The organism is Geothrix paludis, assembly GCF_022808815.1.
GTDB classification, from domain to species: domain Bacteria; phylum Acidobacteriota; class Holophagae; order Holophagales; family Holophagaceae; genus Geothrix; species Geothrix paludis.
In genome coordinates, this window is record NZ_JAKZLC010000005.1 from 1 (window position 1) to 55,897 (window position 55,897).

Here is a 55,897-nt window from a genome sequence, read left to right on the forward strand (position 1 = left end):
GGCAGGGCCGCGCTCCCAAAAAGGCGCGGCCCTGCCGCCCCCCATGAGCCCATGCTGCCTCGGGGCAGGCATCACTGAAATCACTGAAATCGGTGGCAAATACATTCAGTTCATCGTTCCGCGCCACGGCGAACCAACTCAGGAACCACCGAGGTAAGTCCATGGAAGGTTTGGTCGGATCGGGGCCCATCGGTGGCTAAACGCTTCCCATGCGATCATGCCGGGATGGACGCCCCTCTCTCCGTCAAGCGCCTGCTGGAGCAGGTCAAGGCCCGGCTAGAGCCGCCGTTCGCGGCGGTTTGCGTGGTGGGAGAGGTGTCGAACTTCCGGGGGTCGGGGAAGCACTGGTACTTCACGCTGAAGGAAGAAGGCGCGGCGCTTTCCTGCGCGGTGTGGGCCAGCCAGCAGCGGTTCCTCCAGCACAGGCCGGCGGACGGGCAGCGGGTGGTGCTCAAGGGCAGCCTCAACCTCTACGTGGCGGGCGGCACGATCACGCTGGCGGTCACGCACTGCGAGCCCGCGGGCGTGGGTGACCTGCAGGCGCGGCTGCGGGCGCTGGAGGCCGATCTCCGCGCCCAGGGACTCTTTGACCGGCCCAAGCGGCCCCTGCCCCGCTTCCCCAAGAAGCTCGGCATCGTGGCGGCCCTGGGCGGCGCGGCCCTGCGCGATGTGCTGGAGGTGACGAGCCGCCGCGCCCCGGGCATCCACCTGCTCATCGCCCCGGCGGCGGCCCAGGGCGAGCGCTGCGTGCCCGAGATCCTGCTGGCGATCCAGGAGCTTCAGGATCCCCACTGGGGCTGCGAGGCCCTGCTGCTGGTGCGGGGCGGCGGCAGCCTGGAGGACCTCTGGGCCTTCAACGATCCGGAGCTGGTGCGGGCCGTGGCCGATTGCCGCATCCCCGTCATCACCGGCGTGGGCCACGAGATCGACACCACGCTGGTGGACCTGGCCTCGGACCGCCGCGCCGCCACGCCCAGCCAGGCCGCGGAGCTGGCCACGCCGGATCGCGCGGCCCTGGGCGCGGAGCTGCGCCGCCGGGAGGAGGCCCTGGCCGCCAGGACCGCCTGGCGCCTGCGGGGCCTGGAGACCACGCTGAACCTGCTGGTGGACCACGGCCTGCAACGGGCGGAACCGCTGGCCACGGGCGGAACGCGCCTGACCGCCCTGGGCCAGCGGCTGGCCCTGGCCCACCCCAGCCGTGGGCTGGACGCCGCCGGCGCGCGGCTGTCCCTCCTGCGGCATCGCCTGGGCCAGGCGGCGGGCCGCGCCGCGGGCGAGCTGGACCTGCCCCGGGTGCACGAGGCCCGGCGCCGCCTGGTGCCGGCCGTCCTGAGCGCCTGCCAGCGCCGGGACCAGCGCCTGGCCGTGCTGGCGGAGCGGCTGCGGGGCCTGGACCCCGCCGGGCCCCTCCAGCGAGGCTTCGTCTTGGCCCTGGACGCCGAGGGGCGTCCGGTGACCACGGCCCGGGCCCTGCCTGCGGGCGCTGGCCTCCGCCTGCGCTGGCGCGACGGCGAGCGGAAGGCGCGGCTGGACTAGGCGGCTGGATTCGGCGGAGTTCGGCCAGGAAAAGATCTCCACGAAGGGCACGAAGAAGAACGTAAAGGTCACGAAGGCTGGCCCAGCTTCCTGGGGCCAGGACATCCGGGCCTCCGTGTGCGCCCAACGGGCGCTTCTGTGCCTTCCGTGTCCCTGCTTTTCTGGCTGAGGCGCCGATAAGCCGGTAAATGGAGACCACCTTATATGCGCCTCGGGCCGCGTCGCGTGATAACGTAAAAAAAAATCACTGGTGCTCAAATGTCCAATGAAATCGATGCCGAGTCCGCTCCCTCTTCCAAGAGGCGGATTCTGCAGCCCGGCACCATGGTGGGCCGCTTCCGCGTGGAGTCCCTCCTGGGCACCGGAGGCATGGGCGAGGTGTACCGCGTCTGGGATCCCACCCTGGAGCGCAGCGTGGCGCTCAAGGCCCTCCGGACGGGTCCGGACCGCGAGGCCACGGCGCCGGAGCGCTTCCGCCGCGAGGCCCTGGCCCTGGCTCAGCTCAACCACCCGAACGTGTGCCAGGTGCACGACTGGATGGAGAACGCCAACGGCACCTACATCGCCATGGAGCTCATCGAGGGGCGGACCCTGGACCAGGTGGCTCCGGAACTCGACGTGCGGGAGAAGCTCCAGATCGTCAGCGGCGTGGCCCGCGCTCTGGAAGCGGCGCACGCGAAGGGGATCATCCACCGCGACCTGAAGCCCGGGAACATCATGGTGACCCAGGGCCATGGCCATGCAGGGCGGAAGCTCCAGGTGAAGGTCCTCGACTTCGGCCTGGCGAAGCTGGCGGACGCCGTAAAGCCCATTACCGGGGACTACCCCCGCGTCGCCACGCCCTCGGGGGTGCCGCACCTGGGGGCCCTCATGGCGGTGGAGGAGGCGGGGCGGGCCAAGGAGGAGGCTGTGGGCGAAGAGCCCTCCGGCGGCCGCACCTGGGACAAGCTCACCCAGGCGGGAACCTTCATGGGGAGCCCCAGCTACGCATCCCCCGAGCAGATCCAGGGCCAGGCGGCGGGCTCCTCCAGCGACGTGTTCTCCCTCGGCATCCTCGCCTGGGAGCTGCTGTCGGGGGACCATCCCTTTCCCGGCGAGGGGCGCGCGCGGATGGTCGCCATCGTGCAGGGCAGCCACCGGGAGCTGAAGGTCCGCGGCCTGCCTTCGGGGGTGTCGGACCTGCTCTTCTCCATGCTGGAGGCCCACCCCTTCAAGCGCCCCACCGCCGCCCAGGTGGCCCGGCGCCTCGACCATCTGCTCCGGCCCCGAAGCGCCCTGCGCTGGGCCGCCGCCTCCATCTTCGGCGCCCTGGTGCTGGCGCTGGGTTTCAACTGGTTCACTTCCCGGGGGATCATCGCCGACCTCACCCGCCAGCGCCCGGCGCGGCTGGCGGTCCTGCCGTTCACCAATGCCACGGGGGATCCCCGCCTCGACTCCCTGGTGCAGACGGTGCTCCCCGAGCTGATCGAAGGTTCCCTCCACGACCTGCCCCGGCTGACACCCATCGACGTGAGCCACCTGGCCCGGGCTCGCGTGGCCCTGCACCTGTCGCCCAAGGGACCGCTCGGACCCAACGAGGAGGCCAGCCTCGCCGCGGCCCTCGGCGCCCGGCTCATCCTGCGGGGCACCCTCTCCCGGGGTGATGGCGGCGCCCTGGTGCTGGCCTATGAGCTGCGCGACGCCGAAGGGAAGGTGCGCCGGGCGGGCACCGTCTCCGAGAAGGGCTCTCCGTCGGCGACCCCGGTGCCGCTGGCCCGCCGGGTCGTCCTGGATCTCGTGAAGGCCGTGGACCCCTTCTCCTCGACTCCCAAGCTCCTGCTGCCCAACCTGAAAGACGGGGCCCTGGAAGCCTACACCCGGGGCGTGGAGCTGATGGACAAGGGCGCCTTCCGGGAGGCGGCACCGGCCTTCCAGGCCGCCGTCCTGAAGTCCTCCGGCTTCACGCCGGCCGTGCTGGGATACGCCCAGTGCCTCAGCCGCATGGCGGACGCGCCCCCGGAGCCCGTGTTCCACTGGGCGCGCTGGTCCGCCCGGGCCCAGGGCGACCGGGTGCACGAGATGAGAGCCCTCCACCATCTCGCCATCCGCTACGGCGACCGGGGCCAGTGGGAGGCGGCCGACCTCGCCGGGCAGCAGGCCCTGGACCTGGCCCAGGCCATGGGGGAGCTGGGTTTCGAAGCCGGCATCCACGCCACCCTCGGCGTGAACCTCCAGCGCCAGCACAAGTCCGCGGAGGCCGAGGTCGAATACCAGAAGGCCCTGGCCCTGTACCAGCAGGTGGGCGACAAGCTGAACGCCACCCGGTCGCTCAACAACCTGGCGGTGATGGAGAAGGAGCGCGGCCACCTGAAGGATGCGGAGGCCCGCTACCAGAGCGCCCTCCAGACCGTGCAGGCCTACGGCGACCGCTGGGGCGAGTCCTTCATCACCAACAACCTGGGCGATCTCGCCCTCGCCCAGGAGGGCGGCCTGGACCGCGCGGAGGCCTTCTTCCGCAAGGCCCAGGCGCTGCGCCAGTCCATCGGCGACGACAACGGCCTGGTCTACTCCCTCATGGGCCTGGCCAGCGTGGCCCAGGCGCGGGGCGACCTGGACCATGCGGAGATCCTGGAGCGCCAGTGCCTCGAGCAGGCCCGGAAGACCCAGCTCAAGCCCATGGAGGCCACGGCCTTCTACAACCTGGGCGAGATCAACCGCGATGCCGGGCGCTACGACGCGGCGCGCACGTTCTACCGGCAGTCCCTGGCCCTCCATGAGGAGCTGGCGGACACGCTGATGGAGACGCACTGCCTGGCGGCGGAGGCGGAATGCATGGCCCGCGAGGGCCGGCGTGGCATGGCCCGCGCCCTGCTGGACCGGAGCCGCGGCCTCTCCACCGAGGAGACGCCCTACATCCTCCGGGCCCAGGCCTGGCTGGCCCGCGCCGAGGGGCGGCTGGACGAGGCGAAGCTGCTGTTCGCGAAGGCCCTCGGTGGGGCCCGCGTCCAGGCCCCGGAGATCGTGCGGGAGCTGAAGGCGGCGGCCCAGGGCTGAACCGTTCTGATCCGTATTTGAGGCTGGTCAGCGCTTGAGGATCAGCAGCGTGAGGTCGTCCGCCAGGGGCCGCCCCTGGGTGAAGGCCATCACGTCCGCCAGGATGGTGGCTTGCAGGTCCTCGGAAGGGCCGGCCAGCAGGGCTTCCAGGCGGTCCTCGCTGTAGAACGAGGCGTCCGGAGCCTGGGCCTCCGACAGGCCGTCCGTGTGGAAGATCAGGCTGTCGCCGGGTTCCAGGACGCCTTCGCACAGCTCCAGCGAGGCCATGAACCGGGTGGCGCTGAGGCCCACGCCCAGCCCCTTGGGTTGGAGGCGCGCCACGCGGCCGTCCGCGCCGCGCAGGAAGGCCGGGGGATGGCCCGCCCGCACGAACTGGTACTGGCCCGTGCGGGGGTGGAAGGTGCCGTAGGCCAGGGTGAGGAAGAGACGCCGGTCGTGACCCTGGCACCAGATGGCGTTCAGGCGGTCGGCCACCTCCAGCGGGCCCAGGGCCTGCTTGTCCAGGGCGGACAGCACGCCCTTCGTCTCGGCCGCGTAGAAGGCGGCGCTGGTGCCCTTGCCGCTCACGTCGAGGATGAGGAAGGCCAGGCTGCCGTCCGGCAGGGGGAACAGGTCGTAGTAGTCCCCCGCCACCTCGAGGGCGGGCAGGATGGCGGCCCGTACCGAGGGCATCCGCAGGGCCTCCAGGTCCGGCAGCAGCCGCATCTGGACCTCGCGGGCCACGCGCAGCTCCTCCTCCATGCGCAGGCGCTCGTCCCGCTCCGTGGCGGCGGCCTGGAGGCGGCCCGCCATCTCGTTGAAGGCGGCGGAGAGTTGGGCCACCTGGTCGCGGCCCCGGGGCCGGATGCGGGTGGAGAAATCCCCGAGGCTGAGGCGCTTCACGCCGCCATGCAGATCGTTCACCGCGCGGCCCAGGGACCAGGCCAGCACCAGCCCGAGGATCGCCGCCACCGCCTGGGCCATGAGCAGGGCCAGCAGCACCAGGGAGACCACGACGATGGCCTTCACGGTGCCCTCGGACAGCGCCTGCCGGTCGCCGGAGCGGAAGCCGGCGAACAGGGCGTAGAGGTTGGTCTCCGGCGTGGCGGTCAGCACCATGGACCGGCCCGTGGCCCAGTCCACGATGGGGAAGGCCAGGGGCGGTAGGTTGAACGGGGCGAACAGCCCGGAGCCCTGGAGCGCCTGGCCCTTGGTCCAGCTTGCGAGGGTCTCCCGCTGGCCCACGAGGATGGGCGCCTCTGTGTCCCTCCGCCGGCCGCCGGCCTTGATCTGCAGCTTCTCGTCGCGCGCCCGGCCTTCCCGCCGGGGGGTGAGCTGGAACACCACCTGGCCCCCCGCCAAGGCCTGGGCCCGGTCGCCCAGCACGCCCAGGTTGAGCGACAGGATGCGGTAGCCGCCCGCCTCCTTGCGCACGGCCCGCAGGTAGGTGTCCTTCCGGCCCGCTTCGGCATCCGCGCCATCTTTCGCATCGTGGCTGTCCGCCCAGACCATGCCCACGAAGGCGGCATCCACGCCCTCGGGCAACTGGCGCACGTGCTCCACCCAGGCGCCGCCGTAGGTTCGGAGGGCCTGGAGGGCCGCCGCGTCGGAGGCTTCGCCGTTGGCGCTCCGCAGGGCCTCCTCCCAAGCCGCCAGGGTCTGCTGGGTGGAGCGGCTCACCTGCGCGCCGAGGCCCAGCCAGCCCAGGGCCATGAGCATCACGGCCATGGCCACGACGGGGAGCACGGACATGAGCGCGAGGATCACCCAGAGCCGCCGGGAGACCCGGAACAGCAGCCGGTCCCAGATCCAGCGCAGGGCCCGGCCCAGCAGGACCAGGGCCCCGATCCAGGCCAGGAAGGCCGCGCAACCCGAGTCCACGGGCTTCAGGGCCAGGGGCAGCCCGAGGACCACCAGCACCCAGGGCCAGTGGCGGCGGAATCGGAAGGCGGCCCAGCCGCGGCGTATCAGGTCCCTGGCGCGCTGGAGCATGGCGGCCTCAGGCCATCAGCATCCCGCCGTTCACGCTGAGGACCTGGCCCGTGATGTAGCCCGCCTCGTCGCTGGCGAGAAAGGCCACAGAAGCGGCGATGTCGTCGGCGGTGCCCATGCGGCCCAGGGGGATCTGCTTGGTGAACTCGGCCTTCACCTCGTCGGGCAGGCCCGCGGTCATGGCGGTCTCGATGTAGCCGGGCGTCACGGCGTTCGCCGTCACGTTGCGGCTGGCCAGCTCCCGGGCCACGGACTTGGTGAGGCCGATGAGGCCCGCCTTGGCGGCCACGTAGTTCGCCTGGCCCGGGTTGCCCATCTGGCCCACCACGGAGGCGATGTTGATGATGCGGCCCCAGCGCTGCTTCATCATGGGCTTGGTGGCGGCCTGGATGGCGGTCCAGGCGCCCTTGAGGTTGGTGTCGATCACCGCGTCCCAGTCCTCCTCCTTCATCTGGATGAGCAGCTTGTCGCGGGTGATGCCGGCGTTGTTCACCAGGATGTGGATGGCGCCGTGCCGCTCCACCGTCGTGGCGACCGCGGCACGCACGGAGGTGCCGTCCGAGAGGTCGGCCACCACCACATCGGCCTTGCCGCCCGCGGCAGTGATGGCGTCCGCCACTTCCTGGAGCTTCCTCAGCGTGCGCGCCGCACACACCACCGTGGCGCCCTGGGCGGCGAGGCGCTTCGCGATGGCTTCGCCGATGCCCTGGCTGGCACCGGTGACGAGGGCGACCTTGCCCTGAAGGCTGAACATGGGACCTCCGAACGGATGAAGGTCCAGTCTAGCCGCGCGGCATCCCGGACGTTCAGGCCTCCGGACTGGCCTCGAAGCTGGCCCCAGTGTTGGCCTCGGGGCTGGCCGTCACGAGCACCACTCCCACCTCGCTCTGGCCCGTCTCCGGGAGCTTCAGCATGATCTTGGGGTTGAAGTCGGAACCATGGAGGCGCACCTCCAGGCGGGTGGTCCCGGGTTCGATCCGCGTGGTGCCCTCGAGCGTCTCGCCGCCCCGGCCCTCCATCTGGCAGAGGCGGTGGCCCGGCCGGCCCCCCGCGCCCTGGAGGCTGGCGCGCATGAACCGGGGCCAGAGGGTCTTGAGGCGGACCCGCACCGTCTGGGCATCCAGCCGCTCGACCTGCACCACGGCGCCCTGGCCCTGCCGGGCGTCCACATGGGCCTGGAGCCGCGATGCGGCGGCGTCCCACGACTCGGTGGCGAAGGCGGCCCGGGCCGCGGACAGGACGATCACCAGCGAAAGGAGCCGGATAGGAAACATGGAAAACCTCGGAGATCTTTTCCTATGATGAAGCGACTTCCAGCTCCGTTCCAAGGCTATTTCAGTCCCTCCAACCAGCGGGCCACCGGCCCCAGGTCTGCCAGGGGCGTGCCGTCCCCGTAGGCGGAGGCGGCCGACCGGCCATCGAGCGAGGCTCGGGGGCGGGTCTCGCGCTTCAGCAGGTGGTTCGCCTCCGGCAGCTCGATGACCGTGCCCTTGAAGCCCGGCGGCACGGCGTCAGGCCGCCAGGTTTGCACGTCGCGGTCGCCCCAAGCCACGGCGCAGGGCACGGGCAGGCGCTGGGCCAGGGCCCAGGGATCCAGGTCGAGGGTGTCGCGGACGAAGCCCCGGCTTTCCGGCTGGGCCAGCACCCGGGCCAGGCGCAGGACGCCCGGAGCGACCTGGGGGCCCGCCTCGGGCAGGGGCTTGTCCTGGCGGATCGAGGCCTCCGCCACCTCCAGGTAGCCGAGGTTCGCCTGGGCCACCTCCGCGGGCGCCCCGGCGGCGTCCAGCTGCGCCTTGACCTGGGCCAGGATCACGCGCCCCATGCTGAGGCCGGGCATGGCCAGCAGCAGGGCGGCGTCCGCCTCCCCGCCCGTCAGCAGGGCGAGCAGCGCCCCTTCGCTGTGGCCCACCAGCAGGAGCTTCTTCCCCCTCGCTTCCGGCAGCGCGCGGGCGGCCTGCAGGGCGGCCCTGAGGTCTCCCACCTGGGCGTCCAGGGAGATGTCGAGCTTCGGATCCTTCGAGCCGATGAACCGCTTGTCGTAGCGCAGGGAGCCGATGCCCTGCCCCTGCAGCCAGGCCGCGAGGTCGCGGCCGCCATGGCTGGGCACGGGGATCAGGGGATTGGACCAGTCGCGGTCCGTGGGCCCGGAGCCGGCCACCATCACCGCGAAGTAGCGGTGCGCCCCACCGGCCCTGACGCTGCCCTTCAGGGGGAAGGCGTTGAAGCCGGGGAAGGTGATCTCGCGATCCGCTGGGACAGGAACTGGAACTGGTGCTGGGGCGGGAGCCGGGACCGCCTGGGAGAACGCCGCGAGCGCCGTGAGGGGAAGGCAGGGCCAGGCAGGGTTCATGAGGTCTCCAGGGTCGCGGGCGCCCCTCGGTCCAGGGTAGACGAAGCGTGGGCCCATTCCTTCAATGGGCCCGCGGGGATGAAGGTTCGCTGGGGATCACTTCCCTTTCAGGCGCCCCACCGGCAGCAGGACGAGCACCTTCTCCTCCGGGCCCAGGCCCATAGCCGCGCCCACCGAGGCCAGGTCCACCCCGGAAGCCACGCCGGCCCCGAGGCCGAGGGCCGCGGCCTGCAGCAGCAGGGCCTGGGACGCCGCGCCCGCCTCCCAGAAGGTGTAGTCCATCCTGGGCGCCGGCTCGCGCGAGGAGATCTTCAGGGGCTTTCCCGTGACCACGAAGACCGCGGGCGCCCTGACGATCCAGGGCTGCATGGCGCGGATGGGGCCGAGTAGGGCCGCCACGCCCTTGGGCCCTGAGCTCATGAACCCATGCGCGCCCGGCTGATAGCGGTAGGTGCCGGCTCCCAAGGTGGGGCTTCCCTCGGTGACGAGGTACAGGCCCAGCGGATAGCTCGCATGGGCGCTCGGCACCGTGCGCCGCCCCGGGCGGTTCTCGCCCTGGGCGCTCCAGGCCAGCTGGGAGGCCTCCGCCAGGGAGAGGGCCGGACCCGCCAGTGCACGTGTGGTGCGTCGTTCCCGGAGGGCGGCGTCCAGCGGGACGGTGCCCGCCACGGGCGGGGGCAGCGCCAGGAGCCCGCCGGGACCGGGCGCTGGCGTGGCTTGTGGGTTGAGGGGACCGCCGCCAAGCAGGGCGCCGACCAGGGCGGCAGGCAGGATCCGTTTGAGCAAGGGTGCGCGAACCATGGCGACCTCCTGCGAAGGCCTCCATTGTCCTCTCGGCGGGTGGGGAATGGGGAGGACGAGGTTCGTTTTCCGTCACTCGGTGATGGCGAGCCTCAGCCTAATCAAAGGATTCAAAACCCTCCACGAAGAACACGAATGGAGAAAGGAAAGGCCACGAAGGGATGCCCGCGATGGGGCGAGTTCCATTCGTGCCCTTCGTGCACCCGCAGGGTGCTTTCGTGCTCTTCGTGGACATCTTTGTTGGCTGAAGCTCGCCAAAAACCGAATTTCGTTATTTTTTTGAGCCTGTTTTTAACCATTACTCAATTGATAACAAGACACAAAAACAGAACTTTCCAATCTAGACCACCTTCCTTCGAGAGGCCCGCGGGCGGCCAGGGCGGTTGACGGAAGCTCGCGAGGTCTCCAAGATTGCTGCTCTGGCAGTAATTGCTTAGGCACCCAATCAGGACATCGCCATGCCTGTCGAACCCGAGAAGACCGAGCCGCTGTACACCCCCGAGAACTACCAGCCGGAGGAAAGCCTGGGGCGCCTGATCGCGGACGTCTCGCGGCGGATCCTCACCGGCTTCGACGAGGAGATGGCCAGCCAGGGCATGGGCATCACCGGAGCCCAGTGGGTCATCCTCATGCGCATCGCCCGGGGCTGCGCGTCCACGGCCGCCGAGCTCTGCCGCTTCGGCCACTGCGACACCGGCTCCATGACCCGCATGCTGGACCGCCTGGAGGAGAAGGGCCTCATCCGCCGGGTGCCCAGCAGCAAGGACCGGCGCATCACCCTCCTCGAGCTGACGGAAGCGGGCCACGACCTGCTGCCCCACCTGCCCCCGGTGGCCATCAAGGTGCTGAACGCGCACCTGAAGGGCTTCTCCCGGGAGGAGCTGGACCAGCTCAAGGGATTCCTGAACCGGATCCGGGCCAACAGCGAGCTGCCTTCATGACCGACCCACGCGATGTTTCGAGACAGATGGAGGTTCGCATGTCCCGCACCAGTTCCCGGGCCCGCTCCCGGGCCTTTGGCGCCCCTCGTGTCCCCGGCCGGGGTCGAGCGCTCTCCCTCGCCCTGCTGACCGCGGGCGCCGCCTGGGCCCAGGTTCCTCCTTCCGCCACCTCCGCCACGGCCGCGGCTGTCAACGCCTACCCCGCCGTGCAGCTCACGCTGGCCCAGGCCCTCAAGACCGCCCTGGAGCAGAATCCGCGGCTGCAGCAGTCGCTCCTGACCATCGCCGAAAGCGGAGATGACCGCCGGGCCGCCGCCGCGGCCCTCATGCCCCAGGTGAGCGCCCAGGCCTTCGGCCAGCGTAACAAGTACAACCTGGACGCGCTGATGGGCATTCCGCAGCCCGGCGGGCCCGAAGTGGTGGGTCCCTTCAACTGGGGCCAGGTGGGCGTGGAGGCCCAGGTCTCCCTGTTCGACCTCAGCCTCTGGAAGAAGTGGCGGGCCTCCCGCCATGCGGAGGACGCCGCCCGCGCCCAGGGCCGCACCGTGCGCGAGGAGATCGCCGCCCTGGTGGTGGGCCAGTACCTGCACGCGCTCCGCGCCGCCGCCTCCGTGAAGGCGGGGGAATCGCGCGTGGAACTGGCGGAAGCCCTGGCCAAGCTGGCCGAGAACCAGCAGAAGCAGGGTGTGGGCACCAAGCTCGACACGCTGCGGTCCCAGGTGCAATTGCAGACCGAGCGCCAGCGCCTCATCCAGGCCCAGACCCAGCGCACCACCGCCCTGGCCGGCCTGGGCCGGCTGCTGGACCTGAAACCCGGAACCCGTATCGAGCTGGCCGACACCCTCTCGGCACCCGCCCTGCCCACGGGCGGCTTCGAGGCGGCCTACCAGGCCGGCCTGACCCAGCGCCCGGAGCTCGCGGCCCTCGATGCCCGCGAAAAAGCCGCCGAGAACCTGCGCCAGGCCGCCCAGGGCCTGCGCCTGCCCACCCTCGTGGCCAGCGGGACTTACGGCACCACGAGTCTCCAGTCTGAATCCTGGGCCCACACCTATCAGATCTCACTGGGCCTCCGGGTGCCACTCTTCACGGGCGGCCTGGTGTCCTCCCATGTGTCCCGCGCCAAGTCCGAGCAGGCCCGCGTGCAGGAAGCCCGCCGCGAGGTGCGCGCCCAGGTGGGATACGAAGTCCAGGTGGCGCAGGCCGAGCTGGAGGCCGCGACCCACGAGGTGGAGGTCGCCAACCTCGCCGTGAGTCTCTCCACCGAGGCCCTCACCCAGGCCCGGCACCGCTTCGAGGCCGGCGTGAGCAACAACATCGAAGTGATCAACGCCCAGGACGAGCTGGCCCGCGCGAACGACAACCAGATCAACGCCCTCTACCGCCTCAACCAGTCCCGCGTGGACCTGGCCCGCGCCACCGGCCAGCTTGAGCAGACCTTCGCCCGCTGATGGAGACACCCATGAACCAAGATGCTTCCCCCGTGACGGAAACCCCCAGCGGCGCCGCTGCCGCCGGCATCTCCAAGGCCATGCGGGCCCTCTTCATCGGCACGCCCATCGTGCTCCTCGTCGGCGGCGGGCTGTGGCTCTACTCCCGCAACCGCATGAGCACCGACGACGCGCAGGTGGACGGCCACCTGGTGCCGGTCTCCTGCCGCGTCTACGGCACCGTGGACAAGGTGCTGGTGGAGGACAACCAGGCCGTGAAGGCCGGCGACCCCCTGGTGGCCGTGGACCCCCGCGACATCCAGGCCCGGCTCGACCAGGCCAGGGCCGCGCTGGCCCAGGCCAAGGCCCAGGTCGAAGGCGCCAGGGCCGATCTGGAGCGGGCCCAGGTGGCCTTCCAGCAGGCCAAGGGCTCGGACCTGGAGACGGCCAAGGCCAACCTGGATTCCAAGAAGGCCAGTCTCGACAAGGCGAAGATGGACGTCCAGCGCATGAAGCCCCTGGCGGAACGCGAGGAGATCTCCGCCCAGCAGTTCGACGGCATCCGCACCCAGGCCGAGGTGGCCGACGGCGACTGGCGCGCCGCCCAGCAGAAGCTAGGCTCCCTGCAGCGCGAGGCGGACATCCGCCGCGTGGCCGTGGGCGCCGCCGAGGCCCGCCTGGCCTCGGCCCAGGCCCAGGTGGAGCAGGCCCGCGCCAGCCAGGAGGGACTGGAGCTGCAGCTCGGCTACACGAAGATCCTCGCGCCGGTGGACGGCGTGGTGACCCGCAAGTTCGTGGAGGCCGGACAGACCATCCAGCCGGGCCAGGGCCTGATGACGCTGATCCCGCTGCATCAGACCTGGGTGACGGCCAACTTCAAGGAGACCCAGCTCGCGAAGATGAAGCCCGGCCAGGAGGCCGAGGTCAAGGTGGACATGAACGGCGTGGTGCTCAAGGGCCACGTGGATTCCATCGCCGGCTCCACCGGCTCGCGCATGAGCCTGCTGCCCCCCGAGAACGCCGTGGGCAACTTCGTGAAGGTCGTCCAGCGCATCCCCGTGAAGATCCACATCGACGAGTCCGAAGCCCAGAAGGTCGTCCTGCGCCCCGGCATGAATGTCGAGGCCACGGTGATCGTGAAATAAAAAGCCATCTCACCACCGAGAACGCAGAGGAATGCCCTGTTGTCTCCGCATTCTCGGCGTTCTCCGCGGTTGGCGTTTTCTCTCTCCCTTTGACTTGATGCTTCACCATCGTTGAGTAGATCCGAATGACCGGACACCGCCGCATCAACCCCTGGATCATCGCCCTCACGGTGATGATCGCGACCTTCATGGAGGTCCTCGACACCAGCGTGGCGAACGTGGCGCTCCCGCATATCGCGGGGGACCTGTCGGCCACGGTGGAGGAGACCACCTGGGTGCTGACCTCGTACCTGGTGGCCAACGCCGTGGTGCTGCCCCTGGGCGGCTACTTCTCCAGCCTCATGGGCCGCAAGCGGTTCTACCTCACCTGCGTGACCACCTTCACCGTAGCCTCGCTGCTCTGCGGCATCGCGCCCTCGCTGGGCTGGCTCATCTTCTTCCGGGTGCTCCAGGGCCTCGGCGGCGGCGGCCTGCAGCCCATCTCCCAGGCCATCCTCGTGGAGACCTTCCCCCACGAGAAGCGCGGCGCGGCCATGGCCGTCTACGGCATGGGCGTGGTGCTGGCGCCCATCATCGGGCCGGTGCTGGGCGGCTGGATCACCGACAACTTCAGCTGGCACTGGATTTTCCTCATCAACATCCCCGTGGGCTTCCTGTCCTTCACGCTCACCAGCGCCCTGGTGCAGGATCCCCCGACCTTCCACCGCATCTCGCTCAAGGAGGGCGCGAAGTTCGACTACTTCGGCATCGGCGTCCTCACCCTGGGCCTGGCCTCGCTGGAGATCGTGCTGGACGAGGGCCAGCGCAAGGACTGGTTCTCCTCGAACTTCATCGTCTTCTTCGCCATCATCGCCGCGGTGGCCCTGGTGTTCGCCGTCCTCTACGAGCTGCGCAAGACGCGGCCCATCGTGGACTTCCGGCTGATGAAGGACCGCACGTTCGCCGTGTCCATCCTCATGCTCTTCGTGCTGGGCTTCGTGCTCTACGGCAGCCTGGCCCTGCTGCCCATCTTCCTCCAGACCCTGCTGGGCTACACGGCCCTGCTGAGCGGCTGGGTGCTGAGCCCCGGCGGCCTGGCCATCATGCTGATGATGCCGGTGGTAGCCATGCTGCTGAAGAAGGTGGACACCCGCTGGCTCATCGGCATCGGGTTCTTCACCTGCGGCCTGGGCCTCATCCAGATGGCGGGCTTCAACCTCCAGGTGGACTTCCGCACGGCCATGTGGTCGCGCGTGGTGCAGAGCCTCGGCTTCGCCTTCCTCTTCATCCCCATCAACGTCTCCGCCTTCCAGCACATCCCGCATGAGAAGACGGCCTACGCCACGGGCCTCATGAACCTGGTGCGCAACATTGGCGGCAGCACGGGCATCGCCCTGGCCACCACCATGCTGGCCCGCCGATCCCAGGTGCATCAGGCGAACCTCATCGGCCACCTGTCGCCCGGGAACCCGGCCTACCAGGGCTTCCTGGACCGCACCGCCCAGCTGGGCGTCCTGCGCGGGGGGCTGTCGCCGACCGACGCGGCCCACATGGCCCAGGGCGCCGCCTATGGCACCGTGGTGAAGCAGTCCACCATGATGGCCTTCGCGGACACCTTCTGGTTCATGGGCATCCTCTGCTTCTGCCTCTTCCCCCTGCTCTTCCTCATGCGGCGGAGCCTCGCCACCGGCGACATGCCGCTGGAGTGAGCGGATACCATGGGCGGATGTCGCTTCGAACCCTGCCCTCCTCCGAACGCGCCTTCGCCACCTTCGTGGTCCTGGCCCTGGGGGCCTTCCTCGCGGGCGGCCTGGCCTTCGCCGCGCGACAGGAGCGCCCGGCGGCAGCCGCGCCGCCGGCCCGATCCCGCCTGATCACCGTGCTGGAAGGCGTCATGGCGCCCAACACCAACCCCGCCCAGGTCGCGGTCTTCCGGACCTGGGTGCAGGGCGGCGCCACCCGGGAAAGCTTCGCGCCCGTGGAGGCCATCATCGCCAACAACTGCGCCAGCTGCCACGGCGACGGCGGCCAGTATCCGCGCCTCACGAGCTACGAGGATCTGCGGCCCCTGGCCCTGGAGGAAACCTCCGAGGGCCTCTACGCCACGATCGGCGCCCGGGGCCTCCATCTCGCCGCCTTCCCCCTGGTGTTCCTGGCGGTGGCGGTCCTCTACCTGCGGCGGCTGAGGTGGCCGGGCCGCCACCTCCTCATGGGGGGCTGCGCGGTGGCCGTGCTGTTCGACGCCACCCTCTGGTGGATGCGCCAAGGCCACCCTGGCACCGCCTGGGCGCCCTGGGTGGCCCTGGGACTGCTGGCCGCGAGCTACCTGGCCGCGGCGGCCTTCGTGCTGGTGGAGGTCTGGCGACGGCCGGACGAGGAGTCTATTGAGCTGTAGGCTCGTCGACGAAGTCGTCGTCGGAGAGGCCGCTGTCCGGGGGGAGCTTGGCCAGCTCGGCCTTGACGAGGGCCTGGTGCTGCACCTCTTCGTCGCGGAGCTCCTCGAAGAGGGCGCGGACCTTCGCGTCCTTCAGGGAGGGGAGGGCAGCCACGAAGAAGGCGTGGGCCTTGACCTCGGAGGCCAGGGCCGCCTTCATGGCCTGGCGCGGGCTCATGAAGGCGCGGGCCTGGTCGTAGTCAGGGGCCTCCACCTCGAAGACCATGGCCCGGGTGACCGTGGGCGTCACGCCGCCGAACAGCTGGCTCCGGCGATCGGCCAGCTCCTGTCCGTGCTTGGCCTCGTTCACCGCCATGAGGCGGAAGAACTTGGCGGCATCCGGTGTCCGGTGCTGGTCCATCTGCGCCGCGAATTCCTCGTAGCGCTCCTTGGCCTCGTCCTCGATCAGGACGGCCAGATCGAGGGCATCCATCAGGCTCAGGCTGGCGAAATCGATCCGTGCGGCCATGGGGCCTCCCGTCACTTCTTGATGAAGAGATCCAGGATGCGCTCCTTGGGGAGGGCGCCCTGGGACAGCTGGGCCTGACGCTCGCGGATCAGGGCGTCGTAGGTCGGAGGCGGCTCGGGATTCTTGTAGAACACGCCCAGGTGCAGCTTCTCGCCGTAGTGCTGGGCGAGGTCCATGGCCGCCAGCCGGTCCGCCGGGTCGTGGCCGATGGCGGAGAGGCTCTCGCTGATGGCCTTGAGGCCCTTGATCTGCTGGGCCTCCTCGCCGTAGGTGACGCAGGGGGACTGGACGTTCACGAAGGCGAAGCCGGGGTAGCGGATGGCCTCCTCGAGGGTGGCCGCCATGCCCGCCAGGTCCGTGGGCGAGGCCTGGGCCACGAAGCCGGCGCCGTAGGCCAGCACGTAGAGGAGCGGGTTCACCGGGTTCTCGAGGCTCCCGTAGGGCGAGGTGCAGGTGGTGCGGCCCTTCTGGGAGGTGGGCGAGAGCTGGCCCTTGGTGAGGCCGTAGATCTGGTTGTCCATCACGATGTAGGTGATGTCGATGTTGCGGCGGATCAGGTGGGCGATGTGGCCACCGCCGATGGAGAAGCCGTCGCCGTCGCCGCCGGCCGCCAGCACCAGCAGGTCGGGGTTGGCCAGCTTGATGCCCTGGGCGATGGGCAGGGCGCGGCCGTGCACCGTGTTGAAGCCGTAGGCCGTGGTGTAGCCGGGAATGCGGCTGGAGCAGCCGATGCCCGAGATGAAGGCGACCTCATGGGGCGGGCGGCCGACGGCGGCCAGGGCCCGGTAGATGCCCTGCACCACGGAGTAGTCGCCGCATCCGGGGCACCAGATGGGCTTCAGGTCGCTCTTGTAGTCCTTCGCTTGGAATTCGCCGGGGGTGGTCATGGTAGCGCTCATGGTGAACCTCACTCCTGGGGCTGAAGCTTGCCCTCGTGGCTGCGCTGCAGCTCCGAGAGGAGATGGTGGAGGGCCGCGACGATCTCGCCGGGCAGGAAGGGGTTCGCGCCGCTGCGGGCCAGGGACTGGAGGCCCTTGGGCAGGTCGAGGTGCATGCGCAGCACCTTGAACGTCTGGGCCAAGTGGGACTGCTCGACCACGAGCCCCTTCTGAACCGAAGCGAAGAAGTCGCGGTAGGTCTGCTCGGCCACGGGGTAGAGCAGGTAGGGCACCATGAGCTTCACGTCCAGGCCCTCGGCCTGGGCCATCTGCAGCGCCTCGCGGCAGACGCCGGCCACGCTGCCCCAGGCCACCAGAGCCAGGGGGGCGTCGGGGTTGCCGGTGATCTCGAAGAGGTCCTTGCGCTCCTTCAGGGGGTCCAGCTTCTTGATGCGCTTGTCGTTCATGCGCTGGTGGACGGAGCCGCTGTTCGTGGGCGCGCCGGATTCCACATGCTCGATGCCGGAGGCCAGGTAGGTGCCGCCCAGCATGCCCGGATGGCTGATGGGGCTGATGTGGTTCTCGGTCTGCTTGAACCGCTTGTAGTCCTGCAGGTCCGCGCCGGCGGGGACCAGGCGGTTGATGATCTTGAACGTGCTGGTGTCGATGGGATCCAGCGTCTCCTTGCGGGAGGCGATCTCCTGGTCGGAGAGGATGATCACCGGCGTCTGGTAGTACTCGGCGATATTGAAGGCCTCCACGGTGGTGCGGAACATGTCGGCCACGGAGGTGGGGGCGAGCACGGGGCGGATCACGTCGCCGTGGGCGGAGAAGGCCGCCGCGAAGAGGTCGGACTGCTCGGTCTTGGTGGGCAGGCCGGTGGAGGGGCCGCCGCGCTGCACGTCGACGATCACGAGCGGCAGCTCTGCGATGCTGGCGAGGCCCATCATCTCGGACTTCAGGGAGAGACCGGGGCCGCTGGTGGCGGTCATGGACTTCTTGCCGGCGAAGGAGGCGCCCACGGCCGCGCCGATGCCCGCGATCTCGTCCTCGGCCTGCAGCACGGCGCCGCCGTACTTCCAGACGTGGTTGGTGAAGAACTGCATGATCTCGGTGGAGGGGGTGATCGGGTAGCCGCCGAAGAACTGGCAGCCGGCGAAGAGGGCGGCGGCCGCGCACATGTCGTTGCCGTCGGTCAGGAGCTTCACGGCGCCCTTGCTCGAGGAAGGCACGACGGTCATGTCGGCCTTGAGCGGATGGGACTTCGCGAAGGCCACGCCCGCGTCGAAGGCCTTCTGGTTGGCTTCGACGAGCTCCTGGCTCTTCTTGGCCAGCTTCTTCGAGATGCCCTTCATCACGGCTTCGCCGCCGATGCCGAACCAGCCGGCGATGAGGCCCAGCACCACGGTGTTCTTGGCGCGCTCGGTGCCGGCGGTCTCCTTGGCCATGGCGGCGATGGGCACGGCGATCACCTGGAGGGGCGTCACGCCCACCAGGGGGATCTGGTTCTCGGGCACGCCGGTGGCGGCCTCGTAGATCACCACGGTGGTGCCGGCCACGGGCAGCTCGGCGCCGAACTTGAGGAAGTCCTCCCAGTTCAGGGCCACGGCCACGTCGAGGTTGCCGCCGGGGTTCAGGACCGGGTCCGTGCTGATGCGCACGCGGCAGGAGGACTCGCCGCCGCGGATCTGGGAGCCGAAGCTCTTGGTCATCACGCCGTGATAACCCTCCGCCGAAGCAGCCTGGAGAAGGGAGTCGCCGGCGGAGACGATGCCATCGCCTCCTGAACCGGCCATTCCGAAGACAAGATCCTTGCGCATGGGCACCTCGGACTGAGGGTGATGTGCGCGGCACCGGGCCACTTTCCGCCGCCCGCCGCCGCCCACTGGAAGACGCAGTGTCGTTCCATCCACCCTACCCCCGGGGGGCATTGCTTTTCATCACACCTTCCCGGCGGGAAGGCCCTGCCATTGCGGTGTCAGCCCAGCTGGGCGAGGTCTTCGGGGGCGCCGAGGCTCAGCGCGGTCACCTCCAGGCCCCGCTCCTTGGCTTGCCGCTTCACCAGGCCCGCCAGGACCTTGCCCGGGCCCAGCTCGAAGTAGGAGGTGACGCCCTGGTCCAGCAGCAGGTCCAGGGTGGCCTGCCAGCGCACGGCGCCGGGAATCTGGCGCACCAGCCCGTTCCGCAGCGCCTCGGGTTCTGAGACCGCGGCTCCGTCCACGTTGTTCACCAGGGGGCAGATGGGGGCCTTGAAGGCCAGGCTCCGCAGGATGGGCTCCATGCGAGCCTGGGCGGGCTCCATCAGGGGCGAATGGAAAGGGGCGCTCACGGGCAGCTTCATGGCCTTGCGCCCGCCGCGGGCCTTGGCGGCCTCCAGGGCCGCGTCCACGGCCTCGGCGTGGCCGGCGATGACGATCTGGCCGGGGCCGTTGAAGTTGGCGGGTACCACGATCTTCCCGGTCGAGGCGGCGGCCTCGGCGCAGCTGGCCTCCACGTCCGCCTGGCTCATCCCCAGGATGGCCGCCATGGCGCCCACGCCCACGGGCACGGCCTCCTGCATGGCCCGGCCGCGCTCGCGCACGGTGCGGACCGCGTCCTGGAAGCCCAGGGCGCCCAGCGCCACCAGGGCGCTGTACTCGCCCAGGGAATGCCCCGCGGCGAAGTCCGGCTTCGGCAGGCGGTGGGCCCAGGCGCGCACCACCATGGTGCTGTGGGTCAGGATGGCGGGCTGGGTGTGCTCCGTCAGCTTCAGCGTGTCTTCGGGCCCTTCGGCCATGAGCTTCGAGAGCGGGAAGCCCAGGGCCGCGTCCGCGTCCTGGAGGACGACCCGCGCCGCCGGCTCGGCCCCCGCCAGCGCCACGCCCATGCCCACCGCCTGCGATCCCTGCCCCGGAAACAGCCAAGCCACTTTGCTCATACAACCCTCCTGAATTTCCAGACAAAAACTGCTTGCCACCAAGACACCAAGGCACCAAGAAAGACAGATCTGCTTCTTTGCTTTTCTTGGTGTCTTGGTGTCTTGGTGGTGATCTTTCCCCTCAGTCCTGCGGCAGGAGCATGGCCACGCGCTCCTGGATGCGTTCGTGGAGGCGGTGCTCCGCGGCGCGCAGGGCGGCGCGGATAGCGTTGCGCACGGCCTTGTGGTCGCTGCGGCCATGGCCGATGATGCTCACGCCCTTGACGCCCAGCAGCGGCGCGCCGCCGTACTCGGCATAGTCGAGCTTCTGCTTGAACCGCTTCATGGCGGGCTTCGCGAGAAGGCCCGCCAGCTTGGTGATGGGCGACTCCATGAAGCTGTCCCGCAGGCCGCCGATGATGCCCTCGGCCAAGGCCTCGCTGGACTTCAGCACCACGTTGCCCACGAAGCCGTCGCAGGCGATGACGTCGAAGTTGCCGTTCCAGATGTCCCGCCCTTCGGCGTTGCCTTCGAAGCGGATCTCCATCTCGCGGAGCATGGCGGAGGCGTCCTTGGTCACGTCCGTGCCCTTGCCGTCCTCCTCGCCCACGCTGAGGATGCCCACGCGGGGCCGCTCGAGGCCGAGCACTTCCTCGGCGTAGACCGAGCCCATCACGGCGAACTGGGCGATGTGCTCCGCCCGGCAGTCCACGTTGGCGCCCACGTCCAGGAGGACCGTGGGCCCGCCCTTCATGTTGGGCATCACGCTGGCCAGGGCCGGCCGGTCCACGCCCTCGAGCTTGCCGATGACGAGGCTGGAGGCCACCATGGCCGCTCCCGTGTGGCCCATGGAGACCACACCGTGGGCCCGCCCCTCGCGGACGAGCTGGGCGGCGATGCGGATGGAGCTGTCCTTCTTCTCCTTGAGGATGCTGGTGGCCTTGTCCTCCATGACCACGGTCTGGGAGGCATGGACCACTTCCGCGCGGGTCAGCAGCTCCGGCGTGAAGCCGTGGCGGGTCAGCTGCGGACGGAGCACCGCCTCATCCCCGACGAGGAGGAGGAAGAGTCCCGGCCAGGCCTGGAGGGCCTCCCGTGCGCCCAGCAGCGTCGCATGGGGAGCGTGGTCGCCCCCCATGACGTCCAGTGCGATGCGATGACCGTCCACTGGACGGCTCTTAGGCGTTCTCGGCGACGCGGACGGCCAGCTTGCCGCGATAGAAGCCGCAGCTGGGGCACACCCGGTGGGGCAGCTTGGGGGTCTGGCAGTTGGGGCAGGTGCTGGCGCTCATGGCCTCCAGCGCGTCGTGGGTGCGCCGGCGGTCGCGGCGGGCCTTGGAATGGCGGCGCTTGGGATTCGGCATGGCTTGCTCCTAGGGGAAAAACGCAAAGTTCCAGGTTAAGGGTTTCAGGATTCCGGGTCCAGCTTGATTCCCGCCAGCGCCTTCGTGAGGGCTCGGTTGAGGGCGGAGGGGGCCTGCGCCGATCCGGTCGGGCACTGGCAGGGGCCCTTGTTCCAGTTCTTGCCGCAGGTGGGGCAGAGCCCCTTGCAGTCCTCGGCGCAGAGGGGGTGCATGGGGGCCTGGAGCTCGAACTGCTCCCGCACCAGCTCGGCCTCGTCCAGCGTGTCCTCCGGCAGGAAGACCACGTCCAGGTCCTGGGAGCCCAGGGTATGGGAGCCGCGGCCCACCAGGTCGGGATCCTTGCTGCCCAGGAACTGGCTCTCCACGGAGATGGGCCGGTCCAGGGGCGCGAGGCAGCGGCTGCAGGCCCCCTGCCACACCGCCTGGCCCTTCACCTCAAGGAAGACATCGCCGTCCGAGGCCAGCGCGAACACCGACCAGGCCAGGTCCCGCAGGGAGACACCACCCTCCAGCGCCACCTGGTCGGTGGTGCCGTTCAGGCGGAGGCCCTCCAGGGGCAGCTTATGGAGATCGATCACTTCTTGGCTCCAGCATCCGCCGCCGGGGCATCCGCCTTGGGGGCCGCCGTGCTGCCCGCCCCGCTGACGGGGGAGGAACCGGTCACCTGGCCGGGGGTCCGGGTGATGGGGCCCGCGTCCTCCTGATTGCCGGGGTCGCCGGCGCACTTCAGCTCGTAGGTGGCCCGGCTGGACTTGCCTTCGTAGGGCTGGCCAAAGGGATCCTGGGCGGCCATGCCCACCTTGATGAGGCTCTCCTTCACCAGCGAGGAGTTGCCGTCCACCATGGCGTCGAAGCTGCCGAAATCCGGGAAGCGGCCATGCTTGAGGTAGTACTGGTCGAGCCCCTCGGCCACGATCTTGAGGTCGTCCTGGGCCTTGAGGTAGCGGGCCTGGGCCGAGTGCTTCTTGTACTGCGAGAAGCCCAGCGTGCCCAGGACGGCGATGATCATCATCGCCACCAGGAGCTCCAGCAGGGAGAATCCGCGGTCTCGTCGGCAGGCGTGGGTCGGGGTCATGGGAGGGTCCGGGGTGAGGGCTCGTCTGCGGCGCATCCGAGCGTTACAGTGTGCCAGAAATGGCTGAAAAAGCAAGGATCCATCGGCATCATGCGTCCTTCGGCCCATCGGTTCCGCCGCCTTCGTCCACCGGGACGGGCGGGAAGTCGGCGGGCCAGGGGAAGTCCTGGGGCAGGGCCTCCAGGCCCCCGAGTTCGGCCAGCCAGTAGCGGTAGGCCCGGAAGCTCATGCCCAGTCGCTTGCCCGCCTTGGTCTTCACCCCGCCCACTTCTTCCAGGGCGCGCTTGAGGAAGTGGCCCTTGAGGGCGTTGATCCAGGTCTCCAGGTCGAAACCGTCCGGGGGGATGGTCAGGGGAGCCGGGCGTCCCGCGCCTTCGCTGACGCCGGCCTGGCCGAAGCCGTCCGGAAGCAGGTCCCGGGTGATGGGTCCGCCGGCGTTGAGCGCCACGCAGCGCTCCATGAGGTTCTCCAGCTCCCGCACGTTGCCCGGGAACCGGTAGGCCAGGAGCTGAGCCATGGTGTCCGCGTGGAGCTGCATGGGCGGCTTGCCCAGCTTCTGGCAGAACCGGCGGATGAAGTGCTCCGCGAGGATGGGCAGATCGTCCAGACGCTCCCGCAGGGGCGGCAGCTCGATCTGGAGGATGTTCAACCGGTAGAAGAGATCCTCGCGGAAGGCCCCGGATTCGGCCCGGGCCCGCAGGTCCCGGTTGGTGGCGGCGATGACGCGCACGTCCACGGGCCGCTCCTCCGTGGCCCCCAGCCGGCGGACCCGCCGTTCCTGCAAGGCCCGCAGCAGCTTCACCTGCAAGGGCAGCGGCATCTCGCCGATCTCGTCCAGGAAGAGGATCCCGCCGCCGGCCTCCTCGAAGAGCCCGCGCTTCATGGCGCCGGCTCCGGTGAAGGCCCCCTTCTCGAAGCCGAACAGCTCGCTTTCCAGCAGGGCCTCGGGCAGGGCCCCGCAGTTCACAGGGATGAAGGGGCCCTTGGCCCGGTCGGAATAGCGGTGGATGAGCCGGGCCACCACTTCCTTGCCGGTGCCGCTCTCGCCGGTGAGCAGCACCGTCGTGTCAGCGCGCGAGACCTTGCCGATGAGGGCGTTGATCTTCCGCATGGTCGGACCCACGCCCACCAGCTCGCCCAGGTCCTGCGGCAGCGGGACTTCGGGTTCCGCAGCGGCCAGCAGGCCCTTCAGCGTCCCGATGAGCTCTTCGTGCTTGAAGGGCTTGGTGATGAAGTCCACGGCGCCCTGGTTGAGGGCCTGCACGGTGGTCTCCGTGGTGGCGTAGGCGGTCATGATCACCACCGGCGTCTCCAGGCCCTGTTCCTTCATCCAGGTGAGCAGCTCGATGCCGGAGCCGTCCTTCAGCTTCAGGTCCGAGAGCACGCCGTCGAAGGTGGTCTCCCGGAGGGCCCGCCGCCCCTCCTCGATGCCCGAAGCGGCCTCGCACTTGAAGCCGGCCCCCTCCAGGGCCAGGGTCAGCACCTCCCGAAGGCCGGGTTCGTCCTCCACCAGCAGGATCCGTTGGGTTGAGGCGAGGGACATGGCAACCTGGAGAAGTGACGCGTTAGGTCAGTTACCCTATCTTGAACCCTTTCGTGGAGTCCCGTGAAGCACGTCGTGTTCGCGCACCGGAAACTGTCCTTCGGGGGGGGCGAGCGGGTGCTCCTGGAGCAGGTGGCGGCCCTGGCGGGGCTGCCCGTGAAGGTCAGCGTGATCTTCCGGAAGGAGCCCGGGAAGCGCGACATCGAGCCCGAGCTGCGGCAGCGGAATCCGAACGTGGCCGAGGTGCTCCACCTCCCCGGCGCCGTGGGCGCCTTCCGCTGGCTGCGACGGACCCGGCCCGACCTGCTGGTGCTCTGCAACCACAAGGGCGTGCAGCGGGCCCTACCCTGGCTGGCGCGGTTCGGCCTGCGCATCCCCACCGTCCTCACCCTGCACGAGCACTACGAGCGCCACCTGCGCAAATACCGCGGCGTACGGAACCTCGTGGACCGGTGGATCTGCACCTACGACTTCACCACCGCCGTGCGGCAGCACCTCGGCACCGCCCCGTGCAGTATCATCCACCCCCTGTATCCGCGGGCCGAGGCCCGGGCTGCCACCGCCAAGGACCGCGCCGCCGCCCGCCAGCAGCTGGGCTTACCTGGCACCGGGGTGGTGGTGGGGTATGTGGGCCAGATCGACGGCCGGAAGGATCCCGTGTCCGTCCTGCGCTTCACGGAAGCCCTTGGGGGTGAGGCCGCCCTGCTCTTCGCGGGCCGGGAAGAGCCGGAGACCGCTGCCACCCTTCAGGCCGCCCTGGACACCTCGCCCCTGAAGGGCCGCACCTGCCGCCTGGGCCCCCTGCCCGACTTGGGCCCCGCCTTCACGGCCCTGGACCTCTACGTCATGACCAGCCGCAACGAGGGCTTCTTCCCCCTGGCCCTCATCGAGGCCCTGGAACGGGGCGTGCCGGTCCTGGCGCCCACCGTGGGCGGCATCGGAACCATGCTGAAGGACGGCGAGGGCGGCTTCCTCATCCCCAAGCCCGACGATCGCAAGACCATCGAAGATGGCCTGCTGCGCGCCGCCGCTGCCCGGATCGCCCCCCTGCTGGCGGATCCCGCCGCCTGGGAAGCGCAGCGCGCGAAGGCCCACGCCTTCGGAACGGCCCTCACCCGGGACTACGACGCCGCGGCGAAGTTCCGCGAGGCGGTGGCGCCGTGGCTGTGATCCCCGAGCACGCCACCTGGGTCCGCTTCCCGCGGTTTGTCGGGGACGCCGCCATGCAGCTTCCCGTACTGCGCCTGCTGCGGCAGATCGACGCCGGCCCCCTGGTCGTCTGGGGGCCGAAGACCACCGTGGGCCTGGTGGCGGATACGTGGTTTTGCGACGCGGCCCTGCCGGACGAGGGCAAGCCCGGCCCCTTCGCCATGGCGCGCATCCTCCGTGAGCACCGCGCCGCCCGCAGCATCCACTTCCCCAAGTCCCTGCGGCCCGCCCTGGCGGCCTGGCTGGCGCGGGTGCCCGAGCGCATCGGCGTGGATGAGAGCCTGGCAGGCCCCTTCAACACCCACAGTGGCCCCTTCTGGGACGCGGAAGGCCCCTTCCTGCTGCGCTACCACGAGGTGCTGAAGCGGCGCTGGCCGGACCTGCCGCCCATGCCCTACGCGGATTTCGATCCTCAGGTGGCCATCGACAAGCCCGCGGAGCGCTACATCTGCCTGATGCCCGGCTCCACCTGGCCCTCCAAGGCCTGGCCCGTGGAGCACTACCGGAGCCTGTTGCTGAAGGCCAGGTCCGAAGGGTACGCCGTGGCGGTGCTGGGCTCGCCGGACGAGGCCCCCACCTGCGCGGCGGTGGCCGGGGCCGAGGGCCTCGATCTCTGCGGGAAGACCTCCCTCAAGGAGGCCGCGGCCTGGATGCGCGGCGCCGCGGCGGTGCTGGGCAACGACTCCGGGCTCAGCCACCTGGCCGCCGCCACCGGCGCGCCGGTGCTGGCCCTCTATGGCGCCACAGACCCCGGCGGATCCACCCCCTGGGGACCGCAGAGCCGCGGCCTGCGCAAGGATGGCGTCCCCTGCGCGCCCTGCTTCAAGCGGGACTGCTTCACCCCCGGCCACCCCTGTCTCGCGGAGATCGGACCGGATCAGGTCTGGGCCGCCCTCCGCGACCTGATCTGCGGATAGAATCACAACTCTTCCCCACGAGGTCCCGATGCTCCGCCGCCTCTTCTTCGCCTGCGCCGCCGTCACCCTCATGGCCCAGGCCCCCGCCATCCACTTCGACAAGACCCACCACGACTTCGGCCGCATCACGCCGGACCGGAAGGTGGCCGCGAAATACCGCGTGACCAACACCGGCAACGCCGTCCTGAGCATCACCCAGGTGCGGCCCAGTTGCGGCTGCACGGCCACGGTCATCGGCAAGTGGTCCATCGCGCCGGGCGAGAGCACCGACCTGGAGGCCACCTTCGATCCCCGGGGCCTCAAGGGCGGCGTGCGCAAGTCCATCGAGGTGGTCTGCAACGATCCGAAGGCCCCGGCGACCAGCCTGACCCTCGAGGCGGAGGTGGTGCAGGAGATCATGCCCTCCGTCGAATCCGTCTATTTCCACAACGCCCCCAAGTCCTCCACCTCGCGCAGCCTCGTCCGCTACACGAGCGGCACCGGCGAGCCGGTCCAGATCGTGGACGTGAAGGCCCCCGGCGCGCCCTTCCTCGCCTTCGCCTACCGGCAGGAGGGCAAGGACCTGGTGCTGGAGGTCGCCTTCGATGGCCGCAAGGTGCCCGCCGGCCGGTTCCGCGGCGTGGAGCAGGCCACGGTGCACTTCACGAACCCCCGCATGAGCCAGATGGGCCTGAACATCCAGTGGGAGCTGAAGCCTTCGATCCAGGCCACGCCGGTCGAGCTGGTCTTCCAGGACGCTGCCGGCCGCGAGCTGCGGCAGAAGATCGCCGTCAAGCAGGCGGAGGGCCGCGCCTTCCGCGTCACCGGCAGCCGCTGCTCCCTCACGGGCGTCCGGGTGGAGGGCCTGGGCCAGCGTTCCGCCAGCCAGGAGCTGTCCGTGGTGCTGCCCGCCTCCCTGAAGGCCGGCCGGTACAGCGAGGTCCTGTCCCTGGCCACCGACGACCCGGACCAGCCGGAATTGACGATCCGCCTGGCCGCGATCTTGAAATAACAGCAGAACGTCAAGGTCTTCGCGATTCCTCCTTCGTCCACCCCGGATGGGGCGATAGCCTGGAGGGATGCCGGAGTCCCGCAGGTCCCACCTCTTCGCCGTCTTCGCCATGGCCTCCATCGCGGCCGTGTGGGGCGGCGGCTTCCCCGCCACCAAGTACTGCCTCCAGGCGGGGCTTTCGGTGGGGACCCTGCTGACCCTGCGCTTCGCCATCGGGACCGCGGGACTGGGCCTGATGCTGCTGGTGCTGCGCGTACCCATCCGGCGCCGGGACGCCCTGGACGGCCTCTGGCTGGGGCTCGTGCTGGCCACCATCTTCTGGGCGCAGACCGACGGCCTCCGGTTCACCTCGCCGTCCAAGTCTGGCTTCATCACGGGGCTCTACGTCATCTTCACCCCGCTCGTGGCGCTGCTGGCGGGCGACCGCCTGCGGGCTTCGCACGGGCTGGCCGCCCTGGTGGCCGTCACGGGCCTGGTGCTGCTGGTCCGGGTTCCCGGCGCGGCCTGGGGGGGCTGGACCCGGGGCGATTCCGAGACACTCCTGGCGGCGGTGCTGTGCGGCTTCCACATCGTGATGACGGCCCACTTCTCGCGCCGGTCCTCCGGGTGGGTGCTGGCCTTCATCCAGGTGGCCGTCACGGGAGCGATCTCCCTCGCCATCACGTTGGCGCTCCCGGCGCCTCACAGCTTCCAGGGGGCCGGTCCCGCCCTCGCCCACGCAGGCACCTGGGTCTCCCTCGGCTTCATGGGACTGCTGGCCACCACCCTCGCCTTCTACGTGCAGAGCACCATGCAGGCCCGTCTGGGGGCGACGGAGAGCGCCATCCTATTCAGCCTCGAGCCGGTCTGGACGCTGGCCATCTCCGTCAGCGGCTTCGTCCCGGGCATCCGGGAGCACCTCAGCCCAACGCAGCTCGCCGGCGGCCTGTTGATCTTCGCCGCCACCTTCGTGGCCGAACTGGGACCGAGACTGCTGAAGCGGTTCCAGCGGCCGGAGGCCGAAGAGGCCATCGGATAGGACCCGAAGCGAGGTTCCACCGCATGAACCGGCGGGTCCTCCAGGTTTCTGCTGGTCACGGAAGCCACGGAAGAAAGCCGGAAGGCACGGAAAAGGACAGGAGCGTCTGCTCCGCAAGCGCGGGGTGCATCCCGGGGGCGCATGGGGTCGTGTCCTTGGAAGCACGGCCCAGGCGCCCCCGGGATCACTTCCGGCTGCGCCGGAAGCCGCCTTCGGCGGACCCGCGCGACGAGCGCCACGGCCCCTTCCGTGTCTTCCGTGAGATTCCGTGGCTTCCGTGACCAGCGCCCTTCTCCGTGTCCTCTGCGGTGCTCTGTGCCCTCTGCGCTCCGGCTTTCCAACTCGGGAGGGCCTCGGACCGCTCCCACATAGCCGGTATCCTAGTGGGGTAGAGGAGTGGGCATGTTCATCGTCACGGGCGGCGCGGGATTCGTGGGCAGCAACCTGGTGCGGGAGCTGAACCGCCGGGGGCACACAGACATCCTCGTGGTGGACAACCTGGCCCGGGCGGAGAAGGCCCGGAACCTGGCGGACCTGACCCTCTCGGACTACATGGACAAGCGGGAGTTCCGGGCCCGCCTGGACGCGGGAACGCTGGACCTGCGGCCCGAGGCCGTGTTCCACAACGGCGCCTGCTCCGACACCATGGAAACCGACGGCCGCTACATGATGGAGAACAACTACGGGGACTCGAAAGCCCTGCTCCACTGGTGCCTGGCCCGGAAGACGCCCCTGGTCTACGCCAGCAGCGCCGCCACCTACGGCGCCAGCACGGACTTCGAGCCGGTGCCGGCGAACGAGGGCCCGCTCAACGTCTACGGATACTCCAAGCTGGCCTTCGACCAGCACGTGCGGAGCCTGATGGCCGCCATCCAGAGCCCCGTGGTGGGCCTGCGCTACTTCAACGTGTTCGGCCCGCGGGAGGGTCACAAGGGCCGCATGATGTCCGTACTGCACCAGCTCCTTCGCCAGCTGAAGGAGGAGGGCGTCTGCCGCCTCTTCGAGGGCACAGAGGGCTATGGCAACGGCGAGCAGCGGCGCGACTTCATCTTCGTGGGCGACATCGTGGCCATCAACCTGCACTTCGGCGGCGGAGCCATGGCCAAGGGCATCGTCAACGCGGGCACCGGGAAGGCCCGCAGCTTCAACGACATCGCGAAGACCCTCATCGCCCACCTGGGGCAGGGCCGCATCGAGTACATCCCCTTCCCTGACGCCCTGCGGGGGAAGTACCAGAGCTTCACCCAGGCGGACGTGCGCAGCCTCCGCGCCACGGGCTACACCGCGCCCTTCACGGAGCTGGAGGCCGGCATCACCGCCACTCTCGCGGAGATCTAGGGCCGGATCCTCAGCCCCTGCGGTCCAGCACCACGAGCGTCACGTCGTCCACGAAGGGCGCCGGGGCGTTGAAGCTGCGGGTCTGGGCGATGATGGCGGCCGCGGCGTCCTCCGCCCCGGCGGGCAGCTCGGCGCAGATGCGACGCAGGCCGGCCTCCTCGAGCATGGTGCGGTCCTCCCGCTCCACCTCCACCAGGCCATCCGTGTACAGCACCAGGCGGTCTCCCGGCAGGAACTCCGCGTCGTGCTCCATGAAGGGCAGCTGGACGTCCAGCCCCAGCATGAAGCCCTTGCCCCGCAGCACCTCGGAGCGCTGCAGCCCGCCCTGGGATCCCCGCACGATGCGCAGCGGCGCGCAGTGGCCAGCCGCCACGTAGCGGATGCGGTTCGTAGCGGGGTCCAGGCGGCCCAGCCAGGCCGTGGCGAACTGTTCGGCCAGAGTGGAGCGGCACAGGTCCTCGTTCATGCCCGTGGCCCAGGCCAGGGGCTCGCCGCCCAGCCGCACCTGATTCTCGAAGGAGGTCTTCACCATGGCGGAGATGAGCGCGGCGGTGACGCCGTGGCCGCTCACGTCGGCGATCATCATGGCCGTGCTGCCGTCCGGCAGCGGCAGCACCGCGTAGATGTCCCCGCCAATGCCGGCGGCCGGCAGGTAACAGTGGGTGTAGCGCACCCCGGGGCCCTCGCCGGGAAGCTTGGGCAGCAGGCCCATCTGGAGGGCGGCGGCGAGCTCCATCTCCTCCTGCACGCGCTCCTGGAAGGCGGTCAGCTCCTTGTTCTGGCGCTTGATCTCCTTCTGCATCCCGATGAGGCGGAAGGTGGAATCCACCTTGGCCAGCACCTCCTGGGCGTGGAACGGCTTCGGGATCATGTCATCGGCGCCCAGGGACAGGCTGCCGATGCGCGAGGCCGTCCCATCCAGCGCCGAGAGGATGATGAAGTAGACGTCCTGGGTGGCGGGATCGCTCTTCACCCGCTTGCACAGCTCGTCGCCGGACATCTCGGGCATGCGCAGGTCCGAGATGATGAGATCCGGCTTCAGGCGGGCCATCTCCGCGATCGCCTCCACGCCGTGGCCCGCGGTCAGGACCTGGTAGCCCGCCCGCTTGAGGTAGAAGCTGAGGATGTCCCGGATGGGCGCTTCATCATCCACCACCAGGACCACGCCCTTGGCCATTCAGACCCTTCAGGAAGGCCCCTGCGGGGCTGTCACGCCCCGCGGAGGGCGTCCTGCTCCGTGGCGAAGATGGAGAAGTAGTTGGTGAGGTTCGTCTGGTCGAAGGTCTTCTTCACGGGCGCGGGAAGGCAGGACAGGTGCAGCTTCCCGCCGGACTTGTCCACGCTGTTCCGGGCCGCGACGAGCAGGCCCAGGCCTGAGGAATCAATGAAGCTGACACCCTCCAGGTTGATCACCAGGAGCTTGGGCTGGGCCGTGGCCACCGTTTCCCGGATCACATCCCGCAGCTGGGCGGTCACTTCGAAGTTGACCTTGCCCTGAATCGACACCACGGAAGCGGTGCCCTCTTGGCGGGTCTGGATGTTCAACATGGCTCCTCCTGAAGAATTCCCTGAAGCACTCTCCGGCGCGCAGCGTCACGCTGGCGTTGTTTGTATTCCGAATGGGATGCTGGACCTGAACGTGAGCTTTGAAACCCTGATTGTTCCATCACTTGGACTTCGTGTGCGAAGAAGAAAGTAAACTCCTCCTGTTCCTGGATCAACTCTGGAATCCGGGCGAGGTCCGCCAGGTCCCCGTGTCCCAGGCCACGGAGGCGGTCCTGGAGGGTTTCAAGCACGGAGGCGCCGGGGCCCGGGAGGCGGATCAGGGTGCGCGCCGTGAACTGGATGGCTGAGTAATCCTTGCTGGAAAATGGGTTCTGTTCAATGCCGCCGGTCTTGAGGGCCAGGGTGCTGCTGAGGACCTGCCGCTCTTCGGGGCTCAGGTCCTGGATCTGGAACAGGGGCGGCAGGGTCTCCGTCCAGGCGGCCAGGGCGTTCAGGTCGATCATCAGGTTCCGGCTGCGGCTGGGCTTGATGTGGGTCGGCATCAGCACGTGGTGGTCCAGCAGGAAGCGGATGGCCATGAGCACGCCCAGGCGGTCCTCGGCCACGAAGCGGATGCCGATCTGGTCGTAGATGGTCTCGGCGACGTTCTCGGGCTTGTGGAGCATCTTCAGGAGCATGGAGACGCGATCCTTGTTCTCCTTGCGCTCCACGGCCACGAGCGGCACCTCGTAGGCGCCCCGGAGCAGCCAGCGCCCCTCTTCGCACACCAGGAACTGGTCGTAGCGGCTGAACACCTGGCGCTGGATCTCCGGGAGGTACCGGAGGTTCACGTTGTGGTCCACGTGGAAGAGGGTGTGCATCACCCGGAGGATCGCACAGGCCCAGCGGCCACTGAGGGTGCGCGGGCGCTCCGAGGCCCAGACCAGGAGGTCGAGGGGATCCCCGACGGCGCGCAGCTCGTTCGGGACATGCAGGTTCGTGCCTTCGAGCACCACCCCTTCGAGGAAGTCGATGGCGTCCTCGTAGATCTTCACGACCTTGGCCCGCTGCGAGGGGACGCTCATGTCGTAGCCGTAGTTGAGGGCGAAGGTCCAGGCCTCGTCGGACGACTGGATGCGCAGGCCCTCCAGGTCGATGGGCGACCCCCCGCCAAGGATCACCTGGGTGACCTCCGGCGGCATGGGAAATAGGGCATGGTGACGCATGACGTCCAGCATCTTCACCGACTTTCCTCAGTATGAATCATAAAAAAACGGGGCGCTCCGAAAAAGGAACGCCCCGTTGTTGGAACCGCTTCGATCCTACTTGATGGCGAACGCGGCCACGAGCACGTAGATCACGAGGGCCTCGATGAGGGCCAGGCCGATGATCATGGTGGTGCGGATGTTGCCGGCGGCCTGGGGGTTGCGGGCCACGCCCTCGCAGGCGGCGACCACGGCCTTGCCCTGGGCCAGACCGCAGCCGGCGGCCGCGATGGCGAGGGCGATGTGGGCGGTGAACTGACCCTCGAAGAGGCTCTTCGTGGCAGCAGCGGGGGCGCCCTGCGCGAAGGCGACGGCGGCCAGGGTGAACAGGAAGGCGGTGGTGAGGAACTTCTTCATGGTGGTGCTCCTAGGTGGTGCCCGAAGGGTTCGGAATCCCGCAGGCGGTTGAAATCTTTTCACATGCGAAAAACGTAAGCGAGCCATGCCCGCTCACGTTTTTCGTAGGATCAATGTTCGTGGCTGACGGCGCCGCTCAGATAGATCGTCGCCAGCATCGTGAATACGAAGGTCTGGATGAGCCCGAAGAAGAGGCCCAGGAACATCATGGGCACCGGCAGGAGGATGGGCATGAGGCCGAAGAAGATGCCCGCCACCACGTGCTCGCCGGCGATGTTGCCGAAGAGACGGAGGGAGTGGCTGAGGATTCGGCTGAGCAGGCCCAGGATCTCCAGGGGGAACATGAGGATCGACAACCACCAGATGGGGCCGGCGAAGTGGGCCCAGTACTTCAGGAAGCCCTGTTCCTTCATCCCATGGAAGTTGTAGTAGCCGAACACCACGAGGGCCGCGCCCAGCGTCACGTTCCAGTTGCTGGTGCCGGGGCTGAGGCCGGGCAGGAGGCCGAAGAGGTTGTTGAAGAAGACGAAGAGCGCCATCGTCCCGATGAAAGGAAGGTACTTCTCCCCGTGATGGGCGATGTTGTCGTTGATCATGCCCTTGAGCCACTCGACCACGCCCTCGAACATCTGCTGCAGGGGGCCGGGGATCCGGGAGAGATTCTTCCGCACCAGGGCTGTGAAGAGCATGGTCACCAGAGCCGCCAGGGCCGCGTTCAGCAGATGGTCATAGCGCTCGAGGATGGACAGGGCGGCCCCATGGGCGAACCCGGGCCAGGGGTGCTGCGACAGGTGCAGGACCTGGGTGAGCCACTGGGCGAGCAATGATGCGTGGTGTTCCATCTCGGTCGGACCTCAATCAGGCGGCGTGGCTTCGGGTTTCCGGAAGGCCAGGCGGAGGGCTTCCAGCAGGATACCGGCCACAAAGAGAAGCACTCCCATGGCCAGCGGCAGGGCTTCCGCCGGGTATCTCCCCATCATCCCACGCAGCACCAGCGCGATCAACGCCAGTTTGCCGATGGACAGGAAGCCGTAGAGCCACCTCCGGCGCACCGACGGCGTCAGCATGCGGGCCGTCAGGTAGCGGTGGAGCACCCAGAAGCCCAGGCTGGCCAGGGCCCCCACGCCGAAGGCCAGGGCCGCGGTCCAGGAGCGCAGGAACCCCCAGAGGGGAACGCCCAGGAGGCCCAGGGCCACCATGGCCCAGGTCACCCGGCGGAGATGGTCCTCGCCCTCGTCCCTGCCCTCACCCCTGCCCTCGTGCGTGCCTGCGCTCCCGCCCTCACTCATGGCGGTCCTTCCCGTCCTTGAGGCGCTTCAGCTCCTCCGCATCCCGCTTCGCCATGCGCTGGTTCACCTTGTAGAGCTCCCAGAAGGCCGTGCCGATGCCCCAGACCAGGCCCACCCACTGCCCCGCCGTCGCGTGGCCGAAGCGCCCGCCGATCCAGCGCCCGAGGAAGAACCCCAGGGCGATGCAGATGGGAAAGGTCAGGCCCAGGGACATGAGGTCGCCCCACAGGGCCCGTTCCCCGGGATCCGCGTCCCCGCCGCGCCTGAAGATCACCGGTGCCCCCCAAAGAAAAGGCGCGGGTCACCCCGCGCCTTCCAGTGTACGGCCGAGGCCTACACCCACGTAACCTTAGAGGCCCAGTCCACCAGCCAGGGCCCGAACGCCGTGGCCACCAGGACCAGAGCGCAGGCCAGGGTCACCACGAAGACCGAGGTGGCGCCCATGGGAACGGCCTCGCCCTCGGGCTCCCGGAAGTACATCTCCTTCACCACGCCCAGGTAGTAGTAGGCGCCCACGGCGCTGGTGAGCAGCGCGATCACGGTGAGGGTGACGAAGCCCTGCTCGATGGCCAGCTTGAAGAGGTAGAACTTGCCGAAGAAGCCCGCCAGGGGCGGGATGCCGGCCAGGCTGAGCATGAAGACCATCATGGCGAAGGCCAGCACGGGATGCTTGCGTCCCAGCCCCTTGAAGTCCTCGATGCGCTCGCCTTCGCCCTTGCCCTGGAGGTAGATCACCACGGCGAAGGCGCCGGTGTTCATCACGATGTAGATGAGCATGTAGAGCCACACGGCCTGGGCCCCGGCCCTGGGATCGCCCGAGAGGACGCCCAGAAGCATGTAGCCCACGTGGGCGATGCTCGAGTAGGCCAGCAGGCGCTTCATGCTCTCCTGCCGGACGGCGGTGACATTGCCCAGGATCATGCTGGCCCCGGCGATGTAGCAGAGGGGCAGGACCCAGTCGCTGGACACGCCGTGGAGGCCGGCGCCGAAGACCCGCAGGAAGGCGGCCAGGGCGGCGGCCTTCGGAGCGGTGGCCATGAACATGGTGATGGGCGTCGGGGCGCCCTCGTAGGCGTCCGGCGACCACATGTGGAAGGGGACCGCCGCCACCTTGAAGGCCATGCCCATCAGCACCATGAGCACGCCCGAGAACACCAGGAGGTTGCTGGTGGTGGGTGTCAGCGCCAGCGCCTGGTTCAGGTCCGCCAGGTTCGTGGTGGTTCCGCCGGCCGCGCCGTAGAGCAGGCTGATGCCGTAGACGAGGATGCCGCTGGAGAAGGCGCCGAGCAGGAAGTACTTCACGCCCGCTTCCACGCTGGTGGCGCGGTCCCGGAGGTAGGCCACCAGGATGTAGATGCAGATGGCCATCAGCTCGAGGCTGAAGTAGACGGAGATCAGGTCCGAGGCGCCGCAGAGGAAGAGCATGCCCGCCAGGGAGAACAGGATCAGGGCGTAGTACTCGACCGTCTGCTGCTTGAGCCCGTTGAGCAGCTTCACGCTGAGGGCCACGGTGGCCGCGGCGCCCAGCACGCACAGCATCTCGAAGCCCCGGGTGAGGCCGTCCATGCGGAACATGCGGGAGAACCCTTCCCCGTCCGGCGTGCGGCCGATCAGGGCCGCCGTGATGGCGAGGACCACCAGGGTGATGGGGGCCCACCGATGCTTCTCATTCCGGTTGAAGAAGAGGTCGCCGGGCCACAGCATGAGCGTGGCCACGACCATCAGGAAGAGTTGGGGCGTGATGAGGTGCGTGTCCCGAAGGAGCGCGTCCAGAAGCCCCTGTGCGAAGCCGGTCATCAGTGGCCTCCGCCGTGGCCATGGGTTTCGGGGGCAGCAGCTTCGTGGACGGGAGCTTCATGGCCGGCAGGCGCCGCTTCCTCGTGGTGGGCCGGGGCGGTCATCCCCTGCATGCCGAGCTTGGCGGCGACGGCCTGCTGGGCGGCCAGGGACTGGGCGGCGTGGTAGCCGGGGGTGATCTGCTCCACCAGCTTGCGCACCGGCGCGTCCATCACATCCATGATGGGCTTGGGATACATGCCGATCCAGAAGGCGGTCACCACCAGGGGCGCGAAGTAGAGCACCTCGCGGAGGTTGAGGTCATCCATCTTCTCGTTGACGGCGGTGATGGGTCCGAACATCACACGCTGGTACATCCACAGCAGGTAGGCGGCGCCGAGGATGATGCCCAGGGTGGCGACGACAGCGGCCCAGGGGAAGGCCTGGAAGGCGCCCATGAGGACCACGCCCTCGCCGATGAACCCGTTCAGCAGGGGCAGCCCCAAGCTGCTCATGGTCATGATCATGAAGATGGTGGCGTAGACGGGCATGCTCTTCGAGAGGCCGCCGAAGTCCGCGATCATGCGGGTGTGCCGGCGCTCGTAGACGATGCCCACCGCGAGGAAGAGCCCGCTGGTGCTGATGCCGTGGTTGATCATCTGGAACATGCCGCCCTTGATGCCGTAGGGGTTCAGGGCGAAGAGGCCCAGCATGCAGATGCCGAGGTGGCTCACGGAGGAGTAGGCCACCAGCTTCTTCATGTCCTTCTGGATCATGGCCACCAGGGCGCCGTAGATGATGCCGATGAGGGACAGGATGAGGAAGGGTTTCAGCAGCATCTTGGTCGCATCGGGCAGGATGGGCAGCAGGAACCGGACGAAACCGTAGGTGCCCATCTTCAGGAGGATGGCGGCGAGGATGACCGAACCGGCCGTGGGTGCCTGCACGTGGGCGTCCGGCAGCCAGGTGTGGAAGGGGAACATCGGGACCTTGATGGCGAAGCCGATGAAGAAGGCCAGGGCCAGGAGGATCTGGTAAGTCTTGGTCTGCTGGGCGATCACGGGGGCCATGGCGTGGAAGCTGGCCAGCGAGAAGTCGTAGACGCCCGTCGTCTTGTGCTGCAGGAAGTAGATGGCCAGGATGGCCACCAGCATCAGCACGCCGCCGGCCAGGGTGTAGAGGAAGAGCTTGATGGCCGCGTAGAGCTTCTGCGGGCCGCCCCAGATGGCGATGAGGAAGTACATCGGCACCAGCATGACTTCCCAGAACAGGTAGAAGAGGAACATGTCCTGGGTGATGAACACGCCGAGCATGGCCGTCTGGAGCACCAGCATCCAGATGTAGTACTCCTTGTGGCGCTCCGTGATGGCGCTGAAGGAGCAGGCGATGGCGATGGGGCCGATGAAGGTGGTCAGCAGCCAGAGCAGGAGGCTGATGCCGTCCATGCCCACACTGAACTTCACCCCGATGGAGGGGATCCAATTCCAGGCCTGGGCCCACTGGACCGCGTCGCTGGCCCGGTCATAGCCGAACCAGAAAACGGCGCTCATCAGGAAGCTGACGATCATCACCAGCAGGGAGCCGATCTCGAAGACCCGGCGCTGGTCCTTGGGCACGAGAAGCAGGACCAGCGCCCCCAGAAGGGGCAGAAAGGTCGCCACCAGCATCAGTGTCGTGTTTGCGGTGAACATGGGGACTCCGACCAATGAGGACTAGACGAGGAATTTCCAGAAGGCGATGACGAGGAAGCCGAGGAACATCACGAAGGCGTAGTGCTGCACACGGCCGCTCTGGACGCTGCGGAAGACCTGGCTGGTCTCCTGCACCATGTACTCGACGAGGTCGACGGTGCCGTCCACCAGGTACTCGTCGATCCAGTGCGACAGCTCGGCCCAGAGGATCGTGATGCGGGCCGCGCCGTTCACCATGCCGTCCACCACCCAGGTGTCGAAGCTCCAGAGCTGGGCGGAGAAGCGCTTGATGGGCTCGATGAGGGCCGCCTCGTAGAACTCGTCTACGTAGTACTTGGCGTTCACCCAGCGGTAGAGGTTCGGGAAGCGGGCCACGAAGGCCTTGGCCCGGCCCCAGCTGGGATCCACCTTGTAGATCCACCAGGCCAGGAGCATGGCCCCCGGCGCCCACAGCAGGGTGGCCCAGGCCATGAGGCCGTACTCGATGGCGGGCGGCACGTGCTCGCCATGGTGGACGGGCGCCGCCTGGTAGAGGATCGGCTCGATCCACTTGCTGAACAGCTCGGCCGGCACGATGGGCAGGACGCGATGGAGGCTCTCGGGGTAGTTCAGGAAGCCGCCGACCACCGCCAGGCCCGCCAGCATGGCCACCGGAAGCCACATGCGCCAGGAGACCTCGTGGGGATGGTGGCCGGGGACGAAGTCGTGGTCCTCTGGGTCATCCACGTGATGGTCGTGCGCCTTGCCAAGTTCATGGACATGGTTCTCGAGGTGGCCGGGAACCTCCGGAGCATGCGCCACATGACCGTGATCGCCGTGGCCGTGGTCATCGTGGCCATGGTGGGCCTCCGACTGCACCGACAGGCCCCAGGGATCGTCCCCCGCGCCGCGGTAGTTGCCGTAGAAGGTCATGGCGATGAGGCGCGTCATGTAGAAGGCGGTGCAGAAGGCGCCGAGCATGCCCAGGATCCAGGCCACCAGGTTCAGCGTGGGGCCCGTGTAGTGGCCGTGCTGGTACCAGCCCTCGAACACCTTCCAGAGGATCTCGTCCTTGGAGAAGAAGCCCGAGAAGGGGAAGATGCCCGCGATGGCGAAGGTCGCCAGGATCATGCTCATGGCCGTGATGGGCATCAGCTTCTTGAGCCCGCCCATGTTGCGCATGTCCTGCTCGTGGTGGCAGGCCGCGATCACGGCGCCTGATCCGAGGAAGAGGCTGGCCTTGAAGAAGGCGTGGGTGAAGACGTGGAACATGCCGGCGCTGAAGGCCCCGGCACCCATGCCCATGAACATGAAGCCCAGCTGGGACACGGTGGAGTAGGCCAGCACCTTCTTGATGTCGTACTGGGCCAGGCCCATGGTGGCGGCCACGAAGGCCGTCAGGGAGCCGAAGGCCAGCACCACGGCGAGCGCCACCGGGGCGTTCACGTAGATGAAGTTCAGCCGGGTGATCATGTAGAGGCCGCTGGTGACCATGGTGGCGGCGTGGATCAGCGCGCTGACGGGCGTCGGGCCCGCCATGGCGTCCGGCAGCCACACATACAGGGGGATCTGCGCGGACTTGCCCATGGCGCCCACGAAGAGGCAGCAGCCGATGAGGTTGAACCACCAGGTGGGGCTCGCGGTGTGACCGTAGAGCGTGATAGCCGGCATGTTAGCGATGCCGCGGACCGAGCCCATCAGCGTGTCGTAGTCGAGGGTGCCGAAGACCTGGAAGATCAGGAAGAAGCCGATCATGAAGCCGAAGTCGCCGATGCGGTTCGTGACGAAGGCCTTCTTCCCGGCGACGGCGGCGAACTCCTTGTCGAAGTAGAAGCCGATCAGCAGGTAGGAGCAGAGGCCCACCCCTTCCCAGCCCAGGAACATCATCAGGATGTTGGCGCCCAGCACCAGGTTCAGCATGCTGAACACGAAGAGGTTCATGTAGGCCATGAAGCGGTAGTAGCGCCCGTCGTTGCGCTCCTCGGCCATGTAGCCGGTGCTGAAGAGGTGGATGAGGAAGCCGGCGCCCGAGACCAGCAGGGCCATGCAGCCGCTGAGCACATCGAACTTGTAGGCCCACTCGATCTTGTAGGTGGTCATCCCTCCCAGCACATGGGCGCCGCCGATGTCGAACCAGGTCCAGAGGCTCTGGTGGATGGAGCGGCCCTCGGCCGGCAGGCCGGCCAGCTGGACGAAATGCCAGATCGTGAGCAGGAAGGCCACGCCCACGCTGCCGAGGGCGAGGGTGTCCACGATGGCGGTGTTCCGCAGCTTGCGGCCGCTGAGGCCGTTGATGAGGAACCCGAAGAAGGGCAGGAAGGGGATCAGCCAGAGGTAGCTGCCGGCCTGGGAGGCGGCTGTGGCGGCGTGCGTCAGGGTCATTTCGGCACTCATGGTCGTCGTCATCCCTTCAGCAGGTTGATGTCGTCCACCTGGACGGTGTCGCGCCGCCGGTAGAGGGCCACCACCAGCGCGAGGCCCACGGCGACCTCGGCGGCCGCGAAGCCCATCACGAGCAGGGCGAAGGCCTGGCCGGAGGCGGACCCACTGTGGCGGGCGAAGGCGATGAAGTTCAGGTTGGCGGCGTTGAGCATGAGCTCCACGCACATGAGGATGATCAGGGCGTTGCGGCGGATGAGCACCCCCGCGATGCCGATGGAGAACAGCAGGAAGGAGATGACGAGGACTGCGTTCAGGCTGACCATCACACCCGCTCCGTCTTTGCCAGCACCACGGCGCCCACCAGGGCCACCAGCAGGATCACGCTGAGGATCTCGAAGGGCAGGAGATAGTCCGCGAACAGGCCACGGCTCACCGCCTGGGCGTTCTGGTGGGCCACGTCGAGCCCCTTGGCCAGCTCAGGCCGGAGCACTAGGGCCTCCGGCGAGGGAGCGCCGAAGATGGCCTTGCGGAACACCCCCAGGAACAGCGCCACGCCGCCCGCGACGGCCAGCACCGCGTAGCGGGACTGCAGCTGGAAGACCTCGCCCTCGTGCTTCTTGCTCATCTCCACGAGCATGACCACGAAGAGGAAGAGCACCACGATGCCGCCCGCGTAGACCAGGATCTGGGCCACGCCCAGGAACTCGGCCTCCAGCGCGAGGAAGCAGCCGGCGATGTTCAGCATCGCGAAGAGGAAGCCCAGCACGCTGTGGATCGCGCTCCTGGCGCCGATCATGAGCAGGGCGCCGACAAGGGCCAGGACGCCGAAAATGGCGAACATGTTCCGGCCGATCGTTTCGATGAAATGTTCCATGGGACGTCCTCTGGATAGGCGCGAAGGGATGGAGTCAGTCGTCAGCCACGCTGAACTTGCCCACGTGCGAGGGCTCGAACATGTTCTGGCCTAGGCCCTCCGTGCCGAGGGAGAAGTCCTCGCGGTTGTAGGCGGCCAGCTCGAACTGGTGGTTGAGGATGATGGCGTCGAACCCGCAGCTCTCCACGCAGAATTCGCAGAAGATGCAGCGCTCCATCTCGAAGTCGTACCGCACGGGATAGGGCATCTTGCGCCCTTCCTGCTTGCCCTTCTCGATGGTGATCACCTGGGTGGGGCAGATCTTTTCGCAGGCCAGGCAGCAGACGCACTTGATCACGCCCTGCTCGTCCTTCAGCATCGTCAGGCGCCCGCGGAAGCGCGGCTGGACCTTGGCGGGAACCTCGGGGTACTCGGAGACGATGTGGAACGGCACCTTGCGCCGGTTGGCCGTGAAGAAGACCTGGCGGAAGTGCTTGCCGGTGACGGACAGGCCCTTGGCGATGTCGGCGGGGAGAAGGGTCCTGAGGAACTTGTTCATGGTCGGCCCCTTAGACGACGAAGCAGCGGATGGCGGCCGCCAGCAGGAGGTTGACCAGCGCCAGGGGGATCAGGTACTTCCAGCCCACGGCCATGATCTGGTCGTACCGGTAGCGGGGGATGGTGCCGCGCACCCAGATGTAGGTGAAGAGCAGGAAGACGATCTTGGCCACGAAGAAGATGGCGTGAGGCGCCGCGAACCAGGACAGGAATCCGGGCAGGTAGGGGTTCAGCAGGCCCTGCAAGCCGAAGGGCAGCAGCCAGGGACCGCCCAGGAAGAAGGCGGAAGCCAGGGCCGACACGACGGTCATGTTGATGTATTCGGCCAGGTAGAAGAGGCCGAACTTCATGCCGGAGTACTCGGTGTGGAAGCCCGCCACCAGCTCGTTCTCGGCTTCGGGCATGTCGAAGGGCAGGCGGTTGGTCTCCGCGAAGCCGCAGGTGAGGTACAGCAGGAAGCCGATGACCTGGGGGATCAGGGCCCAAACCGGCATGCCGACCGCCATGCGCGTGGCCATCTCGCTGAAGTTGAGGCTGGCGGACAGGACCACCGGCGCGAGGAGGCTGAGGGTCAGGGGGACTTCATAGCTCACCATCTGGGCCGCGCTGCGCAGGCCGCCCAGGAGGGGGTACTTGGAGTTCGAGGACCAGCCGGCCAGAACGATGCCGTACACCCCAACCGTTGCCACGCCCAGGATCCAGAGCAGGCCCACGTTGATGTCGGAGATGCCCCCGGAGACCGGGAGGCCACCCAGGTAGGGGAACCAGGTGGGGAACGTGAAGAAGGTGCCAGGCACGAAGGAGATCGCGGCGAACACCACGATCGCGGCCACCATGCTGATGGACGGCGCGAGGAAGAAGACGAACTTGTCGGCCTTGGCCGGGATGACGTCTTCCTTGAGGATCAGCTTCAGGACGTCGCCCACGAGGCCGGGGATGCCGCGCCAGTAGGAAACGACGGGCACCTTGCCCATCTTCCACATTCTGCGGTTCATCCAGCCACTGAAGCCGACATGGCCGCTGGCGACGCGGGTGGAGCCCAGGCGCTGCTGGAGGTGGCCAAGCACCTTGCGCTCGGCGAACACCGTGAGGGGGACGACGACGAAGACGAAGATCACCACCATCAGGCACTGGATGAAGGTGATCACGATGGACTGGGTGAGGGTCGGGGTCGGCATGTCTTGGGATCCTCGTCGGCTAGCGGTCGATCTCGCCGAGCACGATGTCCAGGGATCCGATGGCCGCGACAACGTCGGCGATCAGTCCTCCCTCGGCCATCTTGGGCAGGGATTGGAGGTTGATGAACCCGGGAGCCCGCACGTGGAAGCGGTAGGGGTTCAGGGAACCCTTCTCACCCACGAGGTAGTACCCGATCTCGCCCTTCGGCGACTCGGTGGCGTGGTAGACCTCGTTGACCTCGGAGCGCAGGATCTTGGGCAGCTTGGCCATGACGGGGCCTTCCGGCATGCCGTCCATGCACTGCTGGATGATCCGGGCGCTCTGGCGCATCTCCGCCATGCGCACCTGGTACCGGGCGTAGGTGTCGGCCTCGGTGCGGGTGGGGATCTCGAAGTCCATCTCGGCATAGGCCGCGTAGGGGAAGGCCTTTCGGATGTCGTAGGCCACGCCGGCCGCGCGCAGCATGGGGCCAGTGACGCCCAGGGCGATGGCGTCCTCGGCGCTGAGGCGGGCCACGCCGATGGTGCGCTTCTTCCAGATGCGGTTCTCGGTGAGCAGGGCCTCGTACTCCTCGAGGCAGTCTGAGAACTTCGCCAGGAACTTCCGCACCATCTTCTCGAAGCCGGGAGGCAGGTCCTCGCGCAGGCCGCCGATGCGGAAGGCCGTGGTGGTCAGGCGGGAGCCGCAGAAGGCCTCGTTGATGTCGAGGACGTCTTCGCGCTCGCGGAAGGCGTAGAGGAACACCGTCAAGGCGCCGATGTCCATGGCGTGGGTGCCCAGCCAGATCAGGTGCGAGGCGATGCGGTTGAACTCGTTCAGCAGGGTGCGGATGTACTGGGCGCGGCGCGGCACGGTGATGCCGAGCAGCTTCTCATTGGCTTCCGCCCACCCCAGGTTGTTGGCCACGGCGGAGCAGTAGTCCATGCGATCCGTCCAGACCTGGCCCTGGAAGAAGGACTGGTTCTCGCAGATCTTCTCCACGCCGCGGTGCAGGTACCCGATCATCGGCCGGCAGTGGGTGACGGTCTCGCCATCCAACCGGAGCTTCACCCGGAGCACACCATGCGTGGACGGGTGCTGCGGGCCCAGGTTGATTTCCATTTCCTCGTTCTTGAACACCGTCCGCTCCTAGTCCGCCTTGGGTTGCTTCAGGTTGATGCCCAGCTGGCCGGCCTTCTGGAGGGCGATGCGCTCGAGCATTCCGCCGCGGTCCTCGCGGAAGGCGATGTCGCGCTGGCCCCAGCCCACGGTCGGGTAGTCCTTCCGGAGCGGATAGCCTTCCCAGTCCTCGGGGCAGAGGATGCGGGTCATGTCGGGATGGTTCTGGAAGCGGATCCCGAGCATGTCGTAGATCTCCCGCTCCATCCAGTTGGCGCTGGGGTAGAGCGAGCAGGCGCTCTCCGGCGCGAAGCCCTCGGGCACGAGGATGCGGAGCCGGAGCCGCTTGCGGCGGCTGATGCTCGTCAGGTGGTAGACCACGCTGCAGGCGTAGTCCTTGGCTGCCGGATAGTGGGTGGCGGACTGGTCGGCGAGCATCTCGTACTTCAGGGCCGCCTCGTCGCGGCAGAACGCCAGCGCCTCGTGGATGGCTTCCTTCTTCACCTGGCAGACCAGCTCGCCGGCCTGCTCGAAGATCTCCTCTACCTTGTCGCCCAGGAGCTCCTTCAGCTTCAGGAGATCGGCATCCGTCGCCTCCTGCGGAACCGGGGGCTTCATGTCGTTGTCGTCCTTGCGGGGGACGGGCCGGACCGGCGGCTTGGGGGCATCCTTCCCCTCGGCCTCGGCCTTGGCCTTGGCGGTCTCGTAGTCGGCCAGGGTCTTCTGCCACTTGGCCTCATCCGCTTCGGCGGCCGCCTTCTGCTCGGCCACGTAGGCGTGGTAGCTCGGCAGGGGCACCGTCTTCGGCATGGTGATCTGGCGGTACGGCGCCGCCTTGTAGTCGTACACGTAGGGGCCCGCGGGCACCTCCGCGGCTTCCGGAGTCTGGGGGACGTTCGGTTCCGACATCAGCCGACCTCCTCGAAGATGTCCTTGTACCGGTCGGCCAGGCTGCTGGTCATGATCTTGTCCTGCAGCTTCAGGAACCCGTAGATGAACGCCTCGGGACGGGGCGGACAGCCCGGGATGTAGACGTCCACCGGGATGACCTTGTCCACGCCCTGGATCGTGTGGTACGAGTCGAAGGGGCCGCCGGCGGTGGCGCAGGAGCCCATGGCCATCACCCACTTCGGCTCAGGCATCTGGTCGTAGAGGGTCTTGATGACCGGCGCCATCTTGTAGGTCACCGTGCCCGCGATGATCATCAGGTCGGCCTGGCGCGGGCTGGCGCGGAAGATCCCGGCGCCGAAGCGGTCGAAGTCGAAGCGGCTGGCGCCCGCGGCCATCATCTCGATGGCGCAGCAGGCCAGGCCGAAGGTCACCGGCCACACGCTGGTGGCGCGGGACCAGTTCATGACCTTCTCCACCTTGGTGGTGATCAGGATGTGCTCAAGGGCGGTGGGTTGGTTCATTCCCATGTCAGGGCTCCCTTGGACCAGATGTAGCCGTAGCCGAACAGCAGCAGGAACAGGAACAGGCCCAGCTCGATGAAGCCGAAGACGGCCAGTTCCTTCATCTGAATGGCCCACGGCATCAGAAAGACGGTTTCCACGTCGAACACCAGGAACATCACCGCCACCAAGTAGTAGCGGACCGAGAACTTCTCCCGCGCCCCGCTGGTGGTGACGATGCCGCATTCATAAGTGGAATACTTCGCGGCACTTGGCCAACTCGGGCGCAAGAGCCGTGACAGATTCAGGATGATGATCGGCAGGGCCACTGCTACCAGGATCAGCAGCAGGATGGACGCGTACCCACGCATGGAGCCTCCAGGACCAGTCATTGTGCGGCGCAGGTACGGCGCAGGTCAACGATCGAAGCCAACCGGGGCGTCCTTTGTGATCCAGGTCCGATTCCGCGCATCCGGGCGGGCACGCCTTCCAGTAGGATGATTCCATGACTTTTCCCAATCCCCCGGAGCCCGCGGATAGTGTCGAGACCGGCGATCCTGGCCTGACTGGCTTCCGACCGGCCCGGGAGCTGTACCCCACCCTGGACCTGACCCGGGAGCTGGTGGAGTTCGCCCTGTTCCAGGCCATCCCGCTCGATCTGATGCTCAAGCACCACTTCGTGCCGGTGCAGGAGCGGGAGGGCGTGCTGTGGCTAGCCATGGCCGACCCCCTGGACATTCCCACCCAGGACCTCCTGCGCCAGCAGCTCAAGCGCCCCCTGCGCTTCGCCGGCGCGCCCCTGGCGCAGATCCAGGAAGTGCTGAAGAAATCCGAGAGCGGCCAGAAGGTCATGGACGAGGCCGGCGAAGCCCTCAAGATCCAGGTGCTCCACGAGGAGGACCTGGACGAGGAGGTGCTCGACCTCGAGCGCCTGACCGACAAGGATGAGGCCCCCATCGTCCGCCTCGTCGACACCACCGTCTTCAACGCCCTCCAGCGCCGGGCCTCCGACATCCACCTCGAGACCACGGCCACGGGCTTCCAGATCAAGTACCGCATCGACGGCAGCCTGTATCCGGCCGCCGAGCCCATTGACCGGCGCTTCGCCTCGCCCATCATCAGCCGCATCAAGGTCATGTCCGAGCTGGACATCGCCGAGAAGCGCAAGCCGCAGGACGGCCGCTTCAAGCTCAAGGTCCGCGGCCGGGCCATCGACTTCCGCGTGAGCATCATGCCCACCATCCACGGCGAGGACGCGGTCATCCGCATCCTCGACAAGGAGAATCTCACGGAGGAGTTCCAGGCCCTCAGCCTCGAGATCCTGGGCTTTTCCGAGCACGAACTGAAGCGCCTGCGCCGCTTCTCCCGCGAGCCCTACGGCATGTTCCTGGTGACGGGCCCCACGGGATCGGGCAAGACCACCACCCTCTACGCCGTACTCAGCGAGATCAAGGCCCCCGAGGACAAGATCATCACCATCGAGGACCCCGTCGAATACCAGCTCGAGGGCGTCACCCAGATCCCCGTGAACGAGAAGAAGGGCCTCACCTTCGCCCTGGGCCTGCGCTCCATCCTGCGCCACGACCCCGACAAGATCCTCGTGGGCGAGATCCGCGACCCCGAGACGGCCCAGATCGCCATCCAGTCCGCCCTCACGGGCCACCTGGTCTTCACCACCGTCCACGCCAACAACGTGCTGGATGTCATCGGCCGCTTCCAGCACATGGGCGTCGAGGTCTACAACTTCGTGTCGTCCCTGAACTGCATCCTGGCCCAGCGCCTCATCCGCGTGCTCTGCCCCAAGTGCAAGCGCCCCGCCCCGCTTCCCGCCCCCCAGGAGCTGGAGGAGAACGGCGTGGACGAGGCCTGGCTTCGCAGCGCCACCCTCTTTGACCGCGTGGGCTGCGTGGACTGCCACGGCACGGGCTTCCGAGGCCGGCAGGCCATCATCGAGTTCATGGGCCTCAACGACGAGATCCGCGAGCTGCTCATCCAGCGGGCGCCGACCCGCGAAGTGAAGGCTGCGGCCCGCCGGGGCGGCATGCAGTTCCTCCGGGAGAGCGCCATCGAGAAGGTGCGGCTGGGCATCACCACCTTCGCCGAGATCAACAAGGTGACCTTCCGCGACGGGGCCTGATCACCTCCACTCAGTTCGCATTCGGCGGAGCCTTGGTGCGTTTCACCAGCTCCCGGAGTTCCGCCAGAGCCGACTCGAGCGACCTGGGGAATTCGCCCCGGGCCCTCGCCGCCTCGGCTTCCGCCAGGAAGGTGGTGGAGTACGCCAGGGCCGCCGAAACGGCCCGGGCGTATCGCGGGTCGCCATGGAGCTTCTGCACGTCCGGATCCACAAGCAGCCAGTCCAGGAAGGGTGGAAATCCCGAGTTCGCGCACTGCTCCAATAGCCAGAGGGCTTCATCCCGCAGGTCCAGGCGGACCAGGAGGGGAACGTAGAACACGGCGCGATTCACCCAATCCATGGCGCCCAGGTCCGCCCTGCGCCAGCTCTGGTGGACCTTCCGCGCCAGCCGCCTCCCGCTCTCCAGGTCCCCGTCCATCAGGAACCGCATGAGCCGGGAGACTGCCTCCCATTGGATCTCGGTGTAGGCCTTCCGGGCCTCGTCATAGCGACCGGCATGGAACAGGGAGAAATACAGGATCCAGGTATGGAACCCAGGCTGACTCTCCACCCGCGCGGCCCGCTCCGCCATCGCGACCCCTTCAGCTGTGCGCCCCCGCATCGTCAGGCACATGGCCGCCCACGAGTACCCCAGCGGGTTCAGGGGATCGAGCTCCACGCTCCTCAGACCGGCGGCCTGCTGGAATCCGGCCGTGGGGGCCACGGATCCCAGCGTGATGAAGCCCCGGACCTCGGCCGGCGCATAGTGCGTCGCCTTGATGGCGAATGCTGCCACGGCCACGGGATCGACCTTGGGCCGGTTGACCTCGATCCGGCTCCGGACGGCCCAGGCTCGGCCGCAGCGGGGATCCAGAGCCAAGGCCCGCGCTACCCACTGCTCCGCCTCCGCGGCGGCCCGCGCATCCCTCATGACGAAGTTCTGGGAGTCGAAGAGCCCGGCGATCTCCGCGGCCAGTCGCGCATTGGCGGGTTCCAACCCGTGGACGCGCTGGAACGCCATGAGTGCCAGGTCGAAGTCCCGCGGATCCTTGCTGCGCGCGTAGCGCTGCTGGAAGAACACCCCCTCCCGGAGGCCGAGCGCCACCTCCACTTCCGCTGGGCCACGTCCAATCCGACGAGGATCCTGAGGGGCACTGGACAATTTCAGGGAACCGATGAGCGAGTCCGCCGCCTGTTCGAGAAGATGATGGTAGGCCCCGCGTGGCCCCTCGAACCGACCCGCCCACTTGACCTTCAAGGTGGCCGACTCCACCAACTGGGCCGTCAGGGTGAGTCTCTCCCCCTGCGCGATCACTGAGGTCACCACCAGGTTCTTCACCCCGTAGGCCTCCGCGATCTTCCCCAGGTCCCCATGCACCTTTTCCACCTGGTAGCTGGTGGGAGGCACTTTCGTATCCAGCCCCTCCACACCTGCCAGCAGGGTCGAGAGCGTGTCGGGAATGGCGTCCGCCAGAAAGGCCGATTCGGCGGGCCCCACCACCTTGGCGGGCAACACTACCAGGTTCGGGTTCCCGGGCGGCTTCTGGGATCTCAACCTCCAGACGGGCCAGCCCAGCGCCATGACCGCCCCCGCCAGGGCGGCTCCAATCAGGGCCGGCTTGGCCCGGCGCCTCCGCCCCTGCGGAGAGCCCTTCGCGGGTGGATCTCCGCCGGAAGCGGCCTGCCGGTGCAGGGAACCCAACTGTCGCGCCAGTTCCTTCGTCGAGCCATATCGCCTCTCCGGCACTTTCTCCAGGCATCGCGCCACCACATCCGCCAGCGCACAAGGCGGCACCAGGGGAGCCGGATCCTCGCGCATGATCGCCACGAGCGTTTCAGCGGCCGAATGCCCGATGAAGGGCTGGCACCCGCTCAACATCTCGTACAGCACCACCCCAAGGCTGAATTGATCCGTACGGAAGTCCACCGGGCGGCCGCAGGCCTGTTCGGGGCTCATGTACGAGGTGGTGCCCAGCACCGCTCCCGCCGCGGTCTCCTCGGTCGAATCCGCCCTTCCCAGCGACTCCTGCTTCGCCAAGCCGAAGTCCAGGATCTTCACCACCCGGTCCCGCGTAAGGAACAGGTTCTCCGGCTTCAAGTCCCCGGTGGACGATCCCCCGTTCATGGGCCGCGGCAAGCCCTGCCGCAATCTGCTCGGCCAGATCCACCACCCGCTCCACAGGAAGGGCCCCATGGTCCATCAGGGTTCGGAGAGTCTGCCCTTCCAGAAGCTCCATTACCAGGTACGGCCTTCCGTCGCTGAGCCCCAGTTCGTAGATGGTCAGGATATTCGGGTGGTTCAGGGCGCTCGCCGCCCGCGCCTCCCGCTCGAAGCGCCGCAGGCGTTCCGGATCCTCCGCGAAGGCCCCAGGCAGCACCTTGATGGCCACTTCCCGTCGGAGCTTGGGATCCTCCGCTCGGTAAACCTCCCCCATGCCGCCCTTCCCCAGGAGGGCGAGGATCCGGTAGGGGCCGAGGTTCGTTCCAGGCGCGAGGCTCATGGAGCACGACCGTGGGATGGTGCCCGCAGACTAGCAGAATTCCGGCTAGGCAGAGCGCCCGAAGGTCAGCAGCTCCGCCGAGGTCTCCAGGCCATCCGCCAGGTCGGTCAGCACCTGACGCAAGGGGACGTCCGGGGTGACGGCGGCCAGGCGCCGCAGCTCTCCAGCGGTACCACCGGGATCCTCCACCAGCCGCCGCAGGGCGCCGAAGGCCGCCGCCCTGGTAGATCCGTCCGCGGTCTCCGGGAGCTCATGGAGGGCCTCGATGGCGTGCCCCAGGCTCAGCACCGCCAGCATCCCCTTGGGCCAGCGCCACCCCAGGTCCTTGGCCCGCCCCAGGTGGAGCGAGAGCCGAAGGATCTGCCGCGCGCCGCGGGCCCGCCAGTCGCCGATGGCGTCTCCGGGGCCGGGCTCCACCATCCGGAGCAGGTCCCGGCGGATGACACTGACGGCTTCCTCCGCCTGTTTCACGGAGCTGCGCGGCATCAGGATGTAGGCGCCGGCCACCAGGCAGGCCGCGGTGGCCAGGGCGGCCGAGCCACCGACGATGGCCAGGGGGCTGACGGCCGCCGTGGCGCCGGCCTGGCTGGCCAGCAGGAAGCACATGTTGAAGTCCACGCCCGCGATGGCCGTGCGGGGGTGGGCCCGCAGGAAGCCGCCCACCAGCAGGAAGGGCGCCAGGGTCCACCACAGCGCCGGGGGCGAGGGGAAGATCGGCTGCAGCAGGAGGCGGTAGAGCGCCGCCACGAAGGCCCCGGCCACCACGCCGGTCAGCAGCTTGGGCGCGATGCGCTGGGGCAGCGCCATGGATCCCAGCACCAGGGGGAAGATGCAAAGGCCCATCGCGGCTTGGACCACCAGGGGCGAGGCGGTCCCGTGGGCCAGGGCCGCGGCCAGGAAGGCGGCGGCTCCGGAGGCCAGGGCCGTGCGCCCGGCCTGGGGCCATTCCCGGTGCGGCGCGAGGACGGCCAGTTCCCGCTGGAAGGGGAGCGCCCTGGAGGGCCCCAGGGGCCGGGCCAGCGCGGCATTGGCCTCGAGGAGGCGGGCCAGGGCGCTGGAGAGGCGCTCGCCTCCCGCCCCCGGACCGATGGGAGAAGTCTCCTCCGGCAGCAGATCCGACGTCGAGCGCAGGCGCTCCGCTACGGAGGTCAGCCTGGAGGCCAGCCCCTCCGTCCGGCCGGCCGACGCCGCGTCCTGGGACCGGAGCGCCACCGCGGCGCTCATGACGCCCAGCGTGCCCACCACCAGAGAATCCACGTCATGCAGCCGCCGGTAGCCTTCGAAGGAACCCGCCAGGGTCAGGCGGGCGGAGGCCTCCACCTCGCTGATCTCCGCGAGGATGCGGCGCTTCTCGGCGCCCATGGCGGGGGCCCCGTGGCGCAGCACATCCGCGGCATAGGCCAAGGCGTCCGCCGACAGGTGCCGGATCTGGAGGAAGAAGGCCTGGGCCGGTGACTTGGGGGTCGCCAGTCCCGTGATGACGGTGGCCACCAGCACCCCGATGAGGGTGCACTCCACCCTCGCGGTGGCGAGCTCCAGGGAGGCTCCGGGCGCCAGCACGGAAGGGACGACGACGATGGCGGCGGTGATCCCAGCCAGCAGCGCCCCGTAGCCGTGCACGCCCCGCAGGACGTGGGTTAGACCCCCGTTGAGGGCCACCCACAGGCCCAGCAGGGCGAACTGGGCGTAAGGGTGGACAGGCACATGGAGGATCGCGAAGCCCACGGCCGCCCCCAGCAGGGTGCCCACCACGCGGAACAGGGCCCGCTCCAGAAGCACCCCGCGAGAGGCCTGGGCCACCACCCACACCGGCATGGCCGCCCAGTAGGCGTTCTGCACATGCACCAGCGTGGCGATGGTGAAGGCGACCCAGGCGGACAGGGCCAGCACCAGCCCCCGCGACACCACCGCGCGGTCGATGGCGAAGGCCTTCACAGCGCTCCCTTCACCAGCTCCCGTTCGAGGCTCTGCAGCCGCTTGAGGCGCGCGAAGAGGCCCGGCTGAGTGGCCAGAGCCTCGGGCGTGTCCAGCTGGACCGCCCGGCCCTCTTCCAGCACCAGCACCCGGGTACAGGTCTCCGCCACGAACACCCGGTGCGTGGCCAGCACCAGCGTGGATTTGCCGAGGAAGGCTCGCAGATTCTCGAGGATGCGGCTCTCGGTCTCCGCGTCCACCGCCGACAGGGCGTCATCCAGGAGGAGCAGGCGGGGGCGGCGCAGGAGGGCGCGGGCCAGGGCCGTCCGCTGGCGCTCGCCGCCGCTGAGGGCCACGCCGCGCTCACCCACCACCGTGTCCAGCCCCTGGGGCAGGCGGTGGATCAGGTCGTCCATGGCCACGACGCGGGCGATCTCCCAGATCTCCTCCTCGGTGGCCTCGGGGCGGCCCATGGCTAGGTTCATGCGCAGGGTGTCCGAGAAGAGGAAGGCTTCCTGGGGCACCCAGCCCAGGCCGGCCCAGTGGCGGCGTAGGGTGGCATCCGACAGGGGCGCCCCGTCCACCAGCAAGTGCCCCGCCTGGGGAGCGCGCAGGCCCGCCAGCATCTGCAGCAGCAGGGTCTTGCCCGAGCCGATGCCGCCCACCACGGCCAGGCTGTCGCCCGGCGCCAGGGTGAGGTCCAGGGGGCCCAGGCCGCGGCCGGTCTCGAAGCGGTGGCTCGCGCCATCCAGGACCAGCGCGGCGGGAACCTCCGGCAGCGCGATGGCCTCGGCGGGCGGCAGGGACGTCTCCGGGCTGCGCAGCAGCTGGTCCAGCCGCTCCTGCCCGGCCCTGGCCCGCTGGAACAGGTTCGCCGACCAGCCCAGGCTCATCATGGGCCAGGCCAGGGCCACCAGGAAACCCGTGAAGGCGGTGAGGTCGCCCAGATTGAGGACGCCCCGCACCACCAAGCTGCCGCCGTAGGACACCAGCACCAGGGCCGACACGCCGCTGATGAAGGCGGACAGGGGCGCGTAGGCGCTGAAGATCACGGACTGTTTCATGCTGAGGGAGGCGTGGCGGCGGCTGAGCTCGCTGAACTGGGCCACCCGGATCCGCTCCAGGCCGAAGGCCTGAACCACGCGCTCGCCGCTGATGGTCTCGTGGCTGTGGGTGGTGAGGGCCGAGAAGGCCAGCTGCAGCTTCTGCTGCACCACATGGCTCCACTTCCCGATGACGTAGTAGCCCATGGCCAGGAAGGAGAAGGGCAGCATGACCGCGACGGTGAGCTTCCAGCTCGTGCTGAACATCAGGCCCAGCGTCACCGGCAGGATCGAGAGCACCTGGAGGAAGCTCATGAGACCCGGCCCCGTGGCCATGCGGACCGTGCCCACGTCGTCGCCCAGCCGGGACATGAGGTCGCCCACCCGCTGCCGTTCGTAGAAGGCGAAGGGGCGCGACAGCAGGAACGTGTAGAGGGATTCGCGCTGCTCCCGCTCCACGTCGCGGCTGAGGCCGATGAGCGTGTTGCGCATGAGGTAGCGGCCGATCCCCGCCGCCGCCGTGAAGGCCAGCATCCACGCCAGGAAGACCCGCGAGCCGTGCCAGTCCTGGCGCTCCAGGGCATGCACCGCCCGGCCGGACCAGTAGGGCACCACGGAGGCGGCCACGCTGCACCAGACCGTGGCCGCCAGGCCCCAGTAGAGGGTTCGCCGGTGGCGATCCATCAGCGGCCACCACCAGAACAGCTTGGATTCCGAAAGATCCGCCACGAGGCCTCCGCCAATCAGAGTAGCAACAGCCATCGTCCGGTGGAGTCCCCTGGCGGTGTCCCCTGGCTAAGCCCCGGGCATCCGGGCATGCTGGAGGAAACTTCCTCGAGCCCCCAGCCATGCGGAATCGCCTTGCCGCCCTGACCTTGGTCTTCCTCTCCGCCCTCGCTCCGGCCTGGGGCCAGATGGTCGAGGAGTCCCTGCCCCGGGATCCCGGGCCCCTGGACTTCATCCGCGGCGACAGCTACGAACAGTGGATCCTCCAGTCCCTGGCCGGCGACGCGCTCGTGGGCCTCGGGTCCGAGGGACAGGTCGTACCCAGGCTGGCCGCCTCCTGGAAGATCCAGAGGGATGGGCTCATCACCTTCACCCTGCGAGACGACGCGCGATTCACCGACGGCAGCCTGGTGACGCCGGAGGACGTGCTCTGGACCTTTTCCGAGATCCGCCGCGACCCTTCCGCCAGCGCCACCAAGCGGGCGATTCTCGACGGCGCGGTGACTGGACAGCAGGACGGCCGGGTCTGGATCCGCTCGCCCAAGCCCGCCGGTCGCCTGCTGCTGGAGCTGGCCCGGGTGCCCGTGGCCCAGAAGGACCATCCCGAGCGCGGCTCCGGGCCCTTCCGCTTCCAGAAGGATCCCGCGGCCTGGACCTTCTACCGCCGGGAGCACTTCCTGAAGCCGCGCATCGACGGTATCCGGTTCCGCCTGCTGCCCGACCCGACCGCGGTGCTCCAGGCCCTCCAGAAAGGCTGGCTCACCATCGGCGCCCCGCCACCCCGGCCCCTGCCGCCGCCCACCTCCCATCGCGTGGTGGTCCAGCCCATGAACGCCCAGCTGGTGGTCTGGAGCCATGCCGGCACGGGGCCCCTGCAGCTCCTGGAGCGCTGGCGCCACGACGCCTTCCCACCCGGCCTGCTGGGGCAGAACGCCCGGCCCAGCCGCGGCCTGTGGCCCGAGAGCCTGGGCTTCGACCCCCAGGCCATCGACAGTCCGGCCGATCCGCCCAAGCCCCCGGGCCGGCTGAAGCTGCTCTATGCCGCAGGCGAGGCGTCCACCGAGAACCTGCTGCTGGCGCTGCGGGACCGGGCCCGGAAGGACGGCTTCGACCTCCAGCTGATGCCCCTGGAGCAGGCCATCCTGGTGGACCGGCTCCGCAAGGGCGAGTTCGAGCTGGCCTGTTCCGTGGTGGTCTTCGAGCCGCATCCGTGGGCCGTCCTGGAATACCTCGAACCCAAGGGCCCCATGAACGTCACCGGCTGGTCCGACCCCCAGGTGGCCTCGCTGGCCGCCGGGCTCCGGCAGGCGGGCGACCTAGGCTGGCGCGAGCTCCAGGGCGTCTGGGCCAAGCATCCGGCAGCGCTGCCCATCCTCGACTTCCAGAGCGTGGTCTGGGTGGACAAGCGCCTCTCTGTGACGCCCAGCCCCCTGGGCCTGTACCTGGCCACGCCGGGGGCCGCGGGTTGGCGCTGGAACCGGTGAGGCGAGCTAGCCTGCAGGGCGTGGCCGTCTGGGGCCTCGCCCTGGCCCTGGCCTGGAGCCTGCCCGGCGCCCTCTGGCGACCGGCTCCGCCCCCGCCCTTCCCGGTCCACGCCCTGCTTCCGGCGGCCCTCGCCCTGGGCGCCCTGGCCATCGCGGCGCCGCTGCTGGCCTGGCTCGGCGGGCCCACCCTGGCGGCCCGGAACTCCCTGGCCCTGCTGGAAGCCCCGCCCGACCTGCTCTGGGCCGGCACCTTGCTCGCCCTCTGGCCCGCGGCCTGGGGCCCGCCGGGCCAGGGAGGCTGGCTCGCGGCCTTCCTCCTGGCCGCCCTCCCCGGCGAGGTCCGGTGGCTGGCGACCGCGCTTCCCGGCGAGGTGCCCTTCCCCGCCGCCTGGGGCTGGGCGGTGACGCTCCGGGCGCGGAGGCTGGCCCTCGCGCGCCTCACGGGCCGCTGGATCGCCGCTCGGCTGCCCATCTGGCTCACGGCCTCGCTGGTCCTGGAACGGATGCTGGGCGTGCCGGGCTTCGGCATGGATTGGATGGACCGCGTGGCCGGGCGGGATCGCGCCGGACTTTCCGCCTGGGTGGTGGCGCTGGCCCTGCTCTGGCTGCTGTCCAGGCGGATGGATCCGGAGGCCGCGCCGTGAAATGGCACCTCGCCTTCCTTCTGGCATTGGCCCTGCCGGACCTGCCCCTCGACCCGTTCCACGGGGGTCTCCCCGCCTCGCCCGGCCATCCGCTGGGGCTGGACGACCTGGGGCGGGATGCCCTGCTGCGCCTGCTGCTGGCGGGTTCCCGCAGCGTGGGATTCGCCAGCGCCTGCGCCCTGCTGGGGCTGGGGACCGCGCTGCTGCTCGCCTGGCACGGCCGACGCTGGTCCGGCGCCCTGTCCGCCCTGCGCAGCCTGCCGCCGGTGCTCTTCCTGCTCCCCCTGGCCGCGGCCGTCGGAGGCCTCGGCGTCGCGACCCTCTTCCTGCTGCTGGGCCTGCTGCTGGCCCCCCACCTGGAGCCTCCCCTGCGCATCAAGCTCGACGCCTTCCGGCAATCGCCGGCCTGGGCGGCGGAGCGGACCCTGGGCGCCACACCGGCCTCCACCTTCCGCCGCTGGTCCCCCTGGGCCCTGGATCAGGCTGCGGGCCTGTTCCCCAGCGCCTGGCTCGGGGCCCTGTGGGGCGAGGCCACCCTGTCCACCCTCGGCCTGGGTCCCGGTCCCGACCACGACAGCCTGGGGCGCCTGCTGCTGGAACAGCTCCCCCGCCTCGCCACGGATCCCACTCCCCTCGGATGGGCCGCGCTGGCTCTGGTGCTGGGCCTGGCCTGGGCGTCCGTGCCCAGGCGGACGAGCCTCTGAGGCTGTCTCCCTTCTCAGTCCAGCTTGGCCTGCATGATGTCCAGGATCTCGCCGTCGGCGCAGGCCATGCCCTGCTGGGCGAGGCGGCCCAGGTGGGCCAGGGAGGCCTCGCCGGTGGCGCCCACGATGCCATCCGTCCCGGGAATG

53 protein-coding genes and 1 pseudogene (1 of these 54 cut by a window edge) are annotated in these 55,897 nt (G+C 68.8%); 16 read left to right on the forward strand and 38 right to left on the reverse strand.

Annotation, left to right across the window (positions count from 1 at the left end; all coding sequences use genetic code 11):
- Positions 1–190 (reverse strand): hypothetical protein (locus MLE64_RS12625; RefSeq protein ID WP_243318121.1); only part of this gene is annotated, 190 nt, incomplete at its 3' end.
- Positions 191–225: 35 nt separating this feature from the next.
- Between MLE64_RS12625 and xseA the strand changes: the two genes are divergently transcribed.
- Positions 226–1,536, forward strand: a complete 1,311-nt coding sequence (gene xseA / locus MLE64_RS12630; protein WP_243318123.1) for an exodeoxyribonuclease VII large subunit — start codon at positions 226–228, stop codon at positions 1,534–1,536.
- Positions 1,537–1,794: 258 nt separating this feature from the next.
- On the forward strand, positions 1,795–4,569 hold the full coding sequence (locus MLE64_RS12635) for a protein kinase domain-containing protein (protein ID WP_243318126.1): 2,775 nt from the start codon (positions 1,795–1,797) through the stop codon (positions 4,567–4,569).
- A 27-nt stretch (positions 4,570–4,596) separates the two neighbouring features.
- Here the strand turns inward: MLE64_RS12635 and MLE64_RS12640 are convergent, their stop codons facing one another.
- From MLE64_RS12640 to MLE64_RS12660, 5 genes are all read right to left on the reverse strand, one after another.
- Complete coding sequence (locus tag MLE64_RS12640; protein WP_243318128.1) at positions 4,597–6,540, reverse strand: PP2C family protein-serine/threonine phosphatase; 1,944 nt, start codon at positions 6,538–6,540, stop codon at positions 4,597–4,599.
- A 7-nt stretch (positions 6,541–6,547) separates the two neighbouring features.
- Entirely contained in the window at positions 6,548–7,294 is a 747-nt protein-coding gene (gene fabG / locus MLE64_RS12645) for a 3-oxoacyl-[acyl-carrier-protein] reductase (RefSeq protein WP_243318130.1), read from the reverse strand.
- Positions 7,295–7,346: 52 nt separating this feature from the next.
- Positions 7,347–7,814, reverse strand: a complete 468-nt coding sequence (locus MLE64_RS12650) for a hypothetical protein (protein WP_243318132.1) — start codon at positions 7,812–7,814, stop codon at positions 7,347–7,349.
- Positions 7,815–7,870: 56 nt separating this feature from the next.
- Positions 7,871–8,890 (reverse strand): alpha/beta fold hydrolase, encoded by a 1,020-nt coding sequence (locus MLE64_RS12655; protein ID WP_243318134.1) that lies wholly within the window; start codon positions 8,888–8,890, stop codon positions 7,871–7,873.
- 96 nt (positions 8,891–8,986) lie between these two features.
- A complete protein-coding gene (locus tag MLE64_RS12660) occupies positions 8,987–9,691 on the reverse strand; it encodes a nitroreductase family protein (RefSeq protein ID WP_243318136.1) in 705 nt (234 codons plus the stop codon).
- 458 nt (positions 9,692–10,149) lie between these two features.
- Here MLE64_RS12660 and MLE64_RS12665 point away from each other — a divergent pair, with 458 nt between their 5' ends.
- From MLE64_RS12665 to MLE64_RS12685, 5 genes are all read left to right on the forward strand, one after another.
- Positions 10,150–10,632, forward strand: a complete 483-nt coding sequence (locus MLE64_RS12665) for a MarR family winged helix-turn-helix transcriptional regulator (protein ID WP_243294200.1) — start codon at positions 10,150–10,152, stop codon at positions 10,630–10,632.
- Positions 10,633–10,670: 38 nt separating this feature from the next.
- On the forward strand, positions 10,671–12,080 hold the full coding sequence (locus tag MLE64_RS12670; RefSeq protein ID WP_243318139.1) for a TolC family protein: 1,410 nt from the start codon (positions 10,671–10,673) through the stop codon (positions 12,078–12,080).
- 11 nt (positions 12,081–12,091) lie between these two features.
- Positions 12,092–13,204 carry an HlyD family secretion protein gene (locus tag MLE64_RS12675; RefSeq protein WP_243318141.1) on the forward strand — a complete coding sequence of 371 codons (1,113 nt, stop codon included), beginning with the start codon at positions 12,092–12,094 and terminating at the stop codon, positions 13,202–13,204.
- Between the two features lie 125 nt (positions 13,205–13,329).
- On the forward strand, positions 13,330–14,892 hold the full coding sequence (locus MLE64_RS12680; protein ID WP_243318143.1) for a DHA2 family efflux MFS transporter permease subunit: 1,563 nt from the start codon (positions 13,330–13,332) through the stop codon (positions 14,890–14,892).
- 17 nt (positions 14,893–14,909) lie between these two features.
- Positions 14,910–15,578, forward strand: a complete 669-nt coding sequence (locus MLE64_RS12685; RefSeq protein WP_243318145.1) for a c-type cytochrome — start codon at positions 14,910–14,912, stop codon at positions 15,576–15,578.
- Here the strand turns inward: MLE64_RS12685 and MLE64_RS12690 are convergent.
- The 9 genes from MLE64_RS12690 to MLE64_RS12730 form a co-directional block, all read right to left on the reverse strand.
- Positions 15,565–16,086: a ferritin-like domain-containing protein gene (locus MLE64_RS12690; RefSeq protein ID WP_243318147.1), complete on the reverse strand. Its 522-nt coding sequence runs from the start codon at positions 16,084–16,086 to the stop codon at positions 15,565–15,567. The genes MLE64_RS12685 and MLE64_RS12690 overlap by 14 nt on opposite strands.
- A gap of 11 nt (positions 16,087–16,097) precedes the next feature.
- Complete coding sequence (locus tag MLE64_RS12695; RefSeq protein ID WP_243318149.1) at positions 16,098–16,985, reverse strand: 2-oxoacid:ferredoxin oxidoreductase subunit beta; 888 nt, start codon at positions 16,983–16,985, stop codon at positions 16,098–16,100.
- Between the two features lie 8 nt (positions 16,986–16,993).
- Positions 16,994–18,784, reverse strand: coding sequence for a 2-oxoacid:acceptor oxidoreductase subunit alpha (locus MLE64_RS12700; RefSeq protein WP_243318151.1), 1,791 nt, complete (start codon positions 18,782–18,784; stop codon positions 16,994–16,996).
- 158 nt (positions 18,785–18,942) lie between these two features.
- Positions 18,943–19,881, reverse strand: a complete 939-nt coding sequence (gene fabD / locus MLE64_RS12705) for an ACP S-malonyltransferase (protein ID WP_243318153.1) — start codon at positions 19,879–19,881, stop codon at positions 18,943–18,945.
- A gap of 121 nt (positions 19,882–20,002) precedes the next feature.
- Positions 20,003–21,028, reverse strand: coding sequence for a phosphate acyltransferase PlsX (gene plsX / locus MLE64_RS12710; protein ID WP_243318155.1), 1,026 nt, complete (start codon positions 21,026–21,028; stop codon positions 20,003–20,005).
- 10 nt (positions 21,029–21,038) lie between these two features.
- Entirely contained in the window at positions 21,039–21,224 is a 186-nt protein-coding gene (gene rpmF, locus MLE64_RS12715) for a 50S ribosomal protein L32 (RefSeq protein WP_243286464.1), read from the reverse strand.
- Positions 21,225–21,268: 44 nt separating this feature from the next.
- Entirely contained in the window at positions 21,269–21,802 is a 534-nt protein-coding gene (locus MLE64_RS12720; RefSeq protein ID WP_243318157.1) for a YceD family protein, read from the reverse strand.
- Positions 21,799–22,299: a type II secretion system protein gene (locus MLE64_RS12725; protein WP_243318159.1), complete on the reverse strand. Its 501-nt coding sequence runs from the start codon at positions 22,297–22,299 to the stop codon at positions 21,799–21,801. The genes MLE64_RS12720 and MLE64_RS12725 overlap by 4 nt, the downstream gene beginning before the upstream one ends.
- An 88-nt stretch (positions 22,300–22,387) precedes the next feature.
- Positions 22,388–23,842 (reverse strand): sigma-54-dependent transcriptional regulator, encoded by a 1,455-nt coding sequence (locus MLE64_RS12730; RefSeq protein ID WP_243318162.1) that lies wholly within the window; start codon positions 23,840–23,842, stop codon positions 22,388–22,390.
- 63 nt (positions 23,843–23,905) lie between these two features.
- Here MLE64_RS12730 and MLE64_RS12735 point away from each other — a divergent pair, with 63 nt between their 5' ends.
- The 5 genes from MLE64_RS12735 (at position 23,906) to rfaD (ending at position 29,315) form a co-directional block, all read left to right on the forward strand.
- Positions 23,906–25,012, forward strand: coding sequence for a glycosyltransferase family 4 protein (locus MLE64_RS12735; RefSeq protein ID WP_243318164.1), 1,107 nt, complete (start codon positions 23,906–23,908; stop codon positions 25,010–25,012).
- Positions 25,003–25,968, forward strand: a complete 966-nt coding sequence (locus tag MLE64_RS12740; protein ID WP_243318165.1) for a glycosyltransferase family 9 protein — start codon at positions 25,003–25,005, stop codon at positions 25,966–25,968. Before MLE64_RS12735 ends, MLE64_RS12740 begins: the two co-directional genes overlap by 10 nt.
- A gap of 28 nt (positions 25,969–25,996) precedes the next feature.
- Complete coding sequence (locus tag MLE64_RS12745) at positions 25,997–26,959, forward strand: DUF1573 domain-containing protein (RefSeq protein WP_243318167.1); 963 nt, start codon at positions 25,997–25,999, stop codon at positions 26,957–26,959.
- Between the two features lie 67 nt (positions 26,960–27,026).
- Positions 27,027–27,977, forward strand: a complete 951-nt coding sequence (locus MLE64_RS12750; protein WP_243318169.1) for a DMT family transporter — start codon at positions 27,027–27,029, stop codon at positions 27,975–27,977.
- 402 nt (positions 27,978–28,379) lie between these two features.
- On the forward strand, positions 28,380–29,315 hold the full coding sequence (rfaD, locus tag MLE64_RS12755; RefSeq protein ID WP_243318172.1) for an ADP-glyceromanno-heptose 6-epimerase: 936 nt from the start codon (positions 28,380–28,382) through the stop codon (positions 29,313–29,315).
- A gap of 10 nt (positions 29,316–29,325) precedes the next feature.
- Here the strand turns inward: rfaD and MLE64_RS12760 are convergent, their stop codons facing one another.
- From MLE64_RS12760 to MLE64_RS12845, 18 genes are all read right to left on the reverse strand, one after another.
- Positions 29,326–30,492 (reverse strand): PP2C family protein-serine/threonine phosphatase, encoded by a 1,167-nt coding sequence (locus tag MLE64_RS12760; RefSeq protein WP_243318173.1) that lies wholly within the window; start codon positions 30,490–30,492, stop codon positions 29,326–29,328.
- 32 nt (positions 30,493–30,524) lie between these two features.
- Positions 30,525–30,863, reverse strand: coding sequence for an anti-sigma factor antagonist (locus tag MLE64_RS12765; RefSeq protein WP_243286474.1), 339 nt, complete (start codon positions 30,861–30,863; stop codon positions 30,525–30,527).
- Positions 30,857–32,038 (reverse strand): TIGR04552 family protein, encoded by a 1,182-nt coding sequence (locus MLE64_RS12770; RefSeq protein WP_243318593.1) that lies wholly within the window; start codon positions 32,036–32,038, stop codon positions 30,857–30,859. The genes MLE64_RS12765 and MLE64_RS12770 overlap by 7 nt, the downstream gene beginning before the upstream one ends.
- 84 nt (positions 32,039–32,122) lie before the next feature.
- Positions 32,123–32,422 (reverse strand): ATP synthase F0 subunit C, encoded by a 300-nt coding sequence (locus tag MLE64_RS12775; RefSeq protein ID WP_243286476.1) that lies wholly within the window; start codon positions 32,420–32,422, stop codon positions 32,123–32,125.
- 110 nt (positions 32,423–32,532) lie between these two features.
- Positions 32,533–33,264, reverse strand: coding sequence for a F0F1 ATP synthase subunit A (gene atpB, locus MLE64_RS12780; protein ID WP_243286477.1), 732 nt, complete (start codon positions 33,262–33,264; stop codon positions 32,533–32,535).
- Positions 33,265–33,276: 12 nt separating this feature from the next.
- Positions 33,277–33,711, reverse strand: a complete 435-nt coding sequence (locus MLE64_RS12785) for a hypothetical protein (RefSeq protein WP_243318175.1) — start codon at positions 33,709–33,711, stop codon at positions 33,277–33,279.
- Positions 33,704–33,985, reverse strand: a complete 282-nt coding sequence (locus MLE64_RS12790) for an AtpZ/AtpI family protein (protein ID WP_243318177.1) — start codon at positions 33,983–33,985, stop codon at positions 33,704–33,706. The genes MLE64_RS12785 and MLE64_RS12790 overlap by 8 nt, the downstream gene beginning before the upstream one ends.
- A gap of 59 nt (positions 33,986–34,044) precedes the next feature.
- On the reverse strand, positions 34,045–35,508 hold the full coding sequence (locus MLE64_RS12795) for an NADH-quinone oxidoreductase subunit N (RefSeq protein ID WP_243318180.1): 1,464 nt from the start codon (positions 35,506–35,508) through the stop codon (positions 34,045–34,047).
- Positions 35,508–37,178 carry a complex I subunit 4 family protein gene (locus MLE64_RS12800; protein WP_243318182.1) on the reverse strand — a complete coding sequence of 557 codons (1,671 nt, stop codon included), beginning with the start codon at positions 37,176–37,178 and terminating at the stop codon, positions 35,508–35,510. Before MLE64_RS12800 ends, MLE64_RS12795 begins: the two co-directional genes overlap by 1 nt.
- A gap of 21 nt (positions 37,179–37,199) precedes the next feature.
- Positions 37,200–39,563 carry an NADH-quinone oxidoreductase subunit L gene (gene nuoL / locus MLE64_RS12805; RefSeq protein ID WP_243318184.1) on the reverse strand — a complete coding sequence of 788 codons (2,364 nt, stop codon included), beginning with the start codon at positions 39,561–39,563 and terminating at the stop codon, positions 37,200–37,202.
- Positions 39,560–39,862, reverse strand: a complete 303-nt coding sequence (nuoK, locus tag MLE64_RS12810; RefSeq protein WP_243294227.1) for an NADH-quinone oxidoreductase subunit NuoK — start codon at positions 39,860–39,862, stop codon at positions 39,560–39,562. Before nuoK ends, nuoL begins: the two co-directional genes overlap by 4 nt.
- Positions 39,862–40,413: an NADH-quinone oxidoreductase subunit J family protein gene (locus MLE64_RS12815; RefSeq protein ID WP_243318187.1), complete on the reverse strand. Its 552-nt coding sequence runs from the start codon at positions 40,411–40,413 to the stop codon at positions 39,862–39,864. Before MLE64_RS12815 ends, nuoK begins: the two co-directional genes overlap by 1 nt.
- A gap of 34 nt (positions 40,414–40,447) precedes the next feature.
- Positions 40,448–40,951 carry a NuoI/complex I 23 kDa subunit family protein gene (locus tag MLE64_RS12820; protein WP_243286485.1) on the reverse strand — a complete coding sequence of 168 codons (504 nt, stop codon included), beginning with the start codon at positions 40,949–40,951 and terminating at the stop codon, positions 40,448–40,450.
- 10 nt (positions 40,952–40,961) lie between these two features.
- Complete coding sequence (locus MLE64_RS12825) at positions 40,962–42,128, reverse strand: complex I subunit 1/NuoH family protein (RefSeq protein ID WP_243318188.1); 1,167 nt, start codon at positions 42,126–42,128, stop codon at positions 40,962–40,964.
- 19 nt (positions 42,129–42,147) lie between these two features.
- Entirely contained in the window at positions 42,148–43,248 is a 1,101-nt protein-coding gene (locus tag MLE64_RS12830; RefSeq protein WP_243286487.1) for an NADH-quinone oxidoreductase subunit D, read from the reverse strand.
- A 9-nt stretch (positions 43,249–43,257) separates the two neighbouring features.
- Complete coding sequence (locus MLE64_RS12835) at positions 43,258–44,136, reverse strand: NADH-quinone oxidoreductase subunit C (protein ID WP_243318190.1); 879 nt, start codon at positions 44,134–44,136, stop codon at positions 43,258–43,260.
- Positions 44,136–44,645: an NADH-quinone oxidoreductase subunit B gene (locus MLE64_RS12840; RefSeq protein WP_275975692.1), complete on the reverse strand. Its 510-nt coding sequence runs from the start codon at positions 44,643–44,645 to the stop codon at positions 44,136–44,138. The genes MLE64_RS12835 and MLE64_RS12840 overlap by 1 nt, the downstream gene beginning before the upstream one ends.
- Positions 44,636–45,022 (reverse strand): NADH-quinone oxidoreductase subunit A, encoded by a 387-nt coding sequence (locus MLE64_RS12845; protein ID WP_476729709.1) that lies wholly within the window; start codon positions 45,020–45,022, stop codon positions 44,636–44,638. The genes MLE64_RS12840 and MLE64_RS12845 overlap by 10 nt, the downstream gene beginning before the upstream one ends.
- 101 nt (positions 45,023–45,123) lie before the next feature.
- Here MLE64_RS12845 and MLE64_RS12850 point away from each other — a divergent pair, with 101 nt between their 5' ends.
- The gene (locus MLE64_RS12850) at positions 45,124–46,755 is read left to right on the forward strand and encodes a GspE/PulE family protein (protein WP_243294232.1); all 1,632 of its coding nucleotides are present in this window, start codon (positions 45,124–45,126) and stop codon (positions 46,753–46,755) included.
- A gap of 10 nt (positions 46,756–46,765) precedes the next feature.
- Here MLE64_RS12850 and MLE64_RS12855 read toward each other — a convergent pair whose 3' ends face one another.
- From MLE64_RS12855 to MLE64_RS12865, 4 genes and pseudogenes are all read right to left on the reverse strand, one after another.
- Positions 46,766–48,928, reverse strand: a complete 2,163-nt coding sequence (locus MLE64_RS12855; RefSeq protein WP_243318192.1) for a serine/threonine-protein kinase — start codon at positions 48,926–48,928, stop codon at positions 46,766–46,768.
- A pseudogene (locus MLE64_RS16040) lies at positions 48,885–49,235 on the reverse strand (serine/threonine-protein kinase); the annotation flags it as partial. The gene MLE64_RS12855 and the pseudogene MLE64_RS16040, both read right to left, overlap by 44 nt.
- 45 nt (positions 49,236–49,280) lie before the next feature.
- Positions 49,281–51,170: an FUSC family protein gene (locus MLE64_RS12860; RefSeq protein WP_243318194.1), complete on the reverse strand. Its 1,890-nt coding sequence runs from the start codon at positions 51,168–51,170 to the stop codon at positions 49,281–49,283.
- The gene (locus MLE64_RS12865) at positions 51,167–52,921 is read right to left on the reverse strand and encodes an ABC transporter ATP-binding protein (RefSeq protein ID WP_243318197.1); all 1,755 of its coding nucleotides are present in this window, start codon (positions 52,919–52,921) and stop codon (positions 51,167–51,169) included. Before MLE64_RS12865 ends, MLE64_RS12860 begins: the two co-directional genes overlap by 4 nt.
- 119 nt (positions 52,922–53,040) lie before the next feature.
- On the opposite strand from MLE64_RS12865, the gene MLE64_RS12870 reads away from it, so the two are divergent.
- Genes MLE64_RS12870 through MLE64_RS12880 form a run of 3 tightly spaced genes read left to right on the forward strand, consistent with a single transcriptional unit; the run spans position 53,041 to position 55,750 of the window.
- Positions 53,041–54,402, forward strand: coding sequence for an ABC transporter substrate-binding protein (locus MLE64_RS12870; protein WP_243318199.1), 1,362 nt, complete (start codon positions 53,041–53,043; stop codon positions 54,400–54,402).
- Positions 54,384–55,046, forward strand: coding sequence for a hypothetical protein (locus tag MLE64_RS12875; protein WP_243318201.1), 663 nt, complete (start codon positions 54,384–54,386; stop codon positions 55,044–55,046). The genes MLE64_RS12870 and MLE64_RS12875 overlap by 19 nt, the downstream gene beginning before the upstream one ends.
- Positions 55,043–55,750 carry a hypothetical protein gene (locus MLE64_RS12880; protein ID WP_243318202.1) on the forward strand — a complete coding sequence of 236 codons (708 nt, stop codon included), beginning with the start codon at positions 55,043–55,045 and terminating at the stop codon, positions 55,748–55,750. The genes MLE64_RS12875 and MLE64_RS12880 overlap by 4 nt, the downstream gene beginning before the upstream one ends.
- A 14-nt stretch (positions 55,751–55,764) precedes the next feature.
- On the opposite strand, the gene MLE64_RS12885 is transcribed toward MLE64_RS12880, so the two are convergent.
- Positions 55,765–55,897: the end of an L-serine ammonia-lyase, iron-sulfur-dependent, subunit alpha gene (locus tag MLE64_RS12885; RefSeq protein ID WP_243318204.1), read on the reverse strand. The gene runs 1,121 nt beyond the window's last position; only the last 133 of its 1,254 coding nucleotides appear in the window; the start codon falls outside the window, past its right edge; it ends in the stop codon at positions 55,765–55,767.

Bases quoted from the DNA above. Each gene is read 5' to 3' on its own strand.
- MLE64_RS12685 (WP_243318145.1), top strand. From the start codon at position 14,910: ATGTCGCTTCGAACCCTGCCCTCCTCCGAACGCGCCTTCGCCACCTTC.
- MLE64_RS12795 (WP_243318180.1), bottom strand. From the start codon at position 35,508: ATGACCGGCTTCGCACAGGGGCTTCTGGACGCGCTCCTTCGGGACACG.
- MLE64_RS12825 (WP_243318188.1), bottom strand. From the start codon at position 42,128: ATGCCGACCCCGACCCTCACCCAGTCCATCGTGATCACCTTCATCCAG.
- MLE64_RS12835 (WP_243318190.1), bottom strand. From the start codon at position 44,136: ATGTCGGAACCGAACGTCCCCCAGACTCCGGAAGCCGCGGAGGTGCCC.
- MLE64_RS12695 (WP_243318149.1), bottom strand. From the start codon at position 16,985: ATGAGCGCTACCATGACCACCCCCGGCGAATTCCAAGCGAAGGACTAC.
- MLE64_RS12730 (WP_243318162.1), bottom strand. From the start codon at position 23,842: ATGTCCCTCGCCTCAACCCAACGGATCCTGCTGGTGGAGGACGAACCC.
- fabD (WP_243318153.1), bottom strand. From the start codon at position 19,881: ATGAGCAAAGTGGCTTGGCTGTTTCCGGGGCAGGGATCGCAGGCGGTG.
- MLE64_RS12640 (WP_243318128.1), bottom strand. From the start codon at position 6,540: ATGCTCCAGCGCGCCAGGGACCTGATACGCCGCGGCTGGGCCGCCTTC.
- MLE64_RS12760 (WP_243318173.1), bottom strand. From the start codon at position 30,492: ATGGCCAAGGGCGTGGTCCTGGTGGTGGATGATGAAGCGCCCATCCGG.
- MLE64_RS12655 (WP_243318134.1), bottom strand. From the start codon at position 8,890: ATGAACCCTGCCTGGCCCTGCCTTCCCCTCACGGCGCTCGCGGCGTTC.
- MLE64_RS12800 (WP_243318182.1), bottom strand. From the start codon at position 37,178: ATGTTCACCGCAAACACGACACTGATGCTGGTGGCGACCTTTCTGCCC.
- MLE64_RS12870 (WP_243318199.1), top strand. From the start codon at position 53,041: ATGCGGAATCGCCTTGCCGCCCTGACCTTGGTCTTCCTCTCCGCCCTC.
- MLE64_RS12665 (WP_243294200.1), top strand. From the start codon at position 10,150: ATGCCTGTCGAACCCGAGAAGACCGAGCCGCTGTACACCCCCGAGAAC.
- atpB (WP_243286477.1), bottom strand. From the start codon at position 33,264: ATGGAACACCACGCATCATTGCTCGCCCAGTGGCTCACCCAGGTCCTG.
- MLE64_RS12855 (WP_243318192.1), bottom strand. From the start codon at position 48,928: ATGGGGCCCTTCCTGTGGAGCGGGTGGTGGATCTGGCCGAGCAGATTG.
- MLE64_RS12820 (WP_243286485.1), bottom strand. From the start codon at position 40,951: ATGAACAAGTTCCTCAGGACCCTTCTCCCCGCCGACATCGCCAAGGGC.
- MLE64_RS12840 (WP_275975692.1), bottom strand. From the start codon at position 44,645: ATGGGAATGAACCAACCCACCGCCCTTGAGCACATCCTGATCACCACC.
- MLE64_RS12650 (WP_243318132.1), bottom strand. From the start codon at position 7,814: ATGTTTCCTATCCGGCTCCTTTCGCTGGTGATCGTCCTGTCCGCGGCC.
- xseA (WP_243318123.1), top strand. From the start codon at position 226: ATGGACGCCCCTCTCTCCGTCAAGCGCCTGCTGGAGCAGGTCAAGGCC.
- MLE64_RS12745 (WP_243318167.1), top strand. From the start codon at position 25,997: ATGCTCCGCCGCCTCTTCTTCGCCTGCGCCGCCGTCACCCTCATGGCC.
- MLE64_RS12700 (WP_243318151.1), bottom strand. From the start codon at position 18,784: ATGCGCAAGGATCTTGTCTTCGGAATGGCCGGTTCAGGAGGCGATGGC.
- MLE64_RS12675 (WP_243318141.1), top strand. From the start codon at position 12,092: ATGAACCAAGATGCTTCCCCCGTGACGGAAACCCCCAGCGGCGCCGCT.
- MLE64_RS12750 (WP_243318169.1), top strand. From the start codon at position 27,027: ATGCCGGAGTCCCGCAGGTCCCACCTCTTCGCCGTCTTCGCCATGGCC.
- MLE64_RS12670 (WP_243318139.1), top strand. From the start codon at position 10,671: ATGTCCCGCACCAGTTCCCGGGCCCGCTCCCGGGCCTTTGGCGCCCCT.
- MLE64_RS12765 (WP_243286474.1), bottom strand. From the start codon at position 30,863: ATGTTGAACATCCAGACCCGCCAAGAGGGCACCGCTTCCGTGGTGTCG.
- nuoL (WP_243318184.1), bottom strand. From the start codon at position 39,563: ATGACGACGACCATGAGTGCCGAAATGACCCTGACGCACGCCGCCACA.
- nuoK (WP_243294227.1), bottom strand. From the start codon at position 39,862: ATGGTCAGCCTGAACGCAGTCCTCGTCATCTCCTTCCTGCTGTTCTCC.
- MLE64_RS12660 (WP_243318136.1), bottom strand. From the start codon at position 9,691: ATGGTTCGCGCACCCTTGCTCAAACGGATCCTGCCTGCCGCCCTGGTC.
- rpmF (WP_243286464.1), bottom strand. From the start codon at position 21,224: ATGCCGAATCCCAAGCGCCGCCATTCCAAGGCCCGCCGCGACCGCCGG.
- MLE64_RS12815 (WP_243318187.1), bottom strand. From the start codon at position 40,413: ATGGAACATTTCATCGAAACGATCGGCCGGAACATGTTCGCCATTTTC.
- fabG (WP_243318130.1), bottom strand. From the start codon at position 7,294: ATGTTCAGCCTTCAGGGCAAGGTCGCCCTCGTCACCGGTGCCAGCCAG.
- MLE64_RS12680 (WP_243318143.1), top strand. From the start codon at position 13,330: ATGACCGGACACCGCCGCATCAACCCCTGGATCATCGCCCTCACGGTG.
- MLE64_RS12725 (WP_243318159.1), bottom strand. From the start codon at position 22,299: ATGACCCCGACCCACGCCTGCCGACGAGACCGCGGATTCTCCCTGCTG.
- MLE64_RS12775 (WP_243286476.1), bottom strand. From the start codon at position 32,422: ATGAAGAAGTTCCTCACCACCGCCTTCCTGTTCACCCTGGCCGCCGTC.
- MLE64_RS12635 (WP_243318126.1), top strand. From the start codon at position 1,795: ATGTCCAATGAAATCGATGCCGAGTCCGCTCCCTCTTCCAAGAGGCGG.
- MLE64_RS12770 (WP_243318593.1), bottom strand. From the start codon at position 32,038: ATGCTGGACGTCATGCGTCACCATGCCCTATTTCCCATGCCGCCGGAG.
- MLE64_RS12785 (WP_243318175.1), bottom strand. From the start codon at position 33,711: ATGAGTGAGGGCGGGAGCGCAGGCACGCACGAGGGCAGGGGTGAGGGC.
- MLE64_RS12690 (WP_243318147.1), bottom strand. From the start codon at position 16,086: ATGGCCGCACGGATCGATTTCGCCAGCCTGAGCCTGATGGATGCCCTC.
- rfaD (WP_243318172.1), top strand. From the start codon at position 28,380: ATGTTCATCGTCACGGGCGGCGCGGGATTCGTGGGCAGCAACCTGGTG.
- MLE64_RS12850 (WP_243294232.1), top strand. From the start codon at position 45,124: ATGACTTTTCCCAATCCCCCGGAGCCCGCGGATAGTGTCGAGACCGGC.